At 60.6% G+C, this 57,671-nt stretch carries 49 protein-coding genes and 2 pseudogenes (1 of these 51 running past the window's edge); 23 read left to right on the top strand and 28 right to left on the bottom strand.

Annotated elements, in window-relative coordinates; all coding sequences use genetic code 11:
* The 3 genes in view from WMO64_RS11335 to WMO64_RS11325 are tightly spaced (at most 17 nt apart) and all read right to left on the bottom strand, a layout consistent with a single transcriptional unit that may run on beyond the window.
* A protein-coding gene (locus WMO64_RS11335) for an ABC transporter ATP-binding protein (RefSeq protein ID WP_349232035.1) crosses the window boundary here: on the bottom strand, positions 1–482 show its start. The gene continues 1,405 nt to the left of window position 1, outside the view; the window shows 482 of its 1,887 coding nt (coding positions 1–482); its start codon is at positions 480–482; the stop codon falls past the left edge of the window.
* A 17-nt stretch (positions 483–499) separates the two neighbouring features.
* The gene (locus WMO64_RS11330) at positions 500–2,239 is read right to left on the bottom strand and encodes an ABC transporter ATP-binding protein (RefSeq protein ID WP_294517105.1); all 1,740 of its coding nucleotides are present in this window, start codon (positions 2,237–2,239) and stop codon (positions 500–502) included.
* Positions 2,236–2,574 (bottom strand): MarR family winged helix-turn-helix transcriptional regulator, encoded by a 339-nt coding sequence (locus WMO64_RS11325; protein ID WP_349232044.1) that lies wholly within the window; start codon positions 2,572–2,574, stop codon positions 2,236–2,238. The genes WMO64_RS11330 and WMO64_RS11325 overlap by 4 nt, the downstream gene beginning before the upstream one ends.
* A gap of 334 nt (positions 2,575–2,908) precedes the next feature.
* Here WMO64_RS11325 and WMO64_RS11320 point away from each other — a divergent pair, with 334 nt between their 5' ends.
* The 6 genes from WMO64_RS11320 (at position 2,909) to WMO64_RS11295 (ending at position 24,840) form a co-directional block, all read left to right on the top strand.
* The gene (locus tag WMO64_RS11320; RefSeq protein WP_349232034.1) at positions 2,909–3,850 is read left to right on the top strand and encodes a LysR family transcriptional regulator; all 942 of its coding nucleotides are present in this window, start codon (positions 2,909–2,911) and stop codon (positions 3,848–3,850) included.
* 152 nt (positions 3,851–4,002) lie between these two features.
* A complete protein-coding gene (locus WMO64_RS11315; RefSeq protein WP_349232033.1) occupies positions 4,003–6,390 on the top strand; it encodes a LuxR C-terminal-related transcriptional regulator in 2,388 nt (795 codons plus the stop codon).
* Positions 6,391–6,496: 106 nt separating this feature from the next.
* Positions 6,497–6,742 (top strand): DUF2442 domain-containing protein, encoded by a 246-nt coding sequence (locus tag WMO64_RS11310; RefSeq protein WP_294517095.1) that lies wholly within the window; start codon positions 6,497–6,499, stop codon positions 6,740–6,742.
* 49 nt (positions 6,743–6,791) lie between these two features.
* Positions 6,792–19,109, top strand: coding sequence for an S-layer homology domain-containing protein (locus WMO64_RS11305; RefSeq protein WP_349232032.1), 12,318 nt, complete (start codon positions 6,792–6,794; stop codon positions 19,107–19,109).
* A 75-nt stretch (positions 19,110–19,184) separates the two neighbouring features.
* Positions 19,185–22,478 carry a S8 family serine peptidase gene (locus WMO64_RS11300; protein ID WP_349232031.1) on the top strand — a complete coding sequence of 1,098 codons (3,294 nt, stop codon included), beginning with the start codon at positions 19,185–19,187 and terminating at the stop codon, positions 22,476–22,478.
* 325 nt (positions 22,479–22,803) lie between these two features.
* The gene (locus WMO64_RS11295; protein ID WP_349232030.1) at positions 22,804–24,840 is read left to right on the top strand and encodes a glycogen/starch synthase; all 2,037 of its coding nucleotides are present in this window, start codon (positions 22,804–22,806) and stop codon (positions 24,838–24,840) included.
* Between the two features lie 89 nt (positions 24,841–24,929).
* Here the strand turns inward: WMO64_RS11295 and WMO64_RS11290 are convergent, their stop codons facing one another.
* From WMO64_RS11290 to WMO64_RS11270, 5 genes are all read right to left on the bottom strand, one after another.
* Positions 24,930–25,652 (bottom strand): alpha/beta fold hydrolase, encoded by a 723-nt coding sequence (locus tag WMO64_RS11290; RefSeq protein ID WP_294517089.1) that lies wholly within the window; start codon positions 25,650–25,652, stop codon positions 24,930–24,932.
* A gap of 32 nt (positions 25,653–25,684) precedes the next feature.
* On the bottom strand, positions 25,685–26,188 hold the full coding sequence (locus tag WMO64_RS11285) for an HD domain-containing protein (RefSeq protein WP_349232029.1): 504 nt from the start codon (positions 26,186–26,188) through the stop codon (positions 25,685–25,687).
* A 30-nt stretch (positions 26,189–26,218) separates the two neighbouring features.
* A complete protein-coding gene (locus WMO64_RS11280) occupies positions 26,219–27,568 on the bottom strand; it encodes an NAD(P)H-dependent oxidoreductase (protein WP_349232028.1) in 1,350 nt (449 codons plus the stop codon).
* A complete protein-coding gene (locus tag WMO64_RS11275; RefSeq protein ID WP_349232027.1) occupies positions 27,565–28,116 on the bottom strand; it encodes a PadR family transcriptional regulator in 552 nt (183 codons plus the stop codon). The genes WMO64_RS11280 and WMO64_RS11275 overlap by 4 nt, the downstream gene beginning before the upstream one ends.
* A 120-nt stretch (positions 28,117–28,236) precedes the next feature.
* Positions 28,237–28,800, bottom strand: a complete 564-nt coding sequence (locus tag WMO64_RS11270) for a TetR/AcrR family transcriptional regulator (protein ID WP_294517078.1) — start codon at positions 28,798–28,800, stop codon at positions 28,237–28,239.
* 171 nt (positions 28,801–28,971) lie between these two features.
* On the opposite strand from WMO64_RS11270, the gene WMO64_RS11265 reads away from it, so the two are divergent.
* A complete protein-coding gene (locus WMO64_RS11265; RefSeq protein WP_349232026.1) occupies positions 28,972–30,858 on the top strand; it encodes a heavy metal translocating P-type ATPase in 1,887 nt (628 codons plus the stop codon).
* 142 nt (positions 30,859–31,000) lie between these two features.
* On the opposite strand, the gene WMO64_RS11260 is transcribed toward WMO64_RS11265, so the two are convergent.
* Complete coding sequence (locus tag WMO64_RS11260; protein ID WP_294517074.1) at positions 31,001–31,546, bottom strand: flavodoxin family protein; 546 nt, start codon at positions 31,544–31,546, stop codon at positions 31,001–31,003.
* A gap of 143 nt (positions 31,547–31,689) precedes the next feature.
* Between WMO64_RS11260 and WMO64_RS11255 the strand changes: the two genes are divergently transcribed.
* Positions 31,690–32,037, top strand: coding sequence for a winged helix-turn-helix transcriptional regulator (locus WMO64_RS11255; protein WP_294517072.1), 348 nt, complete (start codon positions 31,690–31,692; stop codon positions 32,035–32,037).
* 19 nt (positions 32,038–32,056) lie between these two features.
* Complete coding sequence (locus WMO64_RS11250; protein ID WP_349232025.1) at positions 32,057–32,320, top strand: TIGR04076 family protein; 264 nt, start codon at positions 32,057–32,059, stop codon at positions 32,318–32,320.
* A gap of 72 nt (positions 32,321–32,392) precedes the next feature.
* Here the strand turns inward: WMO64_RS11250 and WMO64_RS11245 are convergent, their stop codons facing one another.
* Complete coding sequence (locus tag WMO64_RS11245; protein WP_294517055.1) at positions 32,393–33,211, bottom strand: MBL fold metallo-hydrolase; 819 nt, start codon at positions 33,209–33,211, stop codon at positions 32,393–32,395.
* Positions 33,212–33,280: 69 nt separating this feature from the next.
* Positions 33,281–36,157, bottom strand: coding sequence for a glycoside hydrolase family 3 N-terminal domain-containing protein (locus WMO64_RS11240; RefSeq protein WP_349232024.1), 2,877 nt, complete (start codon positions 36,155–36,157; stop codon positions 33,281–33,283).
* A gap of 230 nt (positions 36,158–36,387) precedes the next feature.
* Here WMO64_RS11240 and WMO64_RS11235 point away from each other — a divergent pair, with 230 nt between their 5' ends.
* Positions 36,388–37,020 carry a TetR/AcrR family transcriptional regulator gene (locus tag WMO64_RS11235; protein ID WP_349232023.1) on the top strand — a complete coding sequence of 211 codons (633 nt, stop codon included), beginning with the start codon at positions 36,388–36,390 and terminating at the stop codon, positions 37,018–37,020.
* Between the two features lie 185 nt (positions 37,021–37,205).
* Here the strand turns inward: WMO64_RS11235 and WMO64_RS11230 are convergent, their stop codons facing one another.
* Entirely contained in the window at positions 37,206–38,801 is a 1,596-nt protein-coding gene (locus tag WMO64_RS11230; RefSeq protein ID WP_349232022.1) for an ABC transporter ATP-binding protein, read from the bottom strand.
* Positions 38,802–39,077: 276 nt separating this feature from the next.
* Here WMO64_RS11230 and WMO64_RS11225 point away from each other — a divergent pair, with 276 nt between their 5' ends.
* The gene (locus tag WMO64_RS11225; RefSeq protein WP_349232021.1) at positions 39,078–40,037 is read left to right on the top strand and encodes a radical SAM mobile pair protein B; all 960 of its coding nucleotides are present in this window, start codon (positions 39,078–39,080) and stop codon (positions 40,035–40,037) included.
* A 27-nt stretch (positions 40,038–40,064) separates the two neighbouring features.
* Here the strand turns inward: WMO64_RS11225 and WMO64_RS11220 are convergent.
* A pseudogene (locus tag WMO64_RS11220) lies at positions 40,065–40,208 on the bottom strand (IS3 family transposase); the annotation flags it as partial.
* A gap of 336 nt (positions 40,209–40,544) precedes the next feature.
* Here WMO64_RS11220 and WMO64_RS11210 point away from each other — a divergent pair.
* The gene (locus tag WMO64_RS11210) at positions 40,545–40,763 is read left to right on the top strand and encodes a hypothetical protein (RefSeq protein ID WP_349232020.1); all 219 of its coding nucleotides are present in this window, start codon (positions 40,545–40,547) and stop codon (positions 40,761–40,763) included.
* A gap of 72 nt (positions 40,764–40,835) precedes the next feature.
* Here WMO64_RS11210 and WMO64_RS11205 read toward each other — a convergent pair whose 3' ends face one another.
* The 15 genes and pseudogenes from WMO64_RS11205 to WMO64_RS11135 form a co-directional block, all read right to left on the bottom strand.
* Positions 40,836–41,201: a hypothetical protein gene (locus tag WMO64_RS11205; protein WP_050006185.1), complete on the bottom strand. Its 366-nt coding sequence runs from the start codon at positions 41,199–41,201 to the stop codon at positions 40,836–40,838.
* A 77-nt stretch (positions 41,202–41,278) separates the two neighbouring features.
* On the bottom strand, positions 41,279–41,449 hold the full coding sequence (locus WMO64_RS11200; protein WP_430651171.1) for a transposon-encoded TnpW family protein: 171 nt from the start codon (positions 41,447–41,449) through the stop codon (positions 41,279–41,281).
* 65 nt (positions 41,450–41,514) lie between these two features.
* Positions 41,515–42,378, bottom strand: coding sequence for an ATP-binding protein (locus WMO64_RS11195; RefSeq protein ID WP_193499779.1), 864 nt, complete (start codon positions 42,376–42,378; stop codon positions 41,515–41,517).
* Entirely contained in the window at positions 42,375–43,109 is a 735-nt protein-coding gene (locus WMO64_RS11190) for a phage replisome organizer N-terminal domain-containing protein (RefSeq protein WP_087989415.1), read from the bottom strand. Before WMO64_RS11190 ends, WMO64_RS11195 begins: the two co-directional genes overlap by 4 nt.
* Before the next feature lie 112 nt (positions 43,110–43,221).
* On the bottom strand, positions 43,222–43,620 hold the full coding sequence (locus WMO64_RS11185; protein WP_050006189.1) for a cysteine-rich VLP domain-containing protein: 399 nt from the start codon (positions 43,618–43,620) through the stop codon (positions 43,222–43,224).
* Positions 43,601–43,777 (bottom strand): hypothetical protein, encoded by a 177-nt coding sequence (locus tag WMO64_RS11180; protein ID WP_002596503.1) that lies wholly within the window; start codon positions 43,775–43,777, stop codon positions 43,601–43,603. The genes WMO64_RS11185 and WMO64_RS11180 overlap by 20 nt, the downstream gene beginning before the upstream one ends.
* A gap of 98 nt (positions 43,778–43,875) precedes the next feature.
* On the bottom strand, positions 43,876–45,426 hold the full coding sequence (gene mobQ, locus WMO64_RS11175) for a MobQ family relaxase (RefSeq protein WP_349232019.1): 1,551 nt from the start codon (positions 45,424–45,426) through the stop codon (positions 43,876–43,878).
* Positions 45,427–45,508: 82 nt separating this feature from the next.
* Positions 45,509–45,709 carry a DUF3847 domain-containing protein gene (locus WMO64_RS11170; RefSeq protein WP_435412067.1) on the bottom strand — a complete coding sequence of 67 codons (201 nt, stop codon included), beginning with the start codon at positions 45,707–45,709 and terminating at the stop codon, positions 45,509–45,511.
* Between the two features lie 35 nt (positions 45,710–45,744).
* Complete coding sequence (locus tag WMO64_RS11165; protein WP_349232017.1) at positions 45,745–46,284, bottom strand: RNA polymerase sigma factor; 540 nt, start codon at positions 46,282–46,284, stop codon at positions 45,745–45,747.
* A complete protein-coding gene (locus tag WMO64_RS11160; protein WP_349232016.1) occupies positions 46,281–46,742 on the bottom strand; it encodes an RNA polymerase sigma factor in 462 nt (153 codons plus the stop codon). Before WMO64_RS11160 ends, WMO64_RS11165 begins: the two co-directional genes overlap by 4 nt.
* 10 nt (positions 46,743–46,752) lie before the next feature.
* Positions 46,753–47,205, bottom strand: a complete 453-nt coding sequence (locus WMO64_RS11155) for an RNA polymerase subunit sigma-24 (protein WP_349232015.1) — start codon at positions 47,203–47,205, stop codon at positions 46,753–46,755.
* A gap of 103 nt (positions 47,206–47,308) precedes the next feature.
* Complete coding sequence (locus WMO64_RS11150; protein WP_349232014.1) at positions 47,309–47,722, bottom strand: RNA polymerase sigma factor; 414 nt, start codon at positions 47,720–47,722, stop codon at positions 47,309–47,311.
* A 480-nt stretch (positions 47,723–48,202) separates the two neighbouring features.
* Positions 48,203–48,574 carry a metal-dependent transcriptional regulator gene (locus WMO64_RS11145; protein WP_054330196.1) on the bottom strand — a complete coding sequence of 124 codons (372 nt, stop codon included), beginning with the start codon at positions 48,572–48,574 and terminating at the stop codon, positions 48,203–48,205.
* A gap of 11 nt (positions 48,575–48,585) precedes the next feature.
* Entirely contained in the window at positions 48,586–50,331 is a 1,746-nt protein-coding gene (locus tag WMO64_RS11140) for an ABC transporter ATP-binding protein (protein WP_349232013.1), read from the bottom strand.
* Positions 50,328–50,591, bottom strand: a pseudogene (locus WMO64_RS11135) (ABC transporter ATP-binding protein); the annotation flags it as partial. The gene WMO64_RS11140 and the pseudogene WMO64_RS11135, both read right to left, overlap by 4 nt.
* Before the next feature lie 160 nt (positions 50,592–50,751).
* Here WMO64_RS11135 and WMO64_RS11130 point away from each other — a divergent pair.
* The 11 genes from WMO64_RS11130 to WMO64_RS11080 all read left to right on the top strand — a co-directional run.
* Positions 50,752–51,915: a DUF6017 domain-containing protein gene (locus WMO64_RS11130; RefSeq protein WP_349232012.1), complete on the top strand. Its 1,164-nt coding sequence runs from the start codon at positions 50,752–50,754 to the stop codon at positions 51,913–51,915.
* A 105-nt stretch (positions 51,916–52,020) separates the two neighbouring features.
* Positions 52,021–52,233, top strand: a complete 213-nt coding sequence (locus WMO64_RS11125; protein ID WP_349232011.1) for a DUF5348 domain-containing protein — start codon at positions 52,021–52,023, stop codon at positions 52,231–52,233.
* 46 nt (positions 52,234–52,279) lie between these two features.
* Entirely contained in the window at positions 52,280–52,756 is a 477-nt protein-coding gene (locus WMO64_RS11120; RefSeq protein ID WP_349232010.1) for a PcfB family protein, read from the top strand.
* Positions 52,753–54,558 carry a VirD4-like conjugal transfer protein, CD1115 family gene (locus WMO64_RS11115; protein WP_349232009.1) on the top strand — a complete coding sequence of 602 codons (1,806 nt, stop codon included), beginning with the start codon at positions 52,753–52,755 and terminating at the stop codon, positions 54,556–54,558. Before WMO64_RS11120 ends, WMO64_RS11115 begins: the two co-directional genes overlap by 4 nt.
* A gap of 30 nt (positions 54,559–54,588) precedes the next feature.
* Positions 54,589–54,819 (top strand): hypothetical protein, encoded by a 231-nt coding sequence (locus tag WMO64_RS11110; protein WP_006575179.1) that lies wholly within the window; start codon positions 54,589–54,591, stop codon positions 54,817–54,819.
* Positions 54,820–54,918: 99 nt separating this feature from the next.
* A complete protein-coding gene (locus WMO64_RS11105; RefSeq protein WP_196931879.1) occupies positions 54,919–55,059 on the top strand; it encodes a Maff2 family mobile element protein in 141 nt (46 codons plus the stop codon).
* A gap of 144 nt (positions 55,060–55,203) precedes the next feature.
* Positions 55,204–55,419 (top strand): helix-turn-helix transcriptional regulator, encoded by a 216-nt coding sequence (locus WMO64_RS11100; protein WP_349166756.1) that lies wholly within the window; start codon positions 55,204–55,206, stop codon positions 55,417–55,419.
* The gene (locus WMO64_RS11095; RefSeq protein ID WP_349166755.1) at positions 55,406–55,849 is read left to right on the top strand and encodes a hypothetical protein; all 444 of its coding nucleotides are present in this window, start codon (positions 55,406–55,408) and stop codon (positions 55,847–55,849) included. Before WMO64_RS11100 ends, WMO64_RS11095 begins: the two co-directional genes overlap by 14 nt.
* A 148-nt stretch (positions 55,850–55,997) precedes the next feature.
* Complete coding sequence (locus WMO64_RS11090; RefSeq protein WP_349166754.1) at positions 55,998–56,420, top strand: RNA polymerase sigma factor; 423 nt, start codon at positions 55,998–56,000, stop codon at positions 56,418–56,420.
* Positions 56,413–56,610, top strand: coding sequence for a helix-turn-helix domain-containing protein (locus WMO64_RS11085; RefSeq protein ID WP_079699044.1), 198 nt, complete (start codon positions 56,413–56,415; stop codon positions 56,608–56,610). Before WMO64_RS11090 ends, WMO64_RS11085 begins: the two co-directional genes overlap by 8 nt.
* Before the next feature lie 681 nt (positions 56,611–57,291).
* On the top strand, positions 57,292–57,671 hold a 380-nt coding region (locus tag WMO64_RS11080), incomplete at its 3' end, for a plasmid mobilization protein (RefSeq protein ID WP_349232008.1).

The following is a 57,671-nucleotide window of genomic DNA, read 5'->3' as shown; positions in this document are numbered from 1 at the left end:
ATGGTGATGGAGGAGTTGATGATCTGGGGGATGCTCTGGCTCAGAAGCTGCCGCAGGGTGTCCACATCGTTGGTGTACACGGACATGATGTCGCCGTGGGCGTGGGTGTCGAAGTACTTGATGGGCAGGGACTCCATCCGGCGGAACAGGTCGTTGCGCAGGTGGAGCATGGTGCCCTGGCTGACCGAGACCATGATGCGGTTGTAGCCGAAGGCGGCCGCAATGCCCACAATCAGCAGCACGATCAGCTGGAGAATGGCGGAGGCCAGGCCGCTGAAGTCGGTGGAGCCGCTGGCGAGCATGGGGGCGATGTAGTCGTCCACCAGGGTCTGGGGGAAGGTGGCGGCCACCACGGTGGCCACGGCGGAGATCAGGATGCACAGGAGCACCAGTGCAAAGGGCAGCTTATACAGGCGCAGCATGTAGCGCACCACCCGGCGGAGCACCGGGATGGAGCTGGCCCGGGATTTTGTTTCACTCATACAGGGGATTCCTCCTTTCAGGCGGGCTGGTCGAAGTCGCCGCCGCCCTTGACCTGGGACTCATAGATCTCCTGGTAGATGGCGTTGGTCTTCAGGAGATTTTCGTGGGTGTCAAAGCCGTCGATGCGGCCGTTGTCCAGCACCAGGATGCGGTCGGCGTCCTGGACGCTGGAGACCCGCTGGGCGATGATGATCTTGGTGGTGCCGGGGATGCGCTGGGCAAAGGCCCGGCGGATCTTGGCGTCGGTGGCGGTGTCCACAGCGGAGGTGGAGTCGTCCAGGATCAGCACCTTGGGGCGCTTCAGCAGGGCCCGGGCGATGCACAGCCGCTGCTTCTGGCCGCCGGACACGTTGGCGCCGCCCCGCTCAATGCGGGTGTTGTAGCCGTCGGGGAAGCGGTCGATGAACTCGTCGGCGCAGGCCGCCCGGCAGGCCTCCACGCACTCGGCCTCTGTGGCGTCCGGGTTGCCCCAGCGGAGGTTTTCCAGAATGGTGCCGGAGAACAGGGTGTTCTTCTGCAGCACCACGGACACCTGGTTGCGCAGGGACTCCATGTCGTACTGCCGCACGTCCAGGCCGCCCACCCGGACCTGGCCCTGGTCCACGTCGTAGAGCCGGCAGATCAGGTTCACCAGGCTACTCTTGCCCGCGCCGGTGCCGCCGATGACGCCGATGGTCTCGCCGGACTTGATGTGCAGGTCGATGTCGGTCAGGGCGTTCTTGCCGCTGCCGTGCTTGTAGGAGAAGCTGACGTGGTCGAAGTCGATGCTGCCGTCGGCCACCTGGAAGACGGGCTGCTCCGGCTCCTTCAGGTCGGGGGTCTCCCGGAGCACCTCGCTGATCCGGTTGATGCTGGCCAGGGACATGCTGATCATGACCACCACCATGGACAGCATCATCAGGCTCATGAGCAGGGACATGACGTAGCTGAACAGGCTGGTGAGGTCGCCGGTGGACATGCTGCCGCCCACGATGAACTGGGCGCCCAGCCAGGACACCATGATGATGCAGAAGTACATGGCCACCATCATGGCGGGGCTGTTGAAGGCCAGCAGGCCCTCGGCCTTGACGAACAGTCGGTAGAGGTTGTGGGAGGCCTTGGAGAACTTGTCGTCCTCAAAATCCTCCCGCACAAAGGCCTTCACCACCCGGATGGCGGACACGTTCTCCTGGACGCTGGCGTTCAGGTCGTCGTACTTGCGGAACACCTGGTTGAAGATCTTGATGGTGACCGTCATGATGGCGCCCAGCACCACGATGAGGAAGACCACCGCGATGAGGAAGGTCAGGCTCAGCTTGGGGCTGATGATGAGGCACATGATATAGCTGAACACCAGGGTGAGGGGGGCGCGGACGGCGATGCGGATGACCATCATAAAGGCGTTCTGCACGTTGGTGATATCAGTGGTCATCCGGGTGACCAGGCCGGGCACGCTGAATTTGTCGATGTTGGAAAAGGAGAAGGTCTGGATGTTGTTGTAGACGGCCTCACGCAGGTTGGCGGCCAGGCCGGAGGAGGCGCTGGCGGCGAATTTTCCCGCCAGGGCGCCGAACAGCAGGCTCATGGCGGCCAGCACCACCATGACGATGCCGTAGCGGTACACAGTGGGCAGATCGGCCTTCTCCAGCCCCTGGTCGATGATGATGGCGGTGATAAAGGGCAGCAGGATCTCCATGACCACCTCAAGGGCGGCCATCGCGATGCACAGGAGGGTGTCCCGCTTGAAGCGGCCCAGCTGACGCAGTACGGTTTTCACGATTTTGATTCCTCCTTCTGAGATTGCGCTGTCAGTGCGGACAGGTTTTGCAGCAGCTTTCCCTGTAAATGGTCCAGGGCGCTCAGCTCCTCCTGGGAGAAGCCGTCGTACAGCCGGCTGTGGACCCCCTGGATGGTCTCCTCCAGATCGGGCCACAGCTGCCGGGCTTTCTCCGTGGCGAAGAGCAGGCGGCGCCGGTCGTCCTCCTCGCAGCGCTCCACCCGAATGTACCCCTTTTCCCGCAGCCGCTTGACCATGCCCGAAAGGGTGGCCATGGAGTACCCGAAGGCCCGGTGGATGTCGGTCAGCAGGGTGCCCTGTTCCTGGCGGCACAGCAGGAAGAGAAGGATGTGGGACTGAACGGCTGTGATGCCCCTGGGGGGCCAGACGGCGGCTGACGCACTGTTCCAGCTGAATGTACAGCCATCTGCCGTCCTGGAGCAGCCGCTCCTGATCCACCTGTGTCATATGCCCGCCCGCCTTTCTATTTGTTTGGATCGGAACTATTTGTCCCTCAATGTTTATACCACAGCCATTCTTGCATGTGAAATTCAAATGTGCTATATTCTATAAAAAAATTTTATTGATTCTTTGAATTGAACAAAGGGCCCGAGCGGGAAGGCGAAGTCTCTGTGAAAAACGCGCACCGGGCCGGAAAGGGGGAGTCACATGAACACCACACAGCTGGAGTGCTTTATGGAGGTGGCCAACTGCCTGAACTTCTCCCGGGCGGCGGAGCACCTGTGCATCACCCAGCCGGCGGTGAGCCACCAGATCAACACCCTGGAGAACGAGCTGGGGGTGAAGCTGTTCCACCGCACCAGCAAGAGCGTTCGCCTGACCCAGGAGGGATTTCTCTTCACCCAGTACGCCGGGGAGCTGCTGAAGATCTCCGCCCTGTCCAAGGCCAGAGTGAAGGAGTGCCGGCAGGAGGCGCCCATGCGCCTGGTCATCGGCTGCCGGAACACCATGGAGATGTGGCTGCTTCGGCCGGCCCTGGCCCAGCTCCGGCGGAGCAGGCCGGAGGTGCTGCCCATTCTGCGGCTGGTGCCCTTTGACGCCCTGGAGAATCTGCTGGAGGAGGAGAGCATCCACCTCATGTTCACCTTCCGGGAGTCGGCGCCCCAGAAGGCCCGCTATCTGGAGCTGGCGCGCTGCCCGGTGATGTGCATCTGCGCGCCGGACCACCCGCTGGCGGAGGAACAGACGGTCACCATCCGCCAGCTCCAGGAGGCGGGGCGCATGGCGGCCTGCCGTCCGCCCGCCTGCCCCAGAGGGCTCTTTGAGATCCAGGGCAGGGCCATAGGCAGCCGGAACACCACCCAGATCCTCTTCTGTGACACCCAGGAGGCCATCTATCCCCTGGTGGAGGCGGGCTATGCCATTGCCCTGGTCCCCGACTTTCCCAAGGTCAGGCTGCCCCAGCTGCGATACATCCCGCTGGCGGATGCAAAACCCCTGTCCTTTGGCGCCGCCTGTCTGCCCGGCAAAGGGAACCCTGCCCTGGGGCACTTCCTGGACCTGCTGTCCCGGAGCCTTCAGGACGGCGCGGGGAACAGCAGGGGGGCAGACGGTTCCCCGCAGGCGGCGGGGCACAGGGAGGAGAGATGAAAAATCCCCCATTTGCGGGAGTGACAGGGAGGGGGATTTCAGCTATAATAATGTGTCAAGGAAAGCGGAAAGGGAGTGAGACAGTGGAGAAGCTCTACTTTTCGAAGGAAATATCTCAAAAACTGTCGAAAATTTATTGCCGGGGCCTTGTAATGGTAGAGGCGCCCGCGGGATATGGCAAGACCACGGCCGTCCGTTGGGCGATGCGCGAAGTGCCTTCGGAGCAGATCCATTGGTTTACGGCGGTGAGCTGTCTTCAGGACACAAGCCTGGACTGGTTCATCCGGCAGATTGGACAGCTGGACCCGGGCACAGGCGCCGCCCTGCGGCAGCTGGGCTTTCTGAACCGGAGCAATGTCAGCATTGCGGCGGATATCCTGGCCAATCTCCATGTCTCTGAGCCCTGCTACCTGATTCTGGACAATTTTCAGCTGATAGGGGACAACTGGCCTCTGCCTCTCCTGCAGGCCATGGCGGACCGCAGGCGAGACGAGCTGCATGTGATCCTCATCTCCCAGAACTTCGGAAAGCTCCGCGCGGTTTTTGAGAATACCACCAATGTGTGCCGTTTTTCGTCGCGGGATCTGCTGCTCAACCGGAAAAACATTGCGGAATACGGCCAGCAGCTGGGCCTGAGCCTGACAAAGCAGCAGACAGAGACCATTTACCGGAACACAGAGGGCTGGGCTGCCGCTGTGTCGCTGTATTTTGAGCACCTGTGCCAGGACGGCGGAGGCCTGCCGGAATTTCAGGACATGGATGCGCTGCTGCATGAGTTTTTCTGGGGAAAACTCTCCAGTGAGGAGCAAAAGATGCTTCTGCGGGTGGCGGTGTTTGATTACATTCGGGAGGAGCAGCTGCCGGAGATCGCACCCGGCCAGGAGGAGGCCCTGAGCGGCCTTCTTGTGCGCATCCCGCTGATGCACCATGACCAGCGGGAGCGGACCAGCTATCCCCATGAGCTGCTGCGCCATTTCCTGCTGATGAGAATGCTCAACACCGCGCCTGCTGAGCTCCGCAGCCAGGTCTACGAGGCTGCGGGCGAGATCTACCACAGAGCGGGCAGCAATAAAAAGGCGGTGGAGTGCTTTTTCCAGGCTGGAAATGACGAAAAGCTCTTCTCCTGCGAGCTGACCGGGCTGCTCAATGAGAAGTTCGGCAACACCAGCTATATAGCCCTTGCCCAGACGGTGCTGGCGCGCTGCTCCGACCAACTGCTGGCGGCCTATCCGCTGTCCATGCTGCGGCTGTGTGTGGCCCTGTTCGCGGGCACTGATTTTGACGGCTTTTCTGCGGCGCTGGAGCGGTGCCGAACTATTATAGAGAAAGATGGAAGCCCCCAGCTGATGGGCGAGTGGCATATTGTGGCCGCCTTCCGGGCGTTCCCCGATATCGCCGGGATGAAAGCGCATTACCTGGCGGCGGACGGCTTGATGACAGAGCCCTCCCGGATCTTCACGCCCAGGGAGCCCTATATGTTCGGCACGCCCTCCATGTGGTATCTGTTCTACCGGACGCCGGGGCGGATGATGGAGACGGCCGAGGAGCTGCGGGACATGCTGGAGGTCTACAACCGCCTGACGAACCACCACGGCGCAGGGGCCTATGAGATGTATCTGGGGGAGGCGCTCAGCGTACAGGGCCGGTTCGACGAGTCGGATATCTACGCCCACAAGGCGGCGATGCTCTCGGAGCGCTGGCAGAACGCCAGCGTGACCTACGGCGCGGCGCTGCTGCTGGGTATCAACGCCATCTATCAGTCGGACATGATCTCCCTCCAGAAGGCCATTGAATACCTGGAGAACAAGGCCCTGGCCTATCCCTTCCTCCGGCACACGGCCATCAACACCCAGATGGCCGAGACCGTGCGCGGCTATCTCCTGGGCCTGATGATGGAGCCCGACCGGTCCGCGGTGTGGGCCCGGGGTCCGGCGGATATGCTCAACGACCTGACCTTCACCAACTTTATGGCCAAGACCAACCGCATCACCGACCTGATCCTGCGCAAGGAGTACAAGCGGGCCATCGCCAGCGTGGAGGCGTCCCTGTCTCTGGACAGCCGCCTCATCTCCCTGTCCACCCGCAATTTCATGTGCGTGGGGCTGGCGCTGTGCTATCTGGCCGTCGGACTGCCCAACCGGGCGGCAGAGTGGCTGGATCAGTCCCTGACCCTGGCCGAACAGGACAAAAACTATACCTTCCTGGCCTGTTTCCGAAAGTATCTGTCCATTTTGTTCCTCCTTCCCTCCATGAAGAAAAAGCACGGCAAGGCCATCCAGGAGATCAAGGCCCTGGAGATCCACTATACCAAGGCGGAGGAGAGCCGGATTTTCTACATGCTGGAGAAGTATCCGGAGCAGATGAGCGAGCTGACCGAGCGGGAACGGGAGGTGGCCCAGCTGGCGGCGTCCGGACTGCGCAACAGGGAGATTGCCGAAAAGCTCTTTATCTCCGAGGAGACCGTGAAGAGCCACATCCGCAGTATTTTCAACAAAACCAATATTGACCGGCGCAGCCGACTGGTGGAACTTTTGAAATGACCAGGAAAATCCCCCCTTTGGGGGATGTGGAGCAGCATAGGATTCCTGTATGATAAAAATACGGGAATTCTATGCTGCTATTTTTATATGAAAGGTGGGAAATACCATGGATGGTATGGGTGTGGTGCTGCATGTACTGCCCGGTTATCAGCTAAAGCTCAGCTTCCGCAACGGCAGCGAGGCGATCGTGGACATGAAGCACAGGCTTCATGCCGTACGGTTCGGAAGGCTGGCTTCACCCGAACTGTTCCAGGCGGCAAAGCTGGAGGGCAGCGAGGTGGTCTGGGACAACGGGACCCACTGTATCCGGGCCTCGATCAATGAGCTGCTGGATTCCATGCAGATGGACTGAGAGGGACGAGATCTGGAGATGAAGAGATCGTATTGAGGAGGAAATGCCCATGAGAAAGACGCTTCAACGGAGCATAGCACTTGTGCTGACGCTGGCGCTGACGCTGAGCCTGCTGCCGGGCCAGGCCATGGCCTATCTGGCCCCGAAGCCGGAGGAACTGTCCATTGTGGACAAGGACGGCAACACGGTGTCCGTGACAGAGGACTGGGAGACCGCATTCCCCTACGGCACCTTTGCCTTTTCCGACTTCCAGGTGGTGGCGGAGGAGGGCGGCGACACCGCCGTCATCCAGGTCTACCGCCTGGGCGGCACGGCGGGCCGTGCCGTGGCCTACATCACCTATGAGCCGGCCCTGACCCAGCTGGAGGACGGCAGCGCCTCCTACAGCACGGCGGCCGGCTCCAACGACATCGTCATCGAGGTGGAGAACCCCCTGCCGGGCGCGGAGAACCAGCCCATCGGTCGGCCGGAGCCCCCCAGACAGCCGGAGGAGCCGGTGGCGGTGACGGGCACCGCCGCTGAGTCCGACGTTGTCCTCTCCATCGGCGTGGAGGCGGACAGCTACCAGTGGTACGTGCTGTACGCCGGCGACTGGGAGATAGTGGACGGCGCGACGGCGCGGGAGTTCACGGTGGCTCAGGAGGACCTGGAGGGCTACGATTTCCGCTGCGTCTACACCGTGGACGGCGTGGCGTACTGTTCGGACAGCTATCTGGGCGTGGCCTACACCGTGGAGGAGGACGAGTCCGCCCCTGCGGAGGACGGGGAGCTGGAGCTGCTGGTGGACCTGAACAGCGAGCCCACCTACACCCGCATCACCCCGGAGGACGCCGAGGACCCCTACTCCGGCTACCTCTTTGATATGACCTTTGCCGAAGGCGAGTGGGTGAAGGAGATCCGGATCACCGTCCCCGAGGATGAGGACGCCGAGGCCCTGAAGTTCGGCACCTTCACCATCGTGGACAACGACGGTGCGTCTCTGTACGACACCGCCAACACCCTGACCCTCCGGGTGGAGGACAACGACCAGGCCGAGGAGAGCACCCTGGGCTTTGCGGTCACCCAGGTGCGGGCGGACAAGGCCGCGGGCACGGCGGAGCTCACCGTTGTGCGCACCGGCGGCAGCCAGACCATGCTCACCATCGACTACGCCACCGTGGACGGCACCGCTGTGGCGGGGACGGACTACGCCGCCGCCAGCGGCACCCTGGTGTTCTACGCCGACCGGAACGAGCAGGTGATTGAGGTGCCCCTCATCGACGACGGCGTGGCCACCGACGAGGAGCGGACCTTCCAGGTGGTGCTGTCCAACCTGAAGGGCGACAGCCAGGGCCTGTGCACCCTGGAGGCCACCGAGGCGGTAGTGTCCCTGTACAACAGCGGCGAGGGCGCCGAGGAGCAGAACCTGGCCACCTACCTCTATCAGAGCGACGTCACCGACCTGTCCGGCGCCGTCACCGAGGAGGAGGGCGCCCTGGCCCCTGTGGGCGGCGGCGCGGTCACCGGCCAGCAGGTGGAGAACGAGGGCGAGGTGCTGACCGCCCAGATCGGCGGCGAGGACGGCGACGTCTCCACTCTCAGCTACAACTACCCCAACAAGCTCACCTTCTCCAACGGCGGCTGGAACCTGTATGAGGACATCCCCTCCAGCGGCTGGGAGGGCGGCCAGTCCTACGACGACGGCATCTGGACCTACCGCAGCAAGGGAGCCGGCTCCGCCACCCTGACCTTTGATCCACGGCTGTACTGCGGGATATTGGCCAACTTCAACTGGACGTGTTCCCTGGCCAGCGGCTGGACGCTGACCTTGTACGGGATGGAGTATACCTATCCATGGGCCAAGCTGCTCACCGCCGACGGCAGCCAGTGGGCCAGAACGGACAGCAGAGTCAAAGACAACGGCAGCTATTTTACCCCGTCAATCAGCTGGACCAAATCCACCGGGATATACAGTTCCTGGTCCATTGCGGACAATGTGAACCGGCTCCAGCTGGGCACCAGCCGTCATGACGCCCATGATTCCGAGAACAACGCCGAGGCCAACCTGAAGAGCGGAACACTGGAACGCCGCACCTTCGGCGGGGACTTCTATCTGCAGATCCACACCGCCAACGACAGCGGCGAGGGCAGCGGAAATACTCAGACCGCTCCGGACGGAGCCGCCTCCCTCACCGAGAGCTCCGGCGTCTATGACTCCATGAAGCCTGTCATCACCATCCAGAGCGGCCAGGGCGGCGTGTCCAACGGCAAGCTCTTTGTGGGCACCACCCTGCAGGTGACCCTCCAGAACACCGCCAGCTATACCCCGGCCACTGCGGACAGCAGCCTCAGCGCTGCCGTCTACCTGACCAGGAACGGCCAGGTGGTGCCCGCCAACATCACCAGCAGCGGCAATACATACTACATTGAGCTGCTGTGGGACGGCATGACCGACGACCAGGTCAACAGCGGGGACTACACCGTCAACGTGGTCATGACCCGCAAGCAGGACCTGGTGTTGGATATCAGCCCCTCCGTACCCCGGCTGACCGATGACAACGGCAATACCACCGCCAACATCGACACCAGCAAGATCGCGGGCGCTGTCAGCGACTTCTGGGAGAGCACCAGCGGCATCACCTACGGCTACTCGGACGAGAAGACCAGCGGCGGCACCATTATCTACGAGCAGAAGACCGGCACGCTGACCAAGGACTCCGGCTTTACCCAGAGCACCGCAGTGCTCACCAAGGCGGATATGACCAACGTCCAGTGGATCAACTTCAACCTGCCTGCGGAGGACAAGATTGTCTACAACGGCCGCACCTACAACGGCAACGAGCAGATCTGGCTCAGCGTGGCCGATCTGGCCACCTCCAACATGGCCTTCTACTATTATGACTCGGAGTACCTCAGCGCCGTCAGTGTCATGACCGCCGCCATCTCCGAGGTGGAGCTCTTCCTGGACATGAGCGGCAACGGCATGATCGACGGCTACTACAACGCCGACACCGGCTACTTCATCCTGGATGAGGACTCCGGCGATATCAGCCTGGGCTTCCTGGACCCGGGCATGAGCTACAACGAGCTCTACTTCCAGCCGGTCAAGCTGGAAAACGGCAAGTACGCCCAGTACTTCATGAAGGTCTACTACAACATGAACCCCCGCAGTCTGATCCCTGCCGAGGGCACGGACACCAGTACGGTGGCCCAGGTGCTGCCTGCCTTTGTCAGCACCGTCACCGAGGGAAACAGCTATGAGCTGCTCACCGAGGAGCAGAAGGCCTACCGCTACCTCATCAGCGGCAAGACCAGGATCGGGGAGGACGGGGAGGCGTTCCGCTCCTCGGACAACCACGTGATGTACGGCGCGGCGGCCACCGCCCGCTCCATGGTGGACGTGCCCCTGGGCGGCGACATCAGCCCTGCCGCCCTCAATTCCGACGGCACGGCCTACACCTGGACGCCCAACTACCAGGGCAACCTGCTCTATCCCTTCGAGAATCCCGAGCCCATCATCATCGACGAGAGCCTGGCGGGGAACAACATCCCCATTGCGGAGATTGAGGGCTATGAGAACGGCCAAGTGGTGCTGGAGGAGGGCGGCGCGGACAAGCTCAACGGCTATCTGGGCTCCCTCACCGCCGACAACACCGTGGCCCTGGCCGTGCAGGAGCAGAAGGCCACCACCGAGGAGATCGCTGCCGCCAACGGCGTGACCATCGGCGGCGGCGGGGTGGCGCTGCTGTCGGAGGAGCAGGCGGCGGACGCCCTGGCCCCGGAGAGCGTGACCACCTCGGACTCCAAGGTCACCCCTGACGCCCGTTATCTCCAGGAGATGGGCTCCGGCAACGAGGCGGCCACGGCCGGGGTGGACATGAACAACATGGAGGGCGTGAACTTCGACTACCCCGAGCTCAACCAGGACTTCGCCCTGGACCTGCCCTCCACGGAGATCGGCGTCACCGACTTTGCCGGCATCGTCATGGACGGCGACACGGTGGGCTTTACCATCGGCATCCCCATGGGCGGCTGGAACTCCAACGGTGACGCAGGCGCCGGCGGCGCCGGCGGCGGCGGCAGCAACTACGGGACCAACCCGGGCGAGGCCATCAAGAGCTCGGGCGAGACCATTGCCAACATATTCAAGTGGATACGCAGCCCCAGGGCTATGGCCAAGGAAGTGGACGACAGCTACAAGGCCACCAAGGACAAGCAGAACTGGTACAACCAGAAGATGGGACAGGGCGAGGGCGTGACCGCCAAGGAGTTCAAGGCGGAGTTCTCCATATCCGCGGCCTTCATGTTCAAGTACGACCCGGTGACCAACCACTACGAGTTCAGCCAGTTCGCCGCGGCGGTGGGCGTGGAGCTGGCCTTCACCTACAAGGCCCGGTTCACCTCCTGCCCCATCATCTACCTCTATATCACCGTCCACTTTGACGTGGAGTTCAGCGCGAGCGTCGATGTGGAGCGGGAGACGGTGGAGACGGGGGACAGCCTGGTGAAGATGCCGGCCCAGCCCGGCCTGGACGGCGACCGGAAATACCTGAACCTGACCAAGGGCACCTCCACGGTACTGACCGAGACGGAGTACAAAGCCCTCAACCTGAGCTTCAGCGGCAAGGTGCTGCTGGAGGCCTTTACCGACGCCGGGTGCACCGCGCCGCTGGACGGCTTCCAGAAGGGCTACCTGTCCTCCACCGGCGCCGACGACGTGCTGGTGGTGCTCAAGCAGACCAGCAGCGCCACCCTGGGACAGGATATCTATCTCAAGCTCACCGCCCTGGAGGACACCAAGCTCTACGAGGCCATGGCGGTGGAGACCTCCCAGAACAAGACCAGCATCAGCGGCTTCGAGGTTGCGCCGGAGCTCTACGTCCAGGTGGGCGCGGGCGTGGGCATCGAGATTCTGAAGGCTGAGATTTACTTCAAGATCAGCATCGGCTGCGCTATGGCCTTTGCAAACCCCACCGGTAACGGTACCCGTGAGGACTTCCGGCTCAAGACCTTTGACTTCGGCGCGGCGATCGGCATCAATGTGCAGCTGCTCCTGTTCAGCTACGAGCTGGAGCTCATCGGCATCTACATCAACTATGACTACGAGGGAGACCCCAGATGGACTTACAACTGGTCTGCCCTGAACGGCGCCTACGGCGGCGGAGGCGGTCTGAAGACCCTGTCGGAGGACGGGGACAGCACCGGCGTGAAGATCAGCCTGCCCGGCTCCTCCGCCGGCACCCAGACGATCTACGCTCCCGGCACGGAAGGAGACCTGGAACCCCTGGCCGTTGATCCCAACGACAAGGAGGTACCCTTCCAGCTCTCCGGCTACGGCAGCTCGGGGGACGCCTTCAAGCTGGCCGATGGCCTGGCCTCCGGCTATGACTACCAGGTGGTCACCGTGGGCGGGGAGAACTACCTGCTCTACACCGTCAGCCGCACCGGCGCGGCCCACCCCGTGGACAACTCCATGCTGGTGCTCTCCCGCATCAAGCTGACCGACAGCGGCGGCGTAGACGGCTACGGCCTGGTCAACCCGGTGGACGAGGATGACCCCACCCCCTACATCGTGGTGGACGGCGACGGCACCGGCGACCTGGAGTTCAACGGCTGGGCGGACGGGAACACCCTCCGTGTCGCCTGGGTGAGCTACGCTTCGGAGACGCCTGCCGTTCCGGCGGCGGGGCAGAAGCCGGAGGGCGACGCGCCTGGCGGCATGGACCAGAGCAACTACCAGCAGGTCTACGACCAGTTCCGCGCCACCGAGCCCGCCGACCCCGGAGCACCCGGCGCAGAGCCCACGGCTCCCGTGCAGGCGGACTACTTTGTGACCCAGACGGAGTACAACGGCCTGGACGCCGCCGCCCAGGCGAACTATACCCAGGACACCACGGACACCGGGTACTATTACAACAGCGCCTCCTACACCTCCTACGCCGACGCCAAGGCGGCCTATGACGCTGCCCAGAGTGCCTATACCACCGCCAAGGACGAATATGACGACAAGAAGGCGGCCTACGACAAATATCTGACAGACAAGGCGGCCTATGACGTCCAGCATGCGGACTATAAGAAGTGGTATGACTACTTCAAGTCCGTGGCCGACGAGAACGCGGCCAACCAGGCGGTGGCGGAGGGGGCGGCCAAGAACACGGTGGTCAAGACCGCCAGCTTCAACACCGCCATTCCGGCCGCCATCACGGACGGCGCGACCGTCAATACCGCGGGCAGCCATGTGTACCTTCCCGGCGGCAGCACGGACGGCAGCGTGACCGTCTACGCCCAGGCCAGGCACTACGACGACACCACGGACATGGAGGCCGCCTACGAGGCCTACCTGGCCGGGCTCTATCCCGACAGCGCGGGCAGCGGCGCCCAGTCCATCCGGGCCTACCGCCTGGCCTATCAGAAGGGCATCTGGGACGCCTACGGCCAGTCCACCGAGCTCCACGCCGTTGTGGACGGGAAAGAGGTGACCGTGGTGCCCGCCACGCAGCCCGGCGAGGTTCTGGACAACATGGAGATCACCGAGATCAACGGCGTGTGCTATGTGGCCTACACCACCAGCCAGCAGAGCTATGTCAACGCCAGCGGCAATATCATCGACGACAGCGCGGCGGCGGCCGACATGATCACCACCAAGCGGCTCTACCTCCAGACCCTGACGGTGCCCGCTGACGGCGGCGAGCCCACCTGGGGCGAAGCCCTGCTGCTGCGCACCCTGGTGGACTGCGACAGCGACAACAGCAGGGACGGCGTCTATCAGAACAGCGCCCTCAGCACCGCCAGTCAGGACCCCTACTTCGCCAACCTCCAGTTCCTCAGCGGCAAGCTGGGCGGCCTGACCGGCGCGGAGGAGGACTTCTCCACCCTGGCCGACAGCACGGAGGCCTTCCTGCTCTTTGAGATGAACGGCTCTACCTATGTCATCCCCCAGGCCTCTCTGGAGAGCATCGCCGGGGAGGACCACACCGGCTCCATCATCCCCTTCTTCCAGCCGGAGAAGCAGACGGGCGCGGATACCGACGGCGACGGCCAGATGGACGAGGTCACCGCCGATGCCACCGGCCGGGCCGAGGTGACCATCGGCGCCGACGGCGCGGGCAACATCTCCGCCGTCTATGTGTCCAATGTGGACGGCACCACCAACAACGCCCTGTACCTGGCCAAGTGGGACCCCAAGTCCCAGACCTGGGGCGAGGGCACCATGCTGGCCATGAACTACATGCAGGTGTACGAGGACGCGGCGGTCAGCGACTGGAGCGCCGAGGAGACCGAACAGGCCTATCTGGGCAAGCTGTCCGGCTATCAGGGCGGCGGCATGGACCAGTTCATCTTCTCCGACCTGCAGATCGCCCTGGGCCAGCCCGAGACCGAGGGCAAGGACGGCACCCTGCTGGTGCTCACCCGAGGGGTCACCACCCACCTCATGGAGTACACCTACCAGGACGACAGCGGCCAGCACACCGTCATCATCCCCGAGGGCGATGAGGCGGCCCAGAGCAAATATGAGCAGGGGACTTACAGCAAAAAGCCGGGCACCGGCATCTACGCCATCAGCTACGGCGTGGGCCGGCAGGAGATGGGCAACGCCAGCCTGACCTTCGCCCAGTATGACTTCACCGCGGGCAGCGTGCTGGAGGTCAACGGCTCCTTCCAGAACATCGGCGACGTGGGCCTGCGGGGCAGCGAGGCCAACCCCATCACCGTCAAACTGATGCTGAACACCGGCAGCGGTGATCCTGTGGCCCTGGCCACCTGGGAGATTACGGAGAACATCACCGCCGGGCAGACCGTCAAGCTCACCGGCACCTGCGACGCGCTGAGCACGGATCTGCCCAAGGGCAGCACCTTCTACTTCGCCGTGTCGGAGGACAAGGACTACTTTGCCGACGGCGCCTTCAGCGGCGACACCAATGTGGTGCTGACCGTGGCGGACAGGCCGGAGCTGGGCTTTGAGTCCTTCCGCATCTCCTCTGCCAGTGTGGATGCAGCCGGCAACACCGTCCTGGACGTGGACTTCCAGGTGGGCAACCGGGGCAGCGCCACGGCGGAGGACGTATACGTCCAGTTCAGCTACGAGAGCGGCCGGGACGAGAACAACAACCCGGTCTACACGCCCCTGGACATCACCAACAACACCCTGACCGTCTCCAGGCAGCAGGACCTGGTCACCCTGGCGGACGACAGCGCAGACGCCCGGAGCGGCATCCTGCGGCTGAACAACGCCGAGGACGGCGACGACATCGGCACCAACAAGGGCCGCACGGTGTCGGGCACCATCACAGTACCGCCCACGGTGTACCAGGGCGCTGAGACCGGCAGCCTGAACATCCGGGTGGAGATCTTCGCCAAGTCCTCCGCCGTGCTCTCCCGTGACGCCAGCGGCCTCATCACCGCCGACCACGGCGAGTACAATGGGGACAACAACAGCCGCCTGGCGGCGGTGGAGCACAAGACCTACTTTGACACCGCCGACAAGGTCACCCTGGCCATGGGCAACACCATGCGCCTGCCCGTGTCCGTGGCCACCAGCACCGGCAAGGCTCCGGCCATCCAGGTGACCGAGGTGCCCGATACCCAGGGCGGCGCCAAGTGCCTGGGCGTGCTCTACTACCAGCAGACGGCCTCCGCCGGTACGGGCAACACCGAGGGCGTGCTGGTCATCGCGCCCTCCCGTGAGGGCACCGGCGTCCTGGAGATCAAGGACCAGGCCACCAACACCATCCACTCCATCGCCTATGAGGTCACCGCGGCAGGCGAGGGCATCAACGTCTTCCGGGACAACGGGCTCTTCACCTTCTACAACGCCGACGGCAGCGCGTACGACGAGAGCGCCGCCGTGGGCAGCCAGGACTGGAGCTTCAACGGCGACATCGCCACCTGGGGCACCGGCGAGAGCGCGGTCCGGCCCTACCTGTCCAACCTGTCCAACGGCAAGGTGGGCGCCAGCTTCACCTTTGACACTGTGGCGGAGTCCATCGACTTCAACTTCAACGGAAAGCTCAGGGTGAGCAGCACCTACCCCGGCTTCCGGGCTGCGGACATCACCTGCGGGGGCGGCAGCGAAAAAGCGAACGTCTATTTCGGCAATCTGGGCCAGACCCACACGGTGACCGTCACCGTGCTGGCCAGCGGCGACACCGACCCCACCGCTGATATTGACGTGATCGTGGAGCACTATGTGAACGGCGAGACGCCGGTGCCCACCTCCGACGCCACCGCGCCCCATCTCTTCTGGGCCCGCAGCTTCCCGGACACCGCGTCCCTGAAGGCGGGCGGGGAGAGCGTGGAGCTGACCCTCTACGTCCTGGACGACGGCAGTCTGGCTACCCTGACGGTGAACGGCGAGACGCCCGACATCACCAGGCGCGCCGACGGCTTCTGGTCGGCCCGTGTGACGGTCGCGGAGAACGGCAGGCTGAATGTGGAGGCCATGGACACCGCGGGCAACCGCACCACCCAGTCGATCACAGTGGACTGGTTCAACACCACCGTGACCGGCGGCACTGTGAGCACCGCACCCGACGTGAGCGCGGCTTTCTACAAAAACGGCAGCGCCAGCCCCATGGGTGACTCGGAGTACGTGACCGACAAGGACACCGTGGTGGTGAAGGGGGCGTCTGCCACGCCTGATGTGACGTACAGCGCCCAGCGCATCACCGTCCGTGAGACGGCGGAGGGGGGCAGCGAGCTGGCGCTCACTTCCCTGCAGCCCAACGAGGGCACCACGGATTCCTTTGACGCCAAGGCCAACGGCTTCTATCTGGTCCGTGCCGCGGCTGCGGACGGCAGCTGGAGCCAGGTGGTGCTGGAGATGAGCAGAGTGGATACCGATCTGCCTGTGTCCAGCCTGTCTGTGATGCAGAACGGCACGACCCTGGCCTGGAGCATCACCAAGTCCAGCCCCGATCTGTCTCCCATCACTGAGGCGGCCATCAACGGGTACAGCGTATTTGAATCGGAGATGATTGGCCGTACCGCTGTGGGCGGCACCCTGGACATCCTGTACGGCGGCAGCTACACCCTCACCGGCAAGGACGCGGCCGGACATGAGACCGCCCAAACCCTGACCGTGCCCGGCCTGCCCATTCAGACGGCGGACGAGGACTTCTGGACCGTCACCCACTCCTGGAACCAGGCCCGGAACAACGGCGCGGTCACCGTGGACCCCGCCGGCTTCACCGGCGGCGTCTACGACGGGACCAAGAGCACCCCGGAGAGCAATGTGTACGCGGGCCGCTATGAGGCACTGCTCACGGCGGAGAAGGATATCTTTGACGCCGAGGCCGTGCGGCAGGAGCTGCTGGACGAGTATAAGAAGGACTATTTCGAGCAGAACCCGGACGCCCAGCCTGACGACCCCAACGCCGTCATGCCGGAGGAGGAGCTGAACGCCGCCCTGGCCCAGCGGGAGGCCCAGGCCATGGCCGACTGGAAGAACGGGGCCATGGCGGAGGCAAACGACGCCGGCTGGAAGGAGCTCACCGGCAGCACCAGCTTTGAGAATCTGGAGCCCGGCGGCTATGTCCTGCTCATCCGGGACGCCAACGACAGGCGCAACGGGGACGTGACCATCCAGCGGGCCATAACGGTGGACGATCAGGCCATCGTCATGACCGCTGAGAGCACGCCGGAGTACAACGTGAACTGGGACGGCAGTATCACCGTGAACGCCGCCTACGGCCGCCTGAACTTCGGCACCTATCAGTTCCTGATCCGGCCGGTGGAGGCCCCTACGGAGGGAGAGGAGCCCCAGCTCCTGCCCGTGGATGAGCTGACCGCCGCGCTGGACCCCGAGGAATACCCGGCGGAGGCCGGCTGGAGCACGCCCGCCTGGCAGACCTCCGATCTGGCCTCCGGCTCCCTGTCCACCAGCGTCTTCACCGGCCTGCACACCGGCTGGTATCAGGTTGCGGTCCGCGCCATGGAGGGCGTGACCGCGGCGGAGATGCAGGCGCTTATCACCCTCTACCAGGACTTCCTGGCAGCCCGGGCCCGGGCGGAGACGGCGGAGGCCGGCCTGACCGAGAGCGGCCTGAGCGACGCTGCGGCTGCAAAGGTCCGGCGGATCAACGAGGCGCTCCAGGCCTGGCAGACGGCCGGCACCGCGCAGGAACAGACCGGTGCCTGGAATCAGTACATGGCCCTGATCAACAGCGATATCCAGACCCTGCTGACGGCATGGGCTGACACAGAATACGCCGACGGCGCCGAAAAGGACGCCTATGACGCGGCGGTTGCCGAGTTTGCCCGGCAGCAGGCCGAGACCGAGGCCCAGGCGGAGAAGACCGCCGCCGATGCGGCCCTGACCGCGGCTGAGACGGCCTATACCACCCGTAAGGCCGAGCTGGAGGCCAAGGCCGACGGGGCCTATGCGGCGGATGAGACCCTCTGGGACAACGCCGCCACCATGCTGGTGGAGGTGGGGGTGGAGCACACTTACATCTCCAGCAAGATCGAGACCTCCGACCTGCGCTACGACCGGGAGAACGGCCTGGTGAAGGTCCAGTTCCTGCCCTACCGGAAGGAGCTGAGCGACGCGGCGGAGAGACAGCTCCTTCAGGACAACGGGGAGCTGGACATCCTGGCATACAGCAGCGAGATGGAGGTTCTGATCCCCGCCGGAACCCTGGGCGAAGGGGACGACATCATGGAGATGCTGATGCCCTTCCCGGACCTGCCTCAGGACGGCGGATATCTGGTGCAGTACACCGGAGCGGATGGGACGGCCCACCCGGTGGCCTGGAGCCTGGTGACGCCCGGCAAGGTCTACTATGTGGCCTCCGCCGTGGGCGAGTACGAGATCGTGAAGGCGGCGGAGAACTTCTCCGACGTGCCTGAGGGCTTCTGGGGCCTGGACGCCATCTCCTTCGTGTCGGCCCGGGATCTGTTCCGGGGCGTGGGCGAGGGCAGGTTCGACCCCAGCGGCACCATGACCCGCTCCATGCTGGTGACTGTGCTGGGCCGTCTGGCCGGCATCGACCCGGCGGATTACAGCGGCGAGAGCGCCTTCTCCGACGTGGACGCCAACAGCTGGTACGGGCCCTATGTGGCCTGGGCGGCGGAGAACGGCGTGGTCCAGGGCGTGGGCGGCGGCCGGTTTGCGCCGGACGACCCCATCACCCGGGAGCAGCTGTGCACCATGCTGGCCCGCTATCTGGACAGCGACGGCAAGGAGCTGCCCCAGCGGGAGAACCCGGCGGCCTTCCCCGACGAGGACCAGGTGAGCGACTGGGCCAGGGACGCGGTGGAGCGCTTCCGGCAGCTGGGCATTGTGGAGGGCTCGGATACCGGCGCCTTCCTGCCCAAGAACAACGCATCCCGCGCGGAGGTGGCCGCTGTGTTCCAGCGGCTGATCACCGCCATTCTGACCAACATCTGACCATATGACCCTTCGGCGGGAGGCGTCCCAGCGGCGCTTCCCGCCAAAGGCATATTCCGGGAAGGAGCGAGGACAATGAAAAAACGCCGCCTGCTGTCTGCCGTCCTGTGCGCCGCCCTGGGGCTGACCCTGTGGGCCCCTGGGGCGGCCGCGGGTGAGAAGGACGGGGACCACACCGGCTATGTATTCCGCGTACAGGAGACCGCCGTCATGCCGCTGAGCGCGGCGGAGGGTGTCAGGCCGGTGCCCTACGCCCAGGGGTACTACACGGCGGACAGTCTGGAGGACCTGAGGCCCTGGCTGGACGCGGGGCTGGTGGAGGAGGCCGTGCCCGATGCGGACCTGGAGCTTCTCTCCGGTGGAGAACCGGGGACAGAAACCACTCCGGGGGACCCGCTGGCCGGGGAGCAGTGGTATCTGGACGCCCTGGGCATGGAGGAGGTCTGGGCCTCCGGCCTGGACGGCAGCGGCGTCACTGTGGCGGTCATCGACTCAGGGCTGGTGCAGGGCCACGAGGACCTGGACTACGCCCGCGTGGCCGGGTACAACTTCCTGGGCGCCGAGGGCTATGGGGACACGGCGGACTGGGCGGATGCCACCGGCCACGGCAGCCTGGTCTCGGGCATCCTGGCAGCCCGGACGGACAACGGCGTGGGCGTGGCCGGTCTGGCCGACGGGGTGGAACTGCTGGCGCTGCGCTGCTTTGCCTCCAGCGACAACGGCACCACCACCGCCGGCAGCGGCAGCGTGTCCACCATCCTCAGCGCCATTGAGTACGCTGTTGACCAGGATGTGGACGTGATCAACATGAGTTTCGGCGGCACCAACGCCGACAGTCTGGCCATTCTGGAGCCCGTGCTGGAAAAGGCGGCGGCCCAGGGGATTATCCTGGTGGCCGCTGCGGGCAATGACGGCAGCAGCGTATACCGCTATCCCGCCGCTTTTGACTGCGTCATCGGCGTGGGCGGCGTGGACCGGGACGGCGGTGTGTACGCCAAATCCCAGCGCAACGACAGCGTGTTCCTCACCGCTCCGGCAGTGGACATCCGGGGCATCGGCTACACTGCCGGGGACGCCTACCGCTCGGACAGCGGCACCTCCATGGCCGCGCCCATGGTGTCCGCCATGGCCGCCCTGGCCAAGCAGGCGGACGGCGCCATAGACAACGGCGGCTTCCGTACCCTGCTGAAGGCCAGCGTGACCGACGGCGGCGAGACGGGGTATGACACCGGCTACGGCTGGGGCAGTCTCTCAGCGGCCGCCTTTGTCCGGGCCCTGACCGCCGACCAGCCCATCACCTATGAATGCGGCGAGGGCACCCTGCCCGCTGAAGGCAACTGGTCGGACGCCTACCGGATCGGTGAGGGGGATCAGGTGGTCCTGCCCACCCCTGTCCGGGAGGGGTACGACTTTACCGGCTGGTATCAGACGGCGGAGTGCACCGGCACACCGGTGACCGCCATTCCGGCAGGCAGCGTGGGCGCTGTGACCCTCTATGCGGGCTGGTCGGCGCGGCAGGAGCCAGAGCCGGAGCCTCCGGCGGTGGCCGAGGGACAGGAGGAGCAGACCGGGGCTGCCGCCCCCACCTCCCTGGACGGCCTGACCGCGGCCCAGCCCTATACGGCGGACGTGTCCGGCTGGTTCACCGGGGCCGCGTCCTATGAGTGCTCTGCCAACCCCGGCCTGGGCACGGTGGAGCTGTCGGGCAGTACGCTGACCTATACGCCCACCGCAGAGGCCGCCGGCCAGACGGTGACCTTTGCTATCAGGGGCGTCAGCGGCGGGGAGACGAGCGGCGATGTGACCGTGGCCGTGACCGTGGCCGCCCTGCCGGTGAGCGACGCCAGACTGGAGCGGACCGCTGTCTCCTACGACCTGTACACCCAGACCGGCGGCGTGACCGTGGGACTGAGCCTGTACGGGAACCGTCTCACCGGGGCGGCGGCGGGGGAGACACCCCTGGTCGCCGGGACGGACTATATTGTGACGGATAGTGACATTACCCTCACCCATGCCCTGCTGAAGGGGCTGGGCAGAGGAGAGCACACCCTGTACTTCGCCTTTGACAACGGCCGCACCGAGGCGGCCAAGCAGGCGGCCCTGACGGTCACCGTCGCCGACACCACACCGGTGACGCCGCCCCCTGATCCGGGGACAGGCGGAACCAGCGGCGGCGGCAGTATCGGCGGAGGAGGCGGAACCGGCGGAGGAATGGCTCCGCCAGAGGAGCCGGACCTGGAGCTGCTGGAATCTTCGGACGGTGCGTTCCGCTACGCGCTGAGCGGCGGCACAGCGGTGCTCACCTTTGACGCGGAGCAGCTGGACAAACTGGCCGCAGGGGAAGCCTGCCTGGACCTGTCCGGCGTGGAGGGCGTGGAGGCCGTGACCCTGACAGGGGCGGACACAGCCGCCCTCACCAAGGGCGTAATCCTTCGGCTGCCGGAGGGGAGCGCGGCGCTTTCCGCCCAACTGACCGCACAGCTGGCCCGGGCTGCCGGAGAAAACACCTGGATGGCCACCCTCTGCCCGGCGGAGGAGCTGACCGGCGCCCAGCGCACCGCCGCAGCGGGCCGGCCGGTGTACGCCTTTGGCCTGTCGGCCGGCGGCCGGACGCTGGAGGCGCTGGACGGCGCCGCCGTCCTGACCCTGCCCTGGGTCCAGGCGGAGACGTCCCCGGTGGTTCTGGGCATGGCCCTGCTGGCGGAGGATGGCGCACTGACGCCGCTGGAGAGCAGTTGGGACCCCCTGAAGGGCACGCTCACGGCGGAAATCGGCAGCACGGGGGTGATCGTGCTCACCGGGGAAGCCTGGGCCAATCCCTTCTCCGACGTGCTGGAGACAGACTGGTTCTACGGCGCGGTGGGATACGTGTGCGCCGCCGGGATCATGGAGGGCAGCGGCGGCAGGTTCCTTCCGGCCGGCACAGTCACACGGGGGATGATCGCCGCCATGCTCTACCGTCTGGAAGGGGAGCCGGAAGCGGGCTCTGTCCGGGCGGAATTTGCAGATGTGGCTGAGGGAGCCTATTACGCCAAGGCGGTGGACTGGGCCCAGGCCAGCGGAGTGATGAACGGGTACGGCGAAGGCGCCTTCGGCCCTGAGGACCCGGTCACCCGGGAGCAGCTGGCGGCCATCCTCTACCGCTACGCCGGATACCGGAGCGGCAGTGCTCCGAAGGCGGACAGCGCATGCCTGGAGGACTGTGCGGACAGCGGCAGCATCTCCGGCTGGGCCCGCACGGCCATGGCTTGGGCCGTGGGCACAGGGGTCATAAACGGCAGAGCGGAGGGCCTTCTGGACCCGTCGGGCACTGCCGCCCGGGCGGAGGCCGCGGCGATTTTCCAGCGCACCATCCAACTGCTGCGGTAACCTGCACGGGAAGCGGGGAGGAACAGCAGAGAACAACCGCCATACGGAGCGTCTCCGTCTGGCGGTTGTTCTGTCGAGGAGCGTGGACCTGAGCTCAGGGCGGGACGGACGGAAAAGCAGAAGCGCAAGAAAATGGACAAAAATGACAGCAAGGCTGGTGGACTTCTGACGGCTGGGCTGGTATACTAGGGGTATCACACCGGCCTGGGGGACGCGCCCACCGCTGAGGAGACTCCCCTGTCCCCAAGGTTAGCGTTACTTCCACATCCGTTGGAGGCAGCCACAAGGCTCCAACGAGCATCACTATGTGAAAGGAAGGTCCATTATGGCACGAAAAAAGGCGAATCCCGCGAAAAAGGAAGCAGCAGTAGAGAAAGCGGACGCTCCGGCTGTGGAAAAGGAGACCGCTGCGAAAAAGACGGCGCCTGTTGAAGAACCGGCTGTGTCCGTTGCGGCGGAGGCCGCGCCTGCTGCGGAGAACAAAGAGGCTGCTGTTGCGGCGGGGACCATACCTGTTGTGAAAAACGAGGAGCCCGCCCCGAAGGAGGCGATGCCTGCGGAGGCGGAAGAAGCGCCGGCTGCTGAGACCGTGCCTGTTGTGGAAGAGAAGGAGCCTGCCGCAAAGGAGGCGGCGCCCGCTGAGGAAAAAGAAACGCCTGCCCCTGAGGCCGCGCCTGCTGCGGAAGAGAAGAAGCCCGCTGCAAAGAAGACGGCGTCTTCCAGAAAGAAGGCGGCTCCCGCCCCGGAGAAGAAGGAACCTACGGGGAAGAAGACGGCGGCCTCCCGGAAAAAGGCCGCGCCCGCCGCGGAAAAAGCGGCTCCTGCTGTGAAAGAAGCCATCCCTGTCAAGGAGGAAACAATCTCTGCTGTAGAGGAGGCTGCGCCTGTGTACGAGATCTCTAATCTGCCCCGCCGGAGTGTGGCGTTTATCGGTTCGGAGTGCCACCCGTTCGTCAAGACGGGCGGCCTGGGCGACGTGATGTACGCGCTGCCCCGGGAGCTGGTCCGGCTCAACTGTGACGTTCGTGTGATCCTGCCCCGCTACGCCTGCATCCCCAAGGAATATCAGGACAAGATGATCTACCGCGGCGAGTTCTACATGGACATGGGCATGACCAACCGCAACTATTACGTGGGGATCATGGAGTACATCTGTGACGGCGTGGTGTACGACTTCATCGACAATCAGGAGTTCTTCTCCGCGGGCAATCCGTATATCAACCTGGTGGACGACATTCCCAGATACTGCTTCTTCAGCAAAGCCGCCCTGGCCGCGCTGAACTACATGAACTGGATTCCCGACATCATCCACTGCCACGACTGGCAGGCGGGCCTTGTGCCGGTGTATCTGCGCACCCTGTTCAAGGACACGCCTGTGGGCCGCGCCCGGTCCATCCTCACCATCCACAACCTGCGCTTCCAGGGCATCTACAACATCCCCACCATCCAGTACTGGTCCGGGCTGCCCAACGAGGTGTTCAACATGGGCGCGCTGCAGCAGGACTGGGTGAACGCCAACATGCTCAAGGGCGGCCTGGCCTATGCCGACCGCATCACCACCGTCAGCGGCACCTATGCCTATGAGATCCAGACGGCTGAGTACGGCGAGCGGCTGGAGGGCCATCTGCGCTACCACAGCGGCAAGCTCAGAGGCATTGTCAACGGCATTGACTACGGCATGTGGAACCCGGAGACCGACCCCGCGCTGGCGGCCAACTACGGCCTCGGCAATGTGCTGGACCACAAGATGGAGAACAAGCTGGCCCTGCAGAAGGAGCTGGGCCTGGAGGAGGACGAGGGCAAGTTCGTCATCGGTCTGATCTCCCGCCTGACCAACCAGAAGGGCCTGGATCTGGTCAGCGCCATCATTCCCCAGGTGCTGGACGGCAACACCCAGGTGGTGGTGCTGGGCACCGGGGACAAGCAGTACGAGGACACCTTCCGCTACTATGAGGACACCTACCGGGGCACCTTCAGCGCCTGCATCCAGTACGACGAGGCGCGGGCCCACCGGATCTACGCGGGCGCGGACGCCCTGATGGTGCCCTCCCGCTTTGAGCCCTGCGGCCTGACCCAGCTCAACGCCATGCACTACGGCACCATCCCCATTGTCCGGGAGACCGGCGGCCTGAAGGACACCGTGGAGCCCTACAACGAGTACACCGGCGACGGCAACGGCTTCACCTTTGACCGCTATGAGGCGGGACTCCTTCTGGACGCCATCAACCGGGCCAAGACCGTCTACTTCACCAACCGGTACCACTGGGACGAGGTGGTCCAGCGGGACATGGCCAAGGATGTGTCCTGGGGGAACTCGGCGCGGCAGTACAAGGACCTGTACCTGGAGCTGACGCCCTGGTAATGCGCCGGATCGGATGACCGGCGGAATATGGCCGGCTGAAGAAAAACACCCGGGACCTCTGTGGAAACACAGGGGTCCCGGGTGTTTTGTCAGGCTGCCTGGCGGGCGGCAATGAAGTCCTCAATGGCTGCCACGGTCTGGGCCTGCTGCTCCTGGGCCGAGATCTCGGCGGGCAGGTCCCCCTTCTGGGGGCCGTAATTGCCGAACTGGGCGTGGTTGCCGCCCTGGATCTCCACCACGTTCTCCGTGTAGTCCAGCTTGTCCTCCACGCTCTGGTTCAGGGAGCCGTAGACAGTGAGGGTGTCCTCGGGCGGGTAGTCGCCGTAGATGTAGGCCCCCAGCAGGATGAGCCCGTCCACCTGGTCCGGGTGGTCGGCGGCAAATTGGGAGGCCATGGCCCCGCCCATGGAGTGCCCGGCCATGTACCAGTGCTCCACGTCGGGGAACCGGGCCATCACATCCTCAGCGGCGTTGGGGTCGAAGATGGCCATGCGGAAGGGCATGTCCACCAGAATGCAGGTCACGCCGGTCTGCCGGATCTGGTCCAGCAGGGGCAGATAGGCGGCGGCCTCCACCTTGGCGCCTGGGTAGAAGATGATGGCCGTGTCACTGGGGACCGAGGGGGAGAGGATGGTCAGATTGTCCCTTGTCTCGATGCCGTCGTCCTGGGCCAGAACGGCCAGGGCCACGTCCTCGGCCCGGTAGTAGTCGGACACATACCAGAAAAACCCGGCTGCCAGCACCACCAGCACGGCCAGCAGCACGCCGCCGGCAATGAGCAGTCTTTTGCGAAGGGGATGTTTCGCCTTCATATCCAATCACCTTTCCTGCGGGAGCGACGGCGTCACTCCACGGCGTATATGGTCCGGCAGAGGGCTTTGCCCGACCTGGTCCGGAAGATCTGCTCCAGGGCGCGGCTCACCGTCTGCCGGCTCAGGCCGTCCTCGTAAAAATTCACCAGAAAATCCGCCTCCACCAGGATCTGGTAGTCCGGACCGTCAATATCCGTATAGGTGTGGTGGTGGCCCACCAGATAACAGATCCGGTCGGTGTCCTCCGGCGCAAGGCCCAGCTCCTCCAGCATGGTCCGGGCGTAGGCCGGACCCTCCTGCTCCTGGAGGGGGCCGGTGCAGGCGCCGTATTTCTCCTCCGCCGGGTGGATGCCGATGTCGTGGACCAGGGCGGCGCACTCGGTGACAAACTGGGTGTGGGCGTCCAGACCCTCCATGCGTCCGATCATCTGGGCGAAGCGGTGCACCTTCATCAGGTGCTGGATGCGCATGGGGTCGCCCCGGTCAAAGTCGAACATCCGCTGTTCCAGCAGATCGATCAGCTCCCTGTTTTCCATAAAAACCTCCTGCTGCTTGCGTTCTGACTGTCAGCCACGCTTCACCTGGTCGATGACCTTCTGATAGGGCGCCACCATGGCCTGGGTCATCTTGCCCTTGGCCTGCTTTTGCACCGACGGGATGGCCATCAGGGCGCCCACCAGCTTCATCTGCAGGATGCGCTTTTTCTGCTTCTGGGGGAAGTCATAGATGCCGTGCTGCTTGTAGAACTTGTGGTCGGCCTTCATCAGGCCCTGCATGACGTAGATCAGGTCCCGGAAGATCTTCATGCCGCCCACGCCGTAGAAGTTGGCGGGACGGGTCAGCTTCTTCTCCATGGCAAAGGCCAGGTTCTCCGCCAGAGAGCGGATGTCCCCGGCGGTGTCTCCCTCGTCGGTGGCCACGCCGGCCAAGTAGTTGCCCCCCACCTCGGCCCGGCCCTCCACGATCATCCGCAGGTTGGGCTCGTACCGGTAGTCGCCGCTGATGAGGTAGGCGATGGGGGTGCCGTGGGTGACGGTGCGGTGGCCGTTGCAGAACTGCCGGTCGTCAAAGCACTTGAAGCTGGAGTGGGTGTAGTGGTCGGAGATGGTGAAGGCGTACACAAAGCCGTCGGCGGTCTGGATGGTGTTGCGCAGGAATTCGTCAAAACCGTCCTTGTAGACGCACTTGCCGGTGATGGCGCAGCCGAAGCAGCCCAGGCACCCGCCGCCGAAGGGGAAGTCCCGCAGGTTGACCACCCGGCTCTCGCAGGGCAGGGCGGCGCGGAAGTCGGCGATCATGTTGGCCAGGTTCTGGTCGTCGGGGGCACAGTTGGTCACGATGACCACGTCCTTGCCGGCGGTCTTGGCCGCCTGGGGCAGGGCGGGCTGATAGACGGCCTTGTCCCGTGCCGGGGCTTTGACCGGCGGGGTGACGAACAGGCCGTGTGCACAGGAGAAGATGAGCTGGTCGAAGAAGTCCCGGGCCTCCTTCTGCCCCTGCTCACTCAGCAGGTCCTCCATGTCGGCGGACAGGCCCCGGATCACCTTCATGCCCAGGTCAAAGCAGTTCTCCTCCACGTACCGGTGGGCAGTCACGTCGTAGAAGTGCTTGGAGGTGGTGATCTGGCTGGCGAATTTGCCGCTCAGGTCCACTCCGTCGGCCTTGATGAGCTCGATGAGCCGGTGGAGCTGGTAGGGGGCGATGAAGGTGTAGACCGGGTAGCAGAACAGAACCAGATCGGCCTGTTCCAGGGCGGCGCGGACGGGGGAGAAGTCCTTTTCACAGGCCTTGATGCGCTGTCCCACAGGCAGGAAGGTGAAGCTGTGCTCCGGGTGCAGGGCCTGCAGGTAGAGGGCGGTGTGGACGGTGGCGGAATTTTTCCCCTTGGGGCTGGCGTTCAAAACGAGAATGTTCATGGCTGTTCCTCCAATTCACAGAGCAGGCGGCGGTACCAGTCCCGCTCAAACTGGGCGGCGGCAATGCCGTACTCGATGGTGTATCCCTGGAAGCGAAAGATGGCGTCCCAGTCCTGTCCGGGGGGCAGGGGGCTCTCCTGGACCTGCCGGAACCGCTCCCGGATGGCCTGCAGCACGGCGGCCGTCTCCTCCATCTGGCGGATGTAGTCCCGGATGGCGGCGGTCCGCTCCTCCGGCCTGGCCAGGCCCAGGAAAAACAGCCGGGATAGCTCCATGTTTTTCACTTTATCCGCCTGCATGGGCTGGGCCACCCAGGCGGAAAAGGCGGCGCGGCCTTCCTCCGTGATGGAGAAGGTCTTTTTGCGCCGCCTGCCCTGGGTGGTCTCGGCGGCGGTGATGCGGCCCTCCCGCTCCAGCTTGGCCAGGGCGGTCTGTACGCTGCCCGCGCTGTGGGAGCAGATGAGGGCCAGGTTCTGCCTGATGAACTGCTGCAGCTCATACCCGGTCATGGGGGAGAGGATCAGCAGGCCCAGCACCAGATATTCCATAGACGCCTCCAAATATATCGAATAGAGATATTATACGGCGGACGGACAGTCCAAGTCAACAGAAAAGAGAGCGATCGAGCGGTTTGCCCGCTGTTTTCCGGCTGAATCCCGGACCGGCTGTCACAGAACCGGCTCGATGACGGCCCGGAAATACCGGTCCAGCTCCTCCGGGGGCTGCTTCATCCGGCCCCTGCTCCACCACAGCACCATCTCCACAAAGCTGCCGGATATGTGGTTGATGAGAAAGTCCTGGGGGATGCGGGGATTGGGGGCGCGGTTCAGGCTGGCCAGCTGGGACCGCACCAGCTCATTCAGGCTGTCCCGGAAATAGCGCAGGAAGAGCTCGCTGCTCTCACAGGAGAGGAGCCCCATGATGTTCCGGTCGTTCTCCTGCAGGTGCTGCAGCAGGTGGCAGAACACGGACTCCGGCGCGCTGCCGTCGGAGTAGAGCCCGTGGGTGTGGGTGCAGTCCATGGCGCTGCTGACGATGTGGCCGAACAGCTCCCCGCACAGCTCCTTGAGCAGGTCGTCTTTGGTTTCGAAATGGGCGTAAAAAGTGGTGCGCCCCACATTGGCGGCGTCGATGATCTCCTGCACCGTGATCTTGCTGTAGGCCTTCTCCGCCAGCAGGGCGGTGAAGGCGGAAAAGATCGCCGCTCTCGTTTTTTGCTGCCGTCTGTCCATACAAGCTCCCTTCGTACAAATCCGCCCAAATGTTCGGTAGAGAACATGTGGGCCCAATCATCCGTTGCCTTTCCCGCGGCATGTCCCTACAATAAAAACGAACAGAGTGTTTGCTATCAAATTGATTGTACGGAAAGCCTCTGTATCTGTCAAGCAGAGGGAGGAAGAAGGATGATAAAGAGAGTCAGCGATGTTCTGGCCGGACTGCCCATGACCATTGTGGCGGGCGTGTTTCTGCTGTTCGACCTGGTACCCCACCTGATGGGGGAGACGGGCGGACACCCGGGCATCCTGCCCTTTGATCCGGCCTGGGTGACGGTGCTCATCAGCGGCATCCCGCTGCTGTATCTGGCCGTCTGGCGGATCATACACAACCCCGGCATCAGCAAGATCTCCTCCGCGCTGCTGATCTGCATCGCCATGTTCGCCGCCATTGCCATCGGGGACCTGTTTGCGGCGGGCGAGGTGGCCTTTATCATGGCCATCGGGGCGCTGCTGGAGGAGGCCACCACCGAGCGGGCGAAAAAGGGCCTGAAGCAGCTGCTCAGCCTGGCCCCTGTGCAGGGGCGCAGGCTGTCCGGCAGGCGGGAGGAGATGGTGCCGGCGGAGGAGATCCGGCAGGGGGACCTGCTGCGTATTCTGCCCGGCGAGACCATCCCGGTGGACGGAGAGATCGTCAGCGGCGAGACCTCTGTGGACCAGTCTATTATGACGGGGGAATCCCTGCCTGTGGACAAGGGCGTGGGGGACGGGGTGTTCTGCGGCACCATCAACCGCTTCGGGGCCATTGACATCACGGCCACCAGGGTGGGGGAGGACAGCTCCCTCCAGACCCTCATCCGCATGGTGCGGGAGGCGGAGAGCAGCCAGGCGCCCATGCAGCGCCTGGCGGACCGGTGCGCCAGCTGGCTGGTGCCGGTGGCGCTGCTGATCGCCGTGGCCGCCTACCTGGGGACGGGGAATATCATCACGGCTGTCACCGTGCTGGTGGTGTTCTGCCCCTGCGCCCTTGTGCTGGCCACGCCCACCGCTATTATGGCGGCCATCGGCCAGGCGACCAAGCACGGCGTGATCATCAAGTCCGGCGAGGCCTTGGAGAAAATGGGAAAGGTGGACACCATCGCCTTTGACAAGACGGGCACGCTGACCTATGGCCGGCTGGAGGTCAGCGACGTCCTGCCCTTTGATCCCGCGGTCAGCGCGGCGGAGCTGCTGACCCTGGCCGCCGCCGCGGAGTCCAGAAGCGAGCATCCGCTGGGCAAGGCCATCGTGGCCCGGGCCAGGGAGGAGGGACTCGCCCTTCCAACTTCCGACGAGTTCCGGATGACGGCAGGCAAGGGGGTAAGCGCCCGGGTGGAAGGCAGGGCGCTGCTCTGCGGCAAGGAGGCCTTCCTTGCGGAAAGCGGCGTGTCCCCTGACGGCGGCGTCCGGGATATCCTGGAGAGACTGCGCGTGCAGGGGAAGGCCTCCGTCCTGGTGGCGGAGGGGAACCGCTGTCTGGGCGTGATCGCCCTCTCCGACGTGCTGCGCCCGGAGGCAAAGGACATGGTCTCCCGCCTGACCGGAATGGGGGCCCGCACCGTTCTGCTCACCGGCGACCACAGGACAACAGCCGCCTATTTTGCCCAACAGGCCGGAATTTCCGATGTCCGGGCGGAGCTGCTGCCGGAGGAGAAGGTGGGGAGCATCCAGGAGCTGCGGCGCGGGGGATGCAGGGTCTGCATGATCGGCGACGGGGTCAACGACGCGCCGGCGCTGAAGACCGCCGACGTCAGCGTGGCAATGGGGGGCATGGGGAGCGACATCGCCGTGGATGCCGCGGATATCGCCCTGATGCGCGACGATCTCTCCCGCATCCCCTACCTGAAGCGCCTGTCCGACGCCACGGTAAAGACCATCAAATTGAGCATCACGCTGTCCATGTGCATTAACCTTGTGGCCATCATTCTCTCCCTCCTGGGAATGCTGACGCCCACCACCGGGGCCCTGGTTCACAATGCCGGCTCCTGCTTTGTGGTCCTGATCGCGGCCCTGCTCTACGACAGGAAATTCGAGTGAGCCGCCTGTTCCGGAGACCCGGGGATATCCGGGGCCGGAGGGCAGAAAGCCCGCCCACGGCGCAGACGCGCCGGGGCGGGCTTTGTGATGTGCATCGGGCAGACAAAATCGGAGGGCCGCCGGGCAGCGGAGCGGGAGGACCTCAGATCTTGTCGGCCAGGGCGGCGGCCTTCCGGCAGCCGTCGGTTTTCTCAATATCGCCGGGCTTGAGGACGCCGGGCACCAGCACCTCGCCCACCATCTTCCACTTGTTCAGCGCGGCGGTGCGCTCCATGGGGACCCGTACGCCGTCCAGCACGGACAGGTCCTCCTCCTCGCAGCAGGCGATCAGGGCGCACTCCTTTCCGGCTATGTCCTTGCCGCCCACCACCAGGGAGTAGATCCGGTCGATGACCCCCTTGATCTGGGCGGGGATGGAGTACCAGTAGACCGGCATGGTGAAGACGATGGCGTCGGCCTCCAGGATGGCCGGGGCGATGGTGTTGAAATCGTCGTCAAAGGTGCAGGCCTTCCCGGTGCTGAAGCAGGTCTCACAGGCCCGGCAGCCGCCGATCTTCATCATGGCCGCGTCAAAACGGGTCACGGTGTGTCCCTTTGCCTTCGCGGCCTTGATAAAGCTGTCGGTCATGGCAAAGCTGTTGCCGTTCCTGCGGGGACTGCCGGTGATCACAACCACGTTCTTGCTCATAATGCTCCTCCTTGTCTGTGTGAGATTGACTTTCTTCCCACCTGATATTACAATCATAGCAAGAACTGGTGAAAGAACAAGTACGCACATTTTGGTGCGATACTTGCATCGAGGTTTGGTACTTACCAAAAGGAGAGTGTCAAATGGGAGAGGCAGAAGCGTACAGAGCCTGCATTTCCACCGCCAATCTGGCGGATACGGGTTTCAGCTATACCCTGTCGCTGATCAGCGGGAAGTATAAGATGACCATCCTCTACACCCTCATGTGTTTTGGGGTGGTCCGGTTCAACGAGATGAAGAAGTATATCGGTGGGATCTCCTACAAGACCCTCAGCGCCACCCTGAAGGAGCTGGAGGCGGATCAGCTGGTCCACCGGGAGGAGTATCCCCAGATCCCGCCCAAGGTGGAGTACAGCCTGACGGAGCGGGGAAGGTCTCTGATCCCCATCCTAGACCAGATGTGCGACTGGGGCGAGCGAAACAGACTGTGAAACGGAAGGAGGGGGCCCTGTGGAGAGACCCAAGATCCGCCTGACCCTGATCGACCGCAAAGGCCCCTGCGGCTGCCATCGGGGGCACCGCGTGGGGGACACGTTCGATTTTGACACGGAGCGGGGACGGCTGTGTCCCATGGCCATGCATGTGGCATTCCCCTATATCGACATCCTGCGGTATGGGGGCGCCATACCGGGGCAGCCGGAGGGCACGGCGGTGTTCCGCTGCCCTGATGTGGATGTGATCAACGTGTTCAAAATCGAAAAGATAGAGCCGTAGACGCATGCCCTGCGGAAGAGCGAAAACCGGGACCGCCTCTTGACGGTCCCGGTTTTTGCTGCGCCCATGTCCTTAAGCCTCTTCTACGACAGCGCGGAGGCCGGTCCGATCCCGGCATATCCGAAGGCTCTCCCCGTTTTCAGGCGCGTATAGCCGGAAATCCATTTCCCGGGCAAAGGCCCGCAGCTCCGCCCTGGACAGGGTCCAGTGGTTCATGTCCTCCATGTGGGTGGCCACGATGAGGGCCGAGGGGAGGGCCTGGTGGAGGGCCAGAACATCCTCCTTTCCCATGTTGACCCGGTGCTGGCAGCCCATGTTGCCCCCGGCATTGGCCAGCACCACATGGGGGCGGAAGTCACGGAGCGCCTGTTCCACGCCGGGGCACCAGACGGTGTCCCCCGTGGCGTAGAGGCAGGGCTCGTCCGGAGCGCGGAACACCACCCCGGATACGCTGCCCAGCCGGTCCAGGAGATCTGCCTCCCAGTTCCCGTGGCGCCCGGGGATTCTGGTCAGGGTCACCCCGGAAAAGGCCGTGTCCCGCCCCAGCACCCGGACCTGCCGGAAGCCGTAGTATTGCAGGATCTCCAGGTCCCGCTGGTTCTGGGCAAAGACCGGACTGTCTCTGGGGAGCAGCCTGGCCGCCGCCTGGTCAAAGTGCCCCGGATGGAGGTGGGTGATGATGACCCCGTCCGCGTCCAAGAGGGCCTCTGCCGGGCAGGGCAGGTCGCACAGGGGATTGCGGGTCTCGGGACGGACCCGGCTGTGGCAGGGGGGCAGGGCGCCCCTGGGGGAGAGCATGGGGTCCAGGAGGAACCGGACGCCGGCGTACTCCAGCAGGACGGTGGCGTTGCGAATCTGTGTCAGCTTCAGAGCAGTCACCTTCTTTCCCAAAAATCCGGCCGCCGGCGCCATGCTCGCCGGCGGCCGGATCTTTGTAGGGGGTCCGGCAAAGGGGGGGAATCAGCGCATCGCGGCGCTGTCCCTGCGCTTCCTGTAGCTTTTCAGCACCAGGACCTCCAGGCCGATGAGCACCACGGCGGCCGCGGCGTCGGCGATGTAGAGATAGGTCCGCCAGCCCACGCCCTGCTGGCCCTGGTAGTCCTCGTCGTAGAGATAGCTCTGCACCACGGTGTACATCACGTTTTTGCAGGCGCGGCGCATGTCGGAGACAGAGGAGGGATTGGTGCGGTCGGTGACGAAGTTGGGGCCGCCCTCCACGGTGGCCAGCATGCCGTCCACCCCATTGGCCAGGGCGGCGTCGGCGTTCATGAAGCCATGGCCGTTGTTGCGGAAAAAGTCGGTGATGGCCATGCCGCGGAAGCCCCACTCGTCCCGGAGGACCGTGTTCATCAGGCTGCTGTTTTCGCCGGTCCACTTGATGCCCAGGAAACTCCAGGAGACCATGACGGCGTTGGCGTTTCCTTCTTTCACGCAGATCTCAAAGGGCTTCAGATAGATCTCCCGCAGGGCCTGTTCGTTGGTCCAGACGCACACCATTTTGCCGTTGAAGTCGTAGGCGGCGAAGTGCTTGATGTAGGAGTAGACCCCCTTGCTCATGGCGCCCTGCACGGCGCCGGAGGCGATGCGCCCGGCCAGCACGCCGTCCTCGGAGAAATACTCGTAGTTCCGCCCGCCGAAGGGGCTGCGGTGGGTGTTCATGGCCGGGGCGTACCAGCCCTGGATGCCCATCTCCACGCACATCTGGCCCATGGTCTCGCCCCACTGGGTGGCCAGGTCCTTGCTCCAGGTGTTGGCGATGACGATCTCAATGGGGAAGCCCAGGGAGCCGTAGCCGGTGAAGTTGTTGTTGATGGCGGCCGGGCCGTCCATGTCAAGGGTCTGGGGCTTGCCCACCGACTCCATGGCGGGCGTCTGGTAGCCGCACAGGGCGATCATATTGGCCATGTCGTCCACGGTGAGCTGGTCCAGCAGCAGCTCCCACTGGGGGTCGTCATAGTCCAGGCCACGCATGTCCGCCAGGGTCAGGCCGTTGTCCGCCCCGGTGGTGGGCATGACCGCGTCGGGGTCCAGATAGGTGCCGGGGTCAAAGTTGCTGTTCAGGTGGTACTGCGCCACCAGCTCCTGGGACATCTCCGTGGAGGCGGGGGCGGCGGTGGCCCGGTCGTAGTTGGCGAAGTGGTCGGCACGGGACAGGTACTCCACGTCGCCGGCACAGTCATCAAACCGGTTGGTGGCGGTGAGGTCGTCGCTGGCCCGGCCCTCCTGGCCGTCGTATACGATTTTGGAGGACAGGGTCAGGGCCTTCTGGTCCAGGATGGTGTGGGAGTCGCTGTTGACGGAGATGACATACTCCCCCGGGTCCAGAATGTAGGCCCTGGCGTCCCGGTAGTCGTAGGAGGCCATGTCCTCCAGGGCAAAGGTGAAGGAGATGGTCTGGCTCTCGCCGGGCTGGAGGAGCCCGGTCTTTTCAAAGTCCAGCAGGTTGGCCACCGACTTCTCCACGCCGCCGTTGAGATAGGGTGGGTTGTAGAAGACCTCCACCACGTCCTTGCCCGCCACAGAGCCGGTGTTGGTGACGGTGACGTCAAAGGAGAATTCGGTGTCGGTGACGTCCAGCTCACTCATGGTCTGGGAGAAGGTTGTGTAGCTCAGGCCGTGGCCAAAGGGGTACTGGACCTCGGCATCGTAGTCGATGAGGCCCTCGGCGGCGGCCGTCTCGTAGAACTTGTAGCCCACGTAGATGCCCTCCACGTAGTTGGTGAAGGAGGGATAGTAGGTCTGGGACACGCCGGAGTTCATGCCCTCCACCGCCAGCTGCTCCATGTTGGAGTAGTGGTAGTCCTCGTAGTTGTTCCACCAGGGGGCGTTTTTCAGGTTGTAGGCAAAGGTGTCGGTGCTCTTGCCCGAGGGGTTCACCGTGCCCCGCAGGATCTCGCCCAGGGCGGTGAAGCCCACGTTGCCGGGGCCGGGGCACCACAGCACCGACTTGATCTGCTCATAGTCGTCCACAAAGCCCAGCTCCATGGGGTTGCCGCTGTTGAGCAGAAGGATGACGGTGTCGAAATTGTCGCAGACCATGTCGATCATGTCCCGCTCAGTCTGGGAGAGCTGGAGGTAGTGGTCGTCGGGCTGGAAATCGTCGTACGCGTCGGAGTTGTTGTCGTAGCCGGCCTCGGACATGGCCATGGGCATGTCGTTGTGTCCCTCGCCGGCCAGGCGGGCCAGGGTGACGACCGCCACGTCGGAGAATTCTCTGGCGTTGTCCAGCATCTCCTGGGAGTAGGTGCTCACCGGGGGCTCGTACAGGGTCCAGGACTGGGTGGTGATGGTCATGTCGGGGCGCTGGGAGGAGTAGGCGGTGTAGAAGTCCAGCAGCTCCTGGTTGACCGCAAATCCGGCCTGCTCCAGCCCCTGCTGGAGGCTGACGATGTCGTACAGGGCGTTGATGCCGCCGGAGCCGGTGCCGCCGTAGATGGGGTTGGCGCTGGCCCAGCCGAACAGGTTCAGGCTGGTCACGTCGGTGAGGGGCAGGGTGTCGCCGTCGTTCTGCAGGAGGACGAAGCCCTCCTCGGCAATCTGCACGGCGGTGTCCTCAGCGGTGTCCAGAGTACCGTCGCTGATCTTCACCTGTTCCACCAACACCAGGTCCAGCAGGGCGGAGACGCCGCCCAGCATGATGCCGTTGACGGCCAGCACAGCGGCCAGGGCCATGGCCAGACCGGCCTGGGCCCGGATCAGGAACTTCTGGGGCCGGGGCCGCCCCCGGACGGCGATGAGCACGATGATTCCCACCAGAAGGACAATGCCCAGCGCGATGAGGTAGGGGGCGCAGTTTTGCAGCACGCTGATGACGTCTTCCATTTCGAAATTGATCATGAGGTTCCCTCCTAAACCAGTTTTTCTGTCCCGGTCCCTTCCGGCGGTCGGGACCTCTTCTGAGAAAAATTATACAGATCAGGCCCTGAATGATAAGAGCAGTTTGGACAAAACTGTACAGTTCTGGACGAAACAGGGGAACTTGTCCAGCAGGTGAACAAAAATGACAATTCCGTACTTTCCTTGACAGTGTGTACAGCTGTGTGGGATAATGACCCTGAGGTGGTAGTATGGCGAACGCACGATCCGGCCGGGAGGACCGGCGGGTGACCTTTACCAAAAACGCGATCAAGGACGCGCTGCTGGAGCTGATGGGGGAGAAGGACTTTGAAAAGCTGAGCATCAGCGCCGTGTGCGGGGCGGCCCAGATCACCCGCACCACCTTTTACAGCCACTACGACTCGCTGGACCAGGTGCTGGACGAGCTCATCGACGAGGCCTTTGAGGTGGCGGAGTACTCCTCCACCACGCTGTCCATGACCATGCCCCAGCGGCTGAACTACCTGGCCCAGTTTGACACGGTGGAGAAGCTGCGGGAGCACAACAGCGACCTGCCCACCTGCCAGCGTATCGCGGATACGCCCAAATACCGTGTCCTCTTCCAGGACAGGACCATCTCGGAGTACATCAAGAACAAGCTCTTCCGCATGATGAAGCCCAGCGTGGTCCCGGATATCATGGAGTACTGCCATATCTCCCAGGACCAGGCGGAGCGGATCTTCCGGTATATGCTCGCCGGGTCCTACGAGGTGAACAGCGCCCTGAACTGGACCAAGAACGACGCGTGGTTTGCCTCCCGTCTCACCATTCTGCGGATGGAGACGGCTGGGCTGGAGGCCATCCGGGCGGCCAATGCCAGATGAGAAAAAATCAAACCGGTTGAACCGGAGAGAAAATACACAAAAAATGCAGGAAATTACCGTGCGGTAATTTCCTGCATTTTTTTGAGTCCCGCAGCCCACCCGGGCGGAGAGCTCAGCAATGGAGCGCTCCGTTTTCCGCAGCGTCTCCACGGCCCGCCGGACGCGGTACTCCGTTTGAATTTATGTTACTGGGCGCCCAGCGTGACGACGCCGTCGAACAAGTGCAGCTTTTCCTCTGTAAACTGATGGGACACAACCAGCAGCAGCTTTCCGGAGATGGACAGGAGCAGATCTTCAATCCGCTTTGCGGTGTTTTCATCAAGATTTGCAAGCGGTTCGTCAAGAATCAAAACGCTGGTATCGCGCAGCAGCGCCCGCGCCAGACAGATGCGTTTTTTCTCGCCGCCGGAAAGGTTGGCCCCATTTTCTGTAATAACAGCGTCCAGAGACTGCAGATTGGCAAACCGGTCGAGGCCGAGGCTTTTCAGCGTCTCCATGAGCATGTCGTCCCCCACATCGCGGTACATCGTCAGATTGTTCCGCAGCGTGTCGTGAAACAGGACTGCCTCCTGTCGGACCACAGTCATAGCCGAATAGGTGTCGCTGTACTGGGAGATCGGTAGGCCGTCGAGCGTGATCCTGCCGCTTGTCACGTCGTAATAGCGCAGAAGCAGGTTGACGGCGGTTGTCTTTCCGCAGCCGCTGGGGCCTTTGATCAGATACTTCCTGCCCATCTGAGCGGTAAAGCTAAAGTTCTGCAACAGCAGCCGGTCGCTGGTATAGCCGAAGGAAACGCCGTCATAGCAGATCTCTTTTTGGATACAGGGCAGAGATTTTGAATGCGTGCCCCCATCGCTCTGGGAGAGAAACTGTGCCATAGCAGCGCAGGAGGGTTTGACGGCAATCAGCTGACGGATGATTTCGGCCAGAGAGATGAGAGGGTAGGAGAGCTGGTCGATCATCCCGATTGCCACAAAGAAGTCGCCTGCTGAAAACGCGCCCGACAAGACGAGCCATGCGGAACAGGCGAGGACGATGAAATAGGACAAGTAGGAAATCAGCGTCGTAATCAGCTGCGCCGCCGCGCCCAGAACCGTGTCACGGAGGAGCTTATCCATCGCCCATGTATTTGACTGGTCAAATCTCAGGAGAATTTGCTGCTCAATGGAAAAATTCTTAATGATTTCAAAACCGCTGAGCCAATCGCTTACCTTTGCCAGATTGTCCTCAACCGCTTTCAGATATTCCGTCTGGGCCTCTTGCAGACGCTTTTCGATGAGCTTAGGGATATAAAGGGGCGTGGTCAGAAGCAAGAGCGTAATCAATGCGATTCGCCAATCCAAGATGAACAGGGCCAGGCTGACAAAGACGATTTTCAGCAGGATCTCCCAAAACAGGGGAAGCATCTGAAAATAGCGGGAGTTTATCATGTCGGCCTCGTTGGTATACTTCGCCACATACGCCCCCTGCTGCTGCTCTTTGTAAGTCACATAGTCTTGGCGGAGGATGCGCTCAAAGATATCGTGCTTCAGAAGCCGCATACAACCGACGGAAAACCTTGCGCTCAGTCTCTTATAGCAGTAGTAGAACAGCACCTCGCCCAGGATGAACCCGATCAACAGGCCTCCGTTTTGTATGGTCGCCGTGATGTCTCCGGCAATCGCGTAATCCAGAACACCGCCTTTGAAGAACTGCAATATGACCGCAAAGACTGTGCTGATGAGCACAAAAACCAAAGCCCCTATATAGCAGGCGCTGTTCTTTCGCTGATATTTCTGCATTTTTATTATCCTTTCTACTGTTTCCCTTTTCCGAAAACGATAGAAGGATAGGCTGATTATTTCCTTCTACCGTTTAGAAGGAAATCCGACGTTTCACCATAGGGGAGGACCTCCTGTGCAATTGCATTACCTGACAACATACAGGCGTAAATTCCGCCTGGCGGCAGAGGCGGCCAGCCGGAACGCAGGCAAACCGCCCACTTGAATCCTGATTTGTTTTCAGTATAATGATTATACGGATGACGATTTGGCATGTCAACACAGGAGGCGAGCGGGATGGCAGAAATCATGGAGCAGGGCATTCTCATCCGGGATGTGGACACAAAAAACATCATGACCAAGTCAAGTCTGCCGGTGGGGGGATACTCGGTCAACCCCTATGTGGGCTGTACCCACGGCTGTAAGTACTGTTATGCCTCTTTTATGAAGCGCTTCACCGGCCATACCGAGCCGTGGGGCACGTTCCTGGACGTCAAACACTGGCCGGAGATCAGGGACCCCCGGAAATACCGGGGGCAGCGGGTGGTCATCGGCTCGGTGACCGACGGGTATCTGCCCCAGGAGGCGCGCTTCGGGAACACCCGCAGGCTGCTGGAGCAGCTGAAGGACAGCGGCGCGGAGATCCTTATCTGCACCAAGTCCGACCTGGTGGTCCGGGATATTGACCTGCTCCGGGAGATGGGAAAGGTGACGGTCTCCTGGTCCATCAACACCCTGGACGAGGGATTCCGGGCGGACATGGACCGGGCGGTGAGCATCGAGCGGCGTCTCAGTGCCATGAAGCAGGTCTACGACGCGGGCATCCGCACCGTCTGCTTCATCTCCCCGGTGTTCCCCGGTATCACCGATTTCGAGGCCATCTTCCATCGGGTCAAGGACCAGTGCGACCTGGTGTGGCTGGAGAATCTGAACCTGCGGGGCGGGTTCAAGGGGGAGATCCTGGACTATATCGGGGAAAAGTACCCCCATCTGACCGACCTGTATCACGCCATCTACAGCAAGGGGGACCGGAGCTATTTCCGGGCTCTGGAACAGAGGGCGGAGCAGCTGGCCGGAGAAAACGGCTGCCCCTTTGTGGACAACGAGTTGCCCTACGGCCGGGCGGAGCCGGGCCATCCAGTGATCGTGGACTATTTCTACCACGAGGAGATCCGGGGCTCGGAGAACACAGGAAAGAGGACTGGAAGAAAACAGAGACCGCCGGAGGAGGACTGTGAAGTGCCCCAAAAAGGTTAGACAATAATTGAACGTAAAAATTGTTTCAGCAGCCGAAAGGGCTTGTTGCCTGTGAAGAGCAGGCGGCAAGCCCTTTCGCTTTGCCTTGATACGGTGGTTATTGCAGCAATTCAGGTAAGCGGTCAGCTCCAGCTTGAAGTGTTCCATGGATTCGAATTCTTGCAGATACAGCTACATCATCGACAGCGGTGCGCTGTTCGTCCGATTTTTCCACTATATACCTGTGAGGAACGCCGCTGCCACGGAGCTGCTTCCCACCCCGGAGCAGCGCGAGGAGGTATACCGCCGAATCCGGGAATTCCGTAAGACAAAGACCATTTTCTCCATGGATTTTCAGAACGACGCGGAATATGTGGGGGCTGTGAGTACCGACTACCAGAGCCCGGAAAGTATGAATCACCTCTGCGACAAGACGGTGCCCTATGCGAAAGCGTGGCGGAGTACCGCGGATTCTCTTTGGAATATCTGTGGCGGTTGTACCGCATGTGGGAAGAAGGAGTAATTGAAATGTCCTCCTATCAGATATTTACCGATGAGGTTCGTGGTGGAGGCGTCATTTCATGGGAAAATTTCAAGAAAATCAATCTCAGTCTGGGAGAAGACTACACTCATCCAAGAAATCTGGCAGCTGCTGGCTCTACGCACACCGGCCGTATCAAAACAAGTTTTACGGGAAGTACATTTCCGGCAGACATCTCCCGAAACGAGTTGTCAAGGACTTTTTAATCAAATTCACAAAAAAGCCACAAAAAAAGTGCCAGGAAGCAGATTTTAGCTCCTGACACTTTGGCGGATGGGTTATTTTCTCCTGCTTAACAGTTCGTCGCAAAGGTACGCATATTCCGGCAGTTGGTCGATATAGGGTTTCCAGCGCCGCTTAATCTCGGCCAGTTCCAGCGGATCGGCGTCCTCGAAGTCATGGTCGTTTCCGGTCATTCCAAAAACATCCAGTGCTATATCATTCAAGCACTCATTACAAAGACCGGCAGCGGACTCTATCCAGTTGCCGGTGTCAATATAGACCGGGTCGATAGATATTGCCAGCCACACATAGCCGACCTTATCCGACCAAACCAAATCATAAGCGGTCATCTGCCGGATATGTTTCTCAAACACTTTGCGGACGCGCTCAATCTCATTTTTCTCTTTTTCTGTGTACAGCATTTTCATGTCCTCCTTGGCTAAAGTTTTGGTGTGTACCATCATCAGTTTAACACAAGGCGGCTGGCTTTATCAGCCGGTCACATCTGCTGTATCTCGTTTTTGAGCATACGCTTGATTTTGTCGCTCATGGTTTCGGTGCTGGTATTGCTGAAATGGACGCGCACCTTGTAGGTGGTCTTGCCGATTTTCTTTACCAGCGCGGGGGCGTCCTCCGGCGCTCTGGCGGGGGTGGTGCCTGCGGTCTGCATGGTACGGGTTTCTTTGTTCATGGCGCTCCTTTCTCCGGGCGGGGCTGCGCCGTCCGGCAAAACAATCAATCGCTCTTACGGTTTACAATGTCTTTCGCCGCCTGCTTAGTGGCCCCGGCGTTTTCCTCCCGGAAGTTCTTCCCGGCAAAGAGGATCGGGGCGCACCGTTCCAGGATGCGGTCATAGATACGGGCATGGGCCAGGTCGGGCGGGTTCTTGAGTTCGGCCAGCTTCAGGTTGGTGGTGATGATCATGGGCCTGCGGCTGCGGTAGCGGCTGTCAATGACGAAAAACATCTGCTCCATCGCATACTCGGTGCTGCGCTCCACACCCAAATCGTCAATGATGAGCAGGTCGTACTCGTCAAAGCTGGCGATAAAGTCGGCCCTGTCATCGGAGAACATCCCCGTCAGGCGGTTCAGGATGGTGGGAAAGTTCGTCATCAGCACCGGCACATCCCGGTCAAGCAGGGCGTTGGCGATACAACCGGCGAAAAAGGACTTGCCGGTTCCCACATCCCCAAACAGCAGCAGGCCAGTGTTGTTTCGGTATGCCTCCTTCCAGTTCTCCACATAGGCGCGGGCCTTGTCCATCAGAGGATTTTGGCCGTTGTCGTTGGCAAAGGTGTAGTCGTACAGATAGCGGTCTTGCAGGCCCTGGGCCTTCCGGCGCTTGATACGCTCCATGCGGCGCTGCCGTTCCTCGGCGGCTTTGCGCTGTTCCTCGGCCTCCCGCTGGCACTGGCAGATACAGCGGGGCATGAAGTAGCCGGGTTTCCCAAAGCATGGCACAACGGTCTGCCTCTGGCCGCCGCACTTTTTACAGTGAATGAGGCCGTCTGCCGGGTCTATGTACTCGTCCCCGGCCAGTTCCACACCGGCGGCTGCCTTGTCGATCAGCGCCCGGATTTCTGCGGTAATCTCCATCATACGGTTTCATCCTCCTTTACGCTGTAATCCCGGTTGCGGGTGGGCGGGGCCGCCTTTTTCGCGTCCTCACCGGCCCAGCGCCGGATGGTGGCGGCATGGCTTTGATACCGCTTGCCGGTAGAAGCCATATACTCGGACAGCTTTTCGATGTACTGGCCCCATACGGTGGGAAAACTGGCCTGCAAGTCCGCCAGTTCCTCGTCCGTCAGGAAAACATTCTGGTAACGGCCATAGGCGCGGGCGGGGCGTCCCTTCTCTATCTCTCTCTTTATCTCTATCTCTTTCTCTAACTCTATCTCTATCTCTGGTGGACGAATGTCGGACAAATGTCCGCCGTTTGTCCGAGGCGCGGAAAGAGCCTTGTTTTGAAGCCTCGCTGCCCGCTTTCGCTCGGCCTCGGTGGAGGACTGGCCGATCAGCAGTTCGATATTGCTCATGTAAAAAGTGCCGCTGTCCAGCACTTCCACAAGGCCCAGCTTCAGGAAGATTTGCAAGGCCCTCTCCACAGTGCCAATCTGCTGGCGGGTGATGGTGGCGATCATCTGCGCTGTGTAGGGGATATTCTCGTCAAGCTGGAGCCGCCCGCCGTGTTTCAGGGATTTCAGATACAGCTTGAGCAGAATGTTGGAGTACAGCACACCGTCCTGCATACTTTCCAGCAGCACGATGGAGTCATCGTCAAAATAGTTCTCTTTGAGTTTCAGGTAGTAATATTTTCGATTGTCTGACATGGGTTCCTCCTTGGGGTTATTTCAGGGGTCTATACGCCTTTAGAGGGCCGTTTTGAGGGCCAGAGGATAAATCTATCAGGCCCCCAGCGACACCCTCAAAAAAAGCCTTGATTTACAAGGGGTTTTTGCCCTCTAATTGTCCACGCTGTACCCTCCTTCGGCGTTCGCACTCGGCCTTTTGCCGCCGGTGGACTTTCGGCGCACATTCCGGGCAGTATTTAGCCCGGTTGGAGCCGGGGGTGAACAGCGCCCCGCAGACGGCGCACCGTTTGGCGTCCAAGCGGTGGAACAGGGCCGTTTCCAGTTCCCTGTCCAGCGGCAGCACCGCCGCCCGGAACCACCGGCACAACAGGGAGTAGGAAATGGACTGCACACAGACACATTCCTCCCCGTCGTCCAGCGCGATACAGTTGCCGCCGTCGTAGTTGCAGCACTCATGTACCAGCCGCCGCGCTCTGCGGTACTGGCGGTAGTCCATGACGGGGATGGGTTCAGGCTTGCTTTTCTTCATGCTGGCACTTCCCGCACCCGCCGCAGTTGCCGCAGCCCTGGCAGGCATGGGCCTCCGGCTCCGGGCCGGTGGGCGCGTCTGCCGGTTCCGGCTGCAAGAGGGCAAGGGGCAGGCGGATATTCAGGTGGACAGTGACGGGTAAAATAATCTGCTTCATAGGGCAATCTCCTTCCATGAGTGAATGTTGACAGTTCTGTGCAAAAGGGTGTCGTGAAACGCGACACACCGCAAGGGGTCGGCAAAACGCCGTACCCTTTACCGTTCCGGCTCCCGGTCGCGGGGCTTGTCCCGTTCCTGCCGGGCCAGTTGGTCGGCGGCCTTGCGGAGCCGTTCCACGGCTTTCAGTTCCTCCCGCATGGCCTTCATGTCGATGCTGTCTACCTGCTTCTGGGCAGTCAGCAGGTCGATCTCGCGCCGCCATTCCTTCGGGGAAAGTTCTTCGCCGCTGGCTTTCAGTTCTTTCAGATACCGGGCCGCCGCGTCATAGAGGATCAGTTCCCGGCTGTGGCGCTGCTCGAACAGTTCCCGCTTCTCCGGCTTTACCCTGGCAAGCTGCCTGCGGATGGGCTTGTACTTGTTGTACTGCGCCCACATCTCCCCGCGCTCGGTGAGGGTGGCGATCCGGCGTTCAGCTTTGACGATCTCTCCCCGCAGGTCATAGTAGCGGGTGTTCATATCGGAAATTTTTTCATGGAGCTGCTGCATGGACTGGATGCCGTTTGCCTGCAAAAAGCTGAACAGGGCGGCGCTCTCCTGCAAAGCCCGGATTTTGCCGGTGCGGGTGTCAGGCCGTTTGAGCTGCTGCTGGGCCTCCCACAATTCAACCATGCTGGACTGCTGGTCCTCCGGCTTCTCGGCCTCGGCCTTAGACCAGTTGTAGAGGCGGGTAATGCGGGCCTTGATTTCTTTCAGCAGCTTGTTGTCGGCGGCGATCTGCCGGTTGACTTCTCCCTTGTCGGTGCGGATGCCGCGCTTCTCCATCTGGCTGGCTGCTGGCCCCAGGTGGACAGAGGGGATTTTATCAATGCCCCGGCGCTTGTAGCTGCGGTGGTCTACCAACGCAGGCTGACCGGCGGCCTCCAATGCCCGGTTGGTATAGGCTGCCCATGCCGCCCGCCAAATCTCCACATTCCCTTTGTCGTTCCAGTCGGTGGTGTCCTCCCGGTGGTTCTTCCAGCCGCCTTTCCCATCCGGGATGCGCTGGCCGTTCTCGTCCAGGTCGTATGCCTTGCGGCACTTTGCGCCCCATGCGCCGTTTTCTTTTAAGGGCCGGACGGTCAGCATGATATGAACATGGGGGTTGCCGGTTCCCTTGTCATGGATGGCAAAATCGGCGCACATCCCCTTGTCCACAAAGTTGTCCTTCACATAGGCCCGGACAAGGGCAAGCTGCTGTTCCCTGGACAGTTCGCGGGGCAGGGCTGCCTCAATCTCGCGGGCAAGCTGGCTGTCCCTGGCTTTCTCGATCTGCTCCACACTGTTCCAGAGGGTGGAGCGGTCTGCAAACTCCGGCGGGGCGTGGGCGGGCAGCATGATTTCCGCATGGACAACGCCGCCTTTCCGGGTGTAATCATGGGTCAGGCCGTCCCATCCATTCGTCAGTTTGGTTCCGCTTCGGTAGGCGGCTGCGGCAACAGCGGAACGGCCCTCGCTGCGCTTGATGATACTGACGGGGATATGGCAAAAATCTATGGGGATGGCCTCCTTTCGGTGAGGGGTATTCAGGCTCCGTGGAGCCGGACAGACGCGAAGCGGGTGTTTGGCTGCGCGGGGCGCACAAGGGGTTTGGGGAGTGTAGCGCCCCATCGCGCTCGGAGAGCGCAACAGCCCCCGGCAGGGCGCACGACACCGGCAACGGTGTATAAGTGCGCCCTTGTAAACAAGGGACTTACGGCTTGTCCCCGGATTTCGGCAGTTTTGCGGCCAGTTCCGCCGCCCCCGGAAGATGGGACAGGGCAATCAGGAACGCCTTGACCTCTACGCCGGAAAGGTCGGCGGCCAGAGGGAAAATGCCCTCCAAAACGGCCCCGCGCTCAATCAGGCGGCGGGTGCGGGCCTTGCGTTCCTCATTGCGCTGCTTGTTCTCCAAAATCTTCTGGCGGTTCTCAAGCTGCCGGATCTCCTTCAGGACTTCTTCGCGCTCGTCTTTTTTCTGTTTCGCTTGGGCGGTGTGGTCTTTGTGCATATCGCTTTCTCCTTTGGCGGCTCCATCCAGCCGCGTTTGATATAATATTTCTGCAACTTGATGATGGCGTTGCGTACCGTGACAATGGCCGCCGATGTGGTGAAGCCCTCGGCCTCGGCAATCTCCTTGAAGGGCTTGCCCTCCCAAAACCGGGCATGAAGGCAGCTCGCCTGCCGGGGCGTCAGGATGGCAAGGGCCTCCCGGAGCCGTTTCATCATCAGGGCGCGGGCGGCCTCCTGTTCCCGTTCCGTTTCCTTCTCCATCAGAATATCCTCCGGGGAAACGGCCTGCTCCGGGAAATGGTTTTCCATGCCGGGGGATGCGTCCAGAGAGTAACAGTGATAGTGCTGCTTGGCGTCATTGGCGTCCTCTGCGCGGCTTTCCTCTACAATGGCGTCTGCCACCTCGTCCGGCACTTCCACAAAGGTGTCCTTCTTGCAAATCGGGTAGTAGTATTTTTTCAGGTTGATGGTTTTCATAGGCCGCTTGTCCATTTCCGGCGTATGAAGTACCGGCGCAGCCGCCGGAGCGCCGCATGGATGGACTTCCCCGCCTGGGATGGGGTAATACCTTCCATCGCGGCAATGTCCTTCACTTTCATTCCCAGCATATACCGGGCATGGACGCGGCGGGCCTGCGTTGGGGGCAGAGAAGAAATGGCCTCATAGAGCCGCCGGAGCAGTTCGGCGTGTTCGGCCTGTTCCTCTTTCTGCACGATGTAATCCTCCGGTGAAGGCTGCGCCCAGCCGATGGCGGCTTTTTCAATCCCGTCGTCACAGTCAAGGGAGTAGTGGGCCTTGTAGCGGTACATCTTGCGCTCCCTGGCGGCCTCGGCCCGCTTGTCCAGCAGAAACGCTTCAACGATTTCATCCGACACCTCCACAAAGGTGTCCTCGGTGCAGAATGGGTAATACTGTTTCAGGTTGATCGTCTGCATAGGCCCGCCCTCACTCTGACGGGAAAAGGCCGTCATAGCAGCGGCGCATATTCCGCAGGCCCCGCCGGATGGCAACGCTGACCTTGCTGCTGTGTACGCCCTCCATCCGGGCAATTTTAGGCTGGTTGATACCGGCGATGTAGTAGGCCCGGATGCGGCGGGCCTGTGTGGGGGTGGCATGGGCCAGGGCCTCCGGCAAGGCGGCCAGCAACCGCAGATGGGCGGCCCGTTCCTCGCGCTCCACCAGAATATCCTCCGGCGATCTGCCGTGTTCCAGCGCGTAGTTCTCCGTCCAGCTATATGCGTCCAGAGAGTACCAGGCGCGGTGGTAGACCTTCCGGCGCTCATAGTTGTTCATCTCGCGCTGGGCCTGCCGCATGGCCTCCCAAACTTCATCGCTGACCTCTACAAACTCGACATGCCGGTAGTGGGGATACATCCACCGCAGATTGATTGTTTTCATAGGCTTACCTCCTGAAAATGGGAGAGGCGGGCAGCTTGTCCGCTGTCCGCCTCCCGCTGGGATAAGGGAAACAATCCCTTCCACTTGGTAGCCCGAAAACAGGTCATTCGTTAAGCCTGTTTTCAAAGAAATTTATAAATTTTTTTCTGACTGCCTCCACACTTTGATACACAGCCACTTTGGAGCAGCCGCACACCGTCCCGATCTCCGCAAGGGTCAGCCCGTCCAGGGCATAGAGCAGGAACCGGCGGCGCTGGGCCTCGGTGCAGGTGTCCAGGACGGCCATCAGCTCGCCCAGCGTTTCCATGCGGCACAGGTAATCCTCCGGCGTTTCGCCGTAGATACCCACGCCCTCGGTGGCAACTATGTATTCGTCAAACTCCCGGCCATCCCAATGCCGCCGCTGCTCATGGGACAGGTTCTCGGCTTTGTGGTCGGCCCGGTCAAGAAATTCATAGACTTCCAGCGTGACCTCCACGGCCACAGCTTGTCCGTTGTAATTGATGGTGACTTCCATCTGCCTTTCCTCCGTTCAGATTTTTTGCGGGAAAATCTGAACGGGGCGGCGGGGAGCGGCACCGGGGGCAGGGTTCGGGCCATGTTGACCCGATGTTCCGTCCCCACAGGTATGAAAAAGCGCCCGGACAGCAGAAAGCTATTCGAGCGCAAAAAACACGGTATTCAGTTACATTGTGACAATTTTCGCACTGGCTGCCAGACGGGGCCGGTTCGGTGGCTGGGCTTTTTTTGACGGTAGTACAAATATCGTCTGAATTTGTCGGCGGTCAGTGTGCTTCATGGCGGCTCCCTCCTAAAGCCGCCGTGTCAGCGTGTAGGCGTCACTCCTTTGTCGAGGGCATAAGGAACGGCGGCCTTGATGTTACTCAAAACCGCCGCAGTACCCGGAAAATCCATTTTGGGCGCACAAAGCTGCCTGCCCTGCAACGGTTTTTTTCTTTCCCCGTCTTGCGGGGCAGGATCGCTTGGCATATTCAGTTTAGTCTTGCTCCTGTGCAGCTGCCTCCTTCAGCCGCAAAAAGCTCTCGTCGCTAATGATGTGTTCAATCCGGCAGGCGTCGGCCTCCGCAGTTTCAGGGTCAACGCCCGCTGCGATAAGCTGCTCAGTGAAAAAGCAATGGCGCTCGTAGATTTTTTCGGCAACTGCCCGGCCTACATCGGTCAGGTGCAGGAAATAGTCGCTGTCCATCGTGAGAAAGCCGCCGTCCCGCAAGGTAGCCACTGCATGGCACACGCTGGGTTTTGACACCTCCATGTGCCGGGCCACATCTACGGAGCGCACCATACCCGTTTTCTTATGGAGAACAAGGATGGTTTCCAGATAGTCCTCCCCGGACGCATGAAGTTTCATCAAGACCTCCCTTACTGTATTCGCCAGCCTTCGGCTTGTTCGCGGATCTGGATGAACTTTTTATAAGTCCCTTCCTGTTGCAGCAGTTCCTTATGCGTACCCCTCTGAGCCACAGTTCCGCCATCAATCACAAGGATTTGGTCGGCATTCCGGACTGTGGAGAGCCTGTGGGCAATCATAATGATCGTCTTGTCTTTTGTCAGCTCCGCAATCGCCGCCTGCAGTTCCCGCTCATTCTCCGGGTCCACACTGGCGGTGGCTTCGTCTAAAATGATAATCGGCGCATCCTTTAAGATGGCCCGGGCAATAGAAATGCGCTGGCGCTCCCCACCGGAAAGGGAGGCACCACCCTCGCCCACAAGGGTATGGTAGCCTTCCGGCAATGCCGATATAAACTCATGGCAGCACGCCTTTTTCGCCGCCTCGATCACATCTTCCCGGGTGGCGTCCGGCCTGCCGAATTTGATGTTGTTTTCAATGGTATCCTCAAAAAGATAAACATTCTGGAACACAATGGAAAAATTTTTCAGCAGGCTGTCGCAGGTAAAATCTTTTACATCATGTCCGCCCACACAGATTTTCCCTTCCTGCACATCCCAAAAACGGGCAATGAGGCTTACAAGGGTCGTTTTGCCGGAGCCGGAAGGCCCTACAATGGCGCAGGTTGTTTTTTCAGGAATGATCGCGCTTACATCCTGCAGCACATTTTCCTGTCCGTAGGCAAAGGAAACGTGGGCAAGCTCAATGTCATAGTGATCCAGTGGAATATCCCCGCCATGTTCATCCAGTACCGGCGTATCCATAACGGCCTCCATACGGTCCAGGGAGGCATCGATGACACGGGCAACGGAGGCCATACTTCCCACTAGCTCCACACTGGAGTAGATCATAAAACTTGACACCAGCAGAAGCAGGCACTTGACCGGTGTGATCTCACCGCCCAGCAGCAGATAAGGAGCAACGACTAAGATTGCGGATTTTGCCAGCTTGAAGATCGTCTGATAAACGCCGGTCAGCGAGGAAAAGACACTTTCCAGAATGATGTTGGCGTCCGCACTTTCCCCGATTGCCTGATTGACCGCTTTTCCCGACATTTCTCCCAATCCAAAGGCTTTCACGACGCCCATTCCCTGGATATATTCCAGAAAACCCGTCACAAGATTCGCCTGTGCGGCCTGCCGTCTGGGAGACAGCCTTTTACCTGCTTTCTGGATTCCCCCATAGACCAGCATAGAAACGGCCAGCCCCGCAAACATCAAAAGTCCGATATGCCATTCATAAAAAAGCAGCCAAACGCCTATGACAAGGGCATGGATAAAGCCTCCCGCTACTTTTTCCAGAACCATGACGGCGTTACTCTCAATATCTCCAAGTGTGGTCGTCACGGCGGCTACGATCTCACCCAGCCGGTTTTCATTGAAATACCCCATAGGAACATGTTTCATATGTTCGCCGATTTCCAGCCGTTTTTCCGAACACATGGAAAAGCTGCCAAGCGTTCTCCTGATACAGGATAGGTTATTAAAAAAGATCCGTCCGGCAATGCTTACCACCATAATGGCAAGGGATACCCAGATGGCGGAAACCGGCATGACGCCGCCCTCCGCCACTGAAAGCAGCCCTGAAAGTACCGTAAGGATCGCCATGATGGGCATCATCTCAAAAACAGAATCCAGCAGATTGAAGACAAAAGAAGCAATCAAATTCTTTCGCTGTTTTCCCGAAAATTCCAGCAGTCGTTTCATCAGTTGAATCATACAGGTGCCTCCTCTCCCATATCTTTCGCGCTGATATGCGCGGTCCACAGCTCTCTGTAAAGAGAATTGTTCCTTAACAGCTCTTCGTGCGTTCCCTGGCCTTTGATGCACCCTTGATCCATTACCAGTATCTTATCTGCGCCCACGATGGTAGAAAGACGGTGGGCAATGACAATCAACGTTTTCCCTTTTACCAGTTCATTGATCGATGCCTGAATAACAGCCTCATTCTCCGGGTCGGTAAATGCGGTAGCCTCGTTCCCATTAGCACAACCGGCGCAAACCCGCATAAATACGGGACTTTTCAAAAAATCTAAAGACAATTAAACGGCTCTATAATCACACTAAGACGCTTTTTTTCGTTAGTCTGCAACGAGAAAGGCGTCTTTTTTATTTCCAGAGCCGAAAGGAGGCGACGCCATGTATTTCACTTCCGGCAGCGACCGCGCCTTTGAAAGCCTTATGCAAGGCAAGCCCGGCTTCGACCACTACGACAGCGGCGACGCCGGAGCGCCGGAGGATTGCGGCGACTGCCGTTTCTACCGTCCCGACTGGAAATATCAATTTTGCGTGTATGCAGAGTGTCCCTACCAGCCGGGCAAGCTCACCGCCTATGACGCGGTTCTATTCCAAGTGAAAGGAGTTGACGACGAGATGGCAGTTTTTCGTGTGGAGAAAAACCGGGGCTACACGGTGATGTCCAACCACCACCTGCGGAATAAAGACCTGTCCCTGAAAGCCAAGGGCCTGCTTTCGCAAATGCTGTCCCTGCCCGAAAACTGGGATTATACCTTGAAAGGCTTATCCCTTATCAACCGGGAAAGCATCGACGCCATACGGACGGCGGTGTGGGAACTGGAAAAGGCCGGGTATATCACCCGCCAGCAGAACCGGGACGGCAAGGGCAAGATGGCCGACATGGTTTATACCATCTACGAACAGCCGCAGCCCCGGCCAGAGGCAGAGGATGAAGAACAGCCGGGATTGGAAAACCCGGTGTTGGAAAATCCAACATCGGATAATCCAACGTCGGAAAACCCGGTATCGGGAAATCCAATGCAATTAAATAAAGATATACCAAGTAAAGAAAAATCAAATACTGATCTATCAAGTACCCAATCCATTCCTATCCATTCCCCAAACCCCTCTCCTGCGGAGGGCAAGGCGGCACAGCCGCCGGAACGGAAGCGAAAGGATGCGAATGAGGCATACCGGGTGTATGAGGAAATCATCAAGGACAAGATCAGCTATGACATTCTGAAAGCCGATCTGCCCTATGACGGCGACCGTCTGGACGAGATTGTAGACCTGATCCTTGAAACCGTCTGCACCCGGCGCAAGACCATCCGTGTTGCCGGTGACGACTATCCGGCGGAGCTGGTGAAATCCAAGTTTATGAAGCTGGACAGCGAACATATCCGCTTTGTGCTGGATTGCCTGAACAGGAACACCACGGAAATCCGCAACATCAAGAAATACCTGCTGGCGGTGCTGTTCAACGCCCCGTCCACGATTGGGAATTACTATTCGTCGCTGGTGGCACACGATATGGCGACTGGCAACTGGGGTACCCCGCAAAATTGAAAATTTTGTAGGGAGAGGAGGAGCAAGGGAGCGTGTGTAGTTTTCGCCGCAAGGCGGAAACGGAACGAAGCGGACTATGCGACGACGAGAAAGGAGGACGGCCCTATGAAACAGGGTGCATTGATTTTTGACGAGCAGGCAGACCGCTACGACATCCGCTTTGATCTGGCAGACTACTACGGCGGGCTGCACTGTGGGGAAACCTTTGACGTGATGGTGGGCGGCAGGTGGAAGCCCACCCGCATTGAGGTGGCCGAGGACTGGTATCTGGTAGGCATCCGCGCCGACGACCTTTCCGGCCTGCGGGTGCGGATTTAAGCCATCCCGCCGCCTGCCTGCTGGACTTCCAAAGGAGGGATAGCAGTTGCAGGAAGAAGTAGACCAGAAAACCATAGCGTTAGCGGTGAAAACCGGGAAGCTGACCGGCCAAGTGTTGCAGGCGGCCATGAAGAAATTTCTGGCCGCCCGGCAAAAGGGCAAAACCAAGCCCCACCACGGCCACCAAAGCCTGCGGCAGCTCAAAAAGGACGGTTCGGCCCTCTCCAACATTGAGATCACCGACGCGAATATTGGCCTGTTCAAGCCCTGCGCCAAGAAATACGATATTGACTATACGCTGCGGAAAGACAGCTCCACCCACCCGCCGCGCTATATCGTGATTTTCAAGACCAAGCAGGCCGACAATCTGGAACAGGCGTTCAAGGAGTTCACGGCCAAGAAGTTAAGCCGGGAGGAACGGCCCTCAATCCGAAAGACCCTATCCGCCCTGAAACAAAAGGCTGCGGCCAAGACGCAGCAGCGGGCCAAGGAGAAAGTCAAGGAAAGGGGGCTGTCATTGTGAAACCAGAAGTAAAAAAACTGATCCTGTCCAATCTCCCGTACCTGATTTTCGTTTACCTGTTCGGGAAGCTGGGGCAGGCATACCGGCTGGCGGCAGGCGTGGACTTGTCGGAAAAGCTGCTGCACTTCATGGACGGCTGTTCGGCGGCCTTTGCAAACGCCGCCCCCAGCTTCCACCCTTTTGACCTGCTGATCGGCGTCGCCGGTGCCGCCGCCCTGCGGCTCATGGTGTACTGCAAAAGCAAGAACGCCAAGAAATACCGCAAGGGCGAGGAATACGGCAGCGCCCGTTGGGGGACGGCCAAAGATATTGCCCCGTACATCGACCCCAACTTTGACAACAACATTCTGCTGACGCAGACGGAACGGCTCACCATGAACAACCGGCCCAAAGACCCCAAGACGGCCCGGAACAAGAATGTTCTGGTAATCGGCGGTTCCGGCTCCGGCAAGACGAGATTTTTTGTGAAGCCCAACCTTATGCAATGCGTGTCCAAGGACTACCCGACCTCATTTGTGATAACCGATCCCAAGGGCAGCCTGATCGGTGAGGTGGGCCAGCTCCTTGTCCGCAGCGGCTACCGGGTAAAGGTGCTGAATACCATTAACTTTTCCAAGAGTATGCGGTATAACCCGTTCCGCTACATTCACAGCGAGAAAGACATTTTGAAGCTGGTAAACACGCTGATTTGCAACACCAAGGGCGAGGGCGAAAAGAGCGCCGAGGATTTTTGGGTCAAATCGGAACGGCTGCTGTATTCGGCCCTGATCGGCTATATCTGGTACGAAGCGCCGGACGAGGAAATGAACTTCACGACGTTACTTGAGATGATAAATGCGTCGGAGGCCCGCGAGGACGACCCGGAATTTCAGTCGCCGGTAGACCAGATGTTTGAACGGCTGGAAGCAAAAGACCCGGATCACTTCGCTGTCAGACAGTATAAAAAATTTCTCTTATCCGCTGGCAAGACCCGTTCCTCTATCCTGATTAGCTGCGGCGCACGTTTAGCGCCCTTTGACATCCGCGAGGTGCGGGAGCTGATGGAGGACGACGAGCTGGAACTTGACACCATCGGGGACGAGAAAACCGCGCTGTTCCTCATAATGAGCGACACGGACACCACGTTTAACTTTATTTTGGCTATGGTACAGAGCCAGCTTATCAACCTGCTTTGTGACCGGGCCGATGATAAATACGGCGGGCGGCTGCCCGTCCATGTACGGATGATTTTGGACGAGTTTGCGAACATCGGCCAGATACCGAACTTTGACAAGCTCATTGCCACCATCCGAAGCCGGGAAATTTCGGCATCCATCATTCTGCAAAGCCAGTCGCAGTTAAAGGCGATTTACAAGGACGCTGCGGAAATCATTTCCGACAACTGCGATTGTACGCTTTTCCTTAGTGGGCGGGGCAAAAATGCCAAGGAGATCGCTGACGTGCTGGGGAAAGAAACCATAGACAGCTACAATCAGAGCGAGAACCGGGGCGCGCAGACTTCCCACGGACTGAACTATCAAAAATTGGGAAAGGAGCTGATGAGCCAAGACGAGATTGCAACGATGGACGGAGGCAAGTGTATTTTGCAGGTGCGCGGCGTGAGGCCGTTTTTCAGCGAGAAATACGACATCACCAAGCACCCCCGGTATAAATACCTTTCCGACGCCGATAAGAAGAACACCTTTGACGTGGACAGATATTTGTCGTCCATGCGCCGGAAGAAAAAGCGCGTGGTATCAGAGGCGGAAACCTTTGAGCTGTACGACATTGACCTGTCGGATGAAGATATGGCCGCCGAATAAAGCGGCTGGCACAGAAAGGAGCCTGACCCTATGGAACACTCGGACGAACTGACTTTTGCGGACTATTTCAATGCGGAGAAAGAAATCTATCGAAATATCACCTGCGCCGCCCTTGCTGCGCGGTGGTTACTCGATCATGGTTTCGTAATGCCGACTGACGCCGAAATAAAAGAGCTGGTGGCAGAGGCAAACCGCAAAGTGCTGGAAGCATGGGGCGAAATTTACGCGCTTGCCATGCTGAAATGGCTGGACGGCCAATAACTCCGGGCCGCCTGCGGATTGTGACGTGCTGCTGGATATGACCGGCAGCTTTTTTGTACCCAAAACCACATCACAATCTGAATTTATGGAGGTAAATGTATGGAATTTTTCAATAGCGCAGTTGATACTTTGCAGACGATCGTGATCGGCCTCGGCGGTGCCCTCTGTGTGTGGGGCGGCGTAAACCTGTTGGAAGGTTACGGGCAGGATAACCCTGCCAGCAATGCTCATGTGCGATAAAGTAACACACAAAAATTTGATAGACAGTAACCCACTATTCCAAACTTGTCGGACAGATATTTTGTAAAGGAACCTTGACAAGCGCATGATAATAGACTATAATGAAAGTGTAAAGGAACCTTGTCAGAAAAGGAGGCGCATTATTTGAAAAATCGGGTTGAAGAATTGAGAAAGAAATTAGGATTGAATCAAGAAGATTTCGCAAAAGCAATCAGAGTTTCAAGGCAGACAGTCAGCTCGATAGAAACAGGTAAATATAATCCATCTTTGGACTTAGCCTTTGTCATATCTGATTTCTTTGGTGAAACAATCGAAAACATTTTCATTCATGAAAGGAGTACCGAAAATGAAAAAGAGTAATTTGTTGGTTGGTATCGGTTACATCGTAGTAGGTGCTGCTTTTCTTCTGTTGGCATTGCTTTTTAATGGGGGAACAAGTAGTCTGTTTTTTGGATTTGCAGGTGCAGGAATAGGCGTAGGAATTATGATGATTGCCAGATATTTTTACTGGAGCAAGTCAGAAAACAAGGGCCGTTATCAAGAGAAACTTGAAAACGAAATGATTGAGTCCCATGATGAGTTAAAAATAAAATTGAGAGATAAATCGGGACGTTATGCTTATGTATTCGGTCTTGTCATCACTACTATTTCAATCGTTGTATTTTTTATATTGGGCGAACTCCAAATTGTCAACAATTCACGCGTAATTGTAATATATTTAAGTGCCTATCTTCTTTTCCAATTCATATGCGGCATTGTAATCTACAACCATTTGCTTAAGAAATATTGATAGCAAAACCAGCCGTGTCAGTCAACGGTCAAGATGAACGGGCTACGCCCGCCGTTGACAACCCCGTCCGGTTTTGTAGTTGGGCAATCAAGGGGCGACAGCAAGGAGTGCTGCCGCCCCGCACTATTATCAGAGAGGGGGAATTTCCATGACCGAAGATGAAGCCTACAAAGTGCATATCCAGTACACCTTTAACGCCTTTTGCAAGGTTGTCATTCGTCACGCAGCCATAGATATAATTTTGAAGCTGCGCCGGAGGTGGGAACGGGAAGTTTCCCTTGACTATCTGATGAATGAGAAGTTTGTCCAGCTTGCCGAGCCGGAGCAGCTTGAAGAATATCTTTTTATTGCCTGCGGCCAGACCGCCGTTCTGTACCATGCGGAACTCGCCGCCGCCCTTGCCCTTTTGCCAGAGCAGACGCAGGAAGAAATTTTCCGTTACTATTTCCTGCGCCAGCCGCAGCGCGTGATCGGCGTACATATCGGACGGACACGCAGCACAGCGGGGCGGCATATCCAGCTTGCCTTGCAGCGGTTACGGCGGCTTATGGAGGGAAAACGCTATGAGTAAACTTCTCCCCTATGAAACAATCGTCAAAGCCCATGAGGGCGACCCGGACGCAATCGACACCGTTCTTTCCCACTACGCCGGATATATCCGCTACTGTTCCAAAGTACACGGGAAAGTCAACGCCGAGGTTGAGGAATATGTGAAGCAGAAGCTAATTGCCGCATTGTTCAAGTTTCGCTTTGACCGATAAGCCCTAAAATAGAATATCAGCCGCCCACCGGCGGCCAGCGAAAGCAGTAAGTCTGAAAAAGATTTGCTGCTTTTTTTGTTGTCCGGCTCCGTTCCCGGCCATTTTGCCCTGTTCGGATTGTAGTAGTAAGTGAGGGAGAAATTTTTCTGCCCCGGCGTTTGGCATTTTTGATTTTTGTCCGTAGTAAGAAGCAAAGAGAAAATAAGCCGTTTTGTTTGGCAAATTTCAAAACGCGGTGGTGTGGGGAGTGAAAGGAAAAATTCTCTGCCCCGTAGGTTGCCAAAATCCTGTTGCCCAGATTACTAAGGCAAAAGAAATTTTGAAAAATCCCCGTCCAGCGGGTAGAAAAGCCCCTCTGCGGAGTAATATTGGCGAAAGGAAAAAAGGCCGCCCACAGCGGGCCGCAAGCCCTGTCCTGTCCGTTCTATGTACGGAAGAACCAGACAGGGGCAGTCTGCGACAGTTACAGAGCAAGTTTCTACCACGGTGCCAAAATCCGCAATTCTGCGGTTTTGCCCCTCGCGGGAAACTTGTTGGGGAGTGCCTTCCCCAAACCCTGCTTTGCGGCTTGCGCCGCAAAAATATTTCCGTCCGGCAGGCCGCTTTTTTGCGGGAACTGTCCCGGAAATACCTAACAGACCAGCCTATTTTTTGTGATAAGTGAAAGGAGGTTTACAGCCCATGCCGAAGCGATACAACACGCCCCACCGCAGCCGCGTTGTGAAAACCCGGCTGTCCGAAGAAGAATACGCCGACTTCACAGCGCGGCTTGCGCCCTATGGTATCAGCCAGTCCGAATTTCTCCGGCAGGCGATACGGCGCACCGCTATACGCCCCATTATCCATGTGTCGGCGGTCAATGATGAACTGCTTTCCGCTGTCGGGAAACTCACAGCCGAGTACGGCAGGATCGGCGGCAACCTCAACCAGATTGCCCGGTATCTGAACGAGTACGGCGCACCCTACAACGCGCTGTCCGGCGAGGTACGCGCCGCCATAGCCGACCTTGCCGCCCTCAAGTATGAAGTCTTACAGAAAGTAGGTGACGCGGTTGGCAACAC

Source organism: Pseudoflavonifractor intestinihominis (assembly GCF_040096055.1).
Classification (GTDB): Bacteria; Bacillota; Clostridia; order Oscillospirales; family Oscillospiraceae; genus Pseudoflavonifractor; species Pseudoflavonifractor intestinihominis.
This window is presented reverse-complemented; position numbering and strand designations above follow the sequence as displayed.

Excerpts from the sequence above, each read along its gene's own strand:
- WMO64_RS11265 (WP_349232026.1), top strand. The coding sequence starts at position 28,972 with ATGATAAAGAGAGTCAGCGATGTTCTGGCCGGACTGCCCATGACCATT.
- mobQ (WP_349232019.1), bottom strand. The coding sequence starts at position 45,426 with ATGGGGCGCTACACTCCCCAAACCCCTTGTGCGCCCCGCGCAGCCAAA.
- WMO64_RS11255 (WP_294517072.1), top strand. The coding sequence starts at position 31,690 with ATGGGAGAGGCAGAAGCGTACAGAGCCTGCATTTCCACCGCCAATCTG.
- WMO64_RS11210 (WP_349232020.1), top strand. The coding sequence starts at position 40,545 with ATGTCCTCCTATCAGATATTTACCGATGAGGTTCGTGGTGGAGGCGTC.
- WMO64_RS11195 (WP_193499779.1), bottom strand. The coding sequence starts at position 42,378 with ATGATGGAGATTACCGCAGAAATCCGGGCGCTGATCGACAAGGCAGCC.
- WMO64_RS11235 (WP_349232023.1), top strand. The coding sequence starts at position 36,388 with ATGGCGAACGCACGATCCGGCCGGGAGGACCGGCGGGTGACCTTTACC.
- WMO64_RS11200 (WP_430651171.1), bottom strand. The coding sequence starts at position 41,449 with ATGCAGACCGCAGGCACCACCCCCGCCAGAGCGCCGGAGGACGCCCCC.
- WMO64_RS11095 (WP_349166755.1), top strand. The coding sequence starts at position 55,406 with ATGAAAAAGAGTAATTTGTTGGTTGGTATCGGTTACATCGTAGTAGGT.
- WMO64_RS11290 (WP_294517089.1), bottom strand. The coding sequence starts at position 25,652 with ATGAAGGCGAAACATCCCCTTCGCAAAAGACTGCTCATTGCCGGCGGC.
- WMO64_RS11190 (WP_087989415.1), bottom strand. The coding sequence starts at position 43,109 with ATGTCAGACAATCGAAAATATTACTACCTGAAACTCAAAGAGAACTAT.
- WMO64_RS11275 (WP_349232027.1), bottom strand. The coding sequence starts at position 28,116 with ATGGAATATCTGGTGCTGGGCCTGCTGATCCTCTCCCCCATGACCGGG.
- WMO64_RS11145 (WP_054330196.1), bottom strand. The coding sequence starts at position 48,574 with ATGAAACTTCATGCGTCCGGGGAGGACTATCTGGAAACCATCCTTGTT.
- WMO64_RS11205 (WP_050006185.1), bottom strand. The coding sequence starts at position 41,201 with ATGCTGTACACAGAAAAAGAGAAAAATGAGATTGAGCGCGTCCGCAAA.
- WMO64_RS11260 (WP_294517074.1), bottom strand. The coding sequence starts at position 31,546 with ATGAGCAAGAACGTGGTTGTGATCACCGGCAGTCCCCGCAGGAACGGC.
- WMO64_RS11140 (WP_349232013.1), bottom strand. The coding sequence starts at position 50,331 with ATGATTCAACTGATGAAACGACTGCTGGAATTTTCGGGAAAACAGCGA.
- WMO64_RS11090 (WP_349166754.1), top strand. The coding sequence starts at position 55,998 with ATGACCGAAGATGAAGCCTACAAAGTGCATATCCAGTACACCTTTAAC.
- WMO64_RS11310 (WP_294517095.1), top strand. The coding sequence starts at position 6,497 with ATGGATGGTATGGGTGTGGTGCTGCATGTACTGCCCGGTTATCAGCTA.
- WMO64_RS11285 (WP_349232029.1), bottom strand. The coding sequence starts at position 26,188 with ATGGAAAACAGGGAGCTGATCGATCTGCTGGAACAGCGGATGTTCGAC.
- WMO64_RS11280 (WP_349232028.1), bottom strand. The coding sequence starts at position 27,568 with ATGAACATTCTCGTTTTGAACGCCAGCCCCAAGGGGAAAAATTCCGCC.
- WMO64_RS11270 (WP_294517078.1), bottom strand. The coding sequence starts at position 28,800 with ATGGACAGACGGCAGCAAAAAACGAGAGCGGCGATCTTTTCCGCCTTC.
- WMO64_RS11160 (WP_349232016.1), bottom strand. The coding sequence starts at position 46,742 with ATGCAGACGATCAACCTGAAACAGTATTACCCATTCTGCACCGAGGAC.
- WMO64_RS11300 (WP_349232031.1), top strand. The coding sequence starts at position 19,185 with ATGAAAAAACGCCGCCTGCTGTCTGCCGTCCTGTGCGCCGCCCTGGGG.
- WMO64_RS11155 (WP_349232015.1), bottom strand. The coding sequence starts at position 47,205 with ATGAAAACAATCAATCTGCGGTGGATGTATCCCCACTACCGGCATGTC.
- WMO64_RS11150 (WP_349232014.1), bottom strand. The coding sequence starts at position 47,722 with ATGGAAGTCACCATCAATTACAACGGACAAGCTGTGGCCGTGGAGGTC.
- WMO64_RS11110 (WP_006575179.1), top strand. The coding sequence starts at position 54,589 with ATGGAACACTCGGACGAACTGACTTTTGCGGACTATTTCAATGCGGAG.
- WMO64_RS11230 (WP_349232022.1), bottom strand. The coding sequence starts at position 38,801 with ATGCAGAAATATCAGCGAAAGAACAGCGCCTGCTATATAGGGGCTTTG.
- WMO64_RS11185 (WP_050006189.1), bottom strand. The coding sequence starts at position 43,620 with ATGAAGAAAAGCAAGCCTGAACCCATCCCCGTCATGGACTACCGCCAG.
- WMO64_RS11085 (WP_079699044.1), top strand. The coding sequence starts at position 56,413 with ATGAGTAAACTTCTCCCCTATGAAACAATCGTCAAAGCCCATGAGGGC.
- WMO64_RS11320 (WP_349232034.1), top strand. The coding sequence starts at position 2,909 with ATGAACACCACACAGCTGGAGTGCTTTATGGAGGTGGCCAACTGCCTG.
- WMO64_RS11240 (WP_349232024.1), bottom strand. The coding sequence starts at position 36,157 with ATGATCAATTTCGAAATGGAAGACGTCATCAGCGTGCTGCAAAACTGC.
- WMO64_RS11165 (WP_349232017.1), bottom strand. The coding sequence starts at position 46,284 with ATGAAAACCATCAACCTGAAAAAATACTACTACCCGATTTGCAAGAAG.
- WMO64_RS11305 (WP_349232032.1), top strand. The coding sequence starts at position 6,792 with ATGAGAAAGACGCTTCAACGGAGCATAGCACTTGTGCTGACGCTGGCG.
- WMO64_RS11315 (WP_349232033.1), top strand. The coding sequence starts at position 4,003 with ATGGTAGAGGCGCCCGCGGGATATGGCAAGACCACGGCCGTCCGTTGG.
- WMO64_RS11225 (WP_349232021.1), top strand. The coding sequence starts at position 39,078 with ATGGCAGAAATCATGGAGCAGGGCATTCTCATCCGGGATGTGGACACA.
- WMO64_RS11180 (WP_002596503.1), bottom strand. The coding sequence starts at position 43,777 with ATGAAGCAGATTATTTTACCCGTCACTGTCCACCTGAATATCCGCCTG.
- WMO64_RS11105 (WP_196931879.1), top strand. The coding sequence starts at position 54,919 with ATGGAATTTTTCAATAGCGCAGTTGATACTTTGCAGACGATCGTGATC.
- WMO64_RS11130 (WP_349232012.1), top strand. The coding sequence starts at position 50,752 with ATGTATTTCACTTCCGGCAGCGACCGCGCCTTTGAAAGCCTTATGCAA.
- WMO64_RS11125 (WP_349232011.1), top strand. The coding sequence starts at position 52,021 with ATGAAACAGGGTGCATTGATTTTTGACGAGCAGGCAGACCGCTACGAC.
- WMO64_RS11295 (WP_349232030.1), top strand. The coding sequence starts at position 22,804 with ATGGCACGAAAAAAGGCGAATCCCGCGAAAAAGGAAGCAGCAGTAGAG.